Source organism: Pseudobacteriovorax antillogorgiicola, assembly GCF_900177345.1.
GTDB lineage: Bacteria > Bdellovibrionota_B > Oligoflexia > Oligoflexales > Oligoflexaceae > Pseudobacteriovorax > Pseudobacteriovorax antillogorgiicola.
Window position 1 is genome coordinate 115,344 of the sequence record NZ_FWZT01000018.1, and the last position, 51,708, is coordinate 167,051.

Consider the following 51,708-nt stretch of genomic DNA (forward strand, 5'->3'; position numbering starts at 1 on the left):
TAGATTTTTATTTGATAGGGCTGCAACTACAGCATAAGATGCCATGAAGGCCATTTCAAGGATGGAAATTCCGCTCCTAGGATCAATCTTTGAGCTTATATAAACGGGGTTGTCTAGAACATGACCTAGCAAACTAATACCCCCAGGGAGCAAGGCTAGGTGAAGGAGAATATCATCTATTATAAAACCCTGCCGGGGAGTATCACGTAAGATAACGAGAAGCTCGTAGCAGCAAAAGAGAATCAATCCAACCGACGTCATGATGGATGTGGGAACCAAGCTTGGAAATGAATCGAGAAGAAGGCTTGGTACTATTAGTTGCGCCATGATCGAAGAAAGGTTGCCACCAAGAGTCAGGCCAAGAGCAGCCATTGCTAGAGGTGTGGGAAATGCTTGAAGGTGTTTGAGAGCCAGGCGACTGCCAGACATCAAAGCCAGAGATAGAGATGTGAAAGGTGATAGGACTGGCGACGTTTCTGAATATAACAAGCCTTGTCCCAAAAAAATCCAAGCAGCAAGTGTTGCGATCGATCCTATTAGGATGATTCCATCGAGAAAGTTGATAATACCTTTCAGGTAGGTTCGGTAATTCAAAGCAGGCTCCCATACCAGTTCGTATGCTCTATGCTGCCAAGAATAGTTGCACTTTTGACAAAAGTCCCGCGGAAATGTTGTTTCTAGGACTTAAGCTTCTTTTGAACGAATGATGTGATAGATTGGCTTGGGTATTTATTCATCAAGGCGCTGAGAAAGGTGTCGCAGGGAAAGTTGCTAGAATAATCAATGAGCCCTCGATCACCTGTCTTACAGAATTTGGGCTCTGATAAAACATAATAGCGACGACATACCAAAGGCCTCTGATCATAAATCTGACAGTTATGAGCCTCATCGAGAAAAACACAGGCACGATCGGTATATTCAAGCTGCGACCAATCCCCTTTGCTGGCTGTTTGTCGATCCAAACGGCTCTGATTGATGACGAGTTGACGATCCTCCACAGCCTGCCATATACGCTCTTCTTCCATGCTAAGGATGTCGACTCTTTGATGACAGCACGCAGAACATTGAGGGCCACAGCTAATTTTTTTAGGTTCCATCGTGAAAGCTTGTTCAATCAGTGAGATGGCCTCCTTATAGTCCTCATCTGGGTCGCTACTCTTTAGGCGCACACTGGTTTGATTGAGAAGAGTACGAAAGGCTTTCTTGTGCTCTGTGGCAACATCATCTCGGGTGAGAACTTCATAAGCAAAGCCATTCAGGCTCGCGGTCTTACTATGTTCGAGGCGTTTTTTGCGTCGCTTGATTTGGCGCAAGGCTGACTTCTTGGCTTTGGCCTTTGACATGGGGACTCTTTGACTAAAAAATGTATAGTTCAAGTTTATCATTGGTCACTTGAAAGATCTTGCCTAGTGTTATTCCCACCTCGTCCAAGCACAGTATGCAGCAGGAAAAATTGTTTTTTTTCATTATAATGCATTCATGATACTTTGTCGGGATACACTCAAATGTATTTAGAACTAAAGAATTGCTTCGGAGGACAAGCATGAGAAAGCTCAGCTTATGGGCAGCTGCTATTGGGATCGCAGCCTTTGGTATGACACACGCTTCCTTATCAGCAAAGCCGGCTATGAAGTCTGGTGGAGGAAAGGTGGTTGAGGGTGCACCTAAGGACAATAGTTTCTGGTGGCCGGATCAACTGAATCTATCGAGCCTCAGGGATCACGACCCTCGCTCGAATCCTCTCGGCGAGGATTTTAATTATGCCGAAGCCTTTAAAAAGCTTGATCTAAAGGCCGTTAAGCAAGACATTGACAAGCTACTAACCACGTCTCAAGCCTGGTGGCCGGCAGATTTCGGTAACTATGGCCCATTCTTTATCCGTATGTCCTGGCACAGTGCAGGAACTTATCGAACACTCGATGGTCGCGGTGGTGGTGGTCAGATGCGGTTTGACCCTCTCAATTGCTGGCCTGACAATGGCAATCTTGACAAGGCACGGCGTCAGCTATGGCCAATTAAGCAAAAGTACGGACCGTCTTTGTCATGAGTGGAAGCAGACTAAGAGCCCAGCCTGTGCCATCCAATGGGTTCCAAAGGATAAGTCTCTCCCTAAATCGGTGCCTGATGCTCATGTCAATGGCAAGATGAACCCTCCAGTGATGACCACTGCGGATCTTGCAATCAAGTTTGATGCAAAATACAAAAAGATCGCTGAGCGATTCTTAGCCAATCCCGAAGAGTATCAAATGGCTTTTGCTAAGGCCTGGTACAAGCTTACTCATCGAGACATGGGACCGAAAGCTCGGTATCTGGGCTCAGAAGTTCCCAAGGATGAATTGATCTGGCAAGATCCGATTCCCCCTGTGGACTACAAGATGATTGACGAGGATAATATCTCCTTTTCAAGGAAGAAATCTTAGACTCAGGACTAAGTGTTTCTGAGTTGGTTCGCACAGTGTGGGCAGCTGGATCAAGCTTCAGAGCTTCCAATATGCGTGGTGGAGCGAATGGTGCACGCTTGGCGTTGGCGCCACAAAAGGATTGGGCTGTCAACAATCCTAAAGAGCTAGCCAAGGTTCTCAGTAAGCTGAAAGATATTCAAAAGGATTTCAATGAGTCTTGGTTTAGTAAATAATGATTTTTTTGTCAATCTGCTCGATATGTCTTACCAATGGCGTAAGGCCAAGGGGCAAGGGCTCTATGAAGGCCTCGATCGAAAGTCAGGGAAGGTAGTCTATATTGCTACACCTGTAGACTTAATCTTTGGATCTAATACAGAGCTTCGTGATGTGGCTGAGGTATACGCTTTTTCAGATTCAAAGCAACGCTTCGTCAAGGATTTTGCAAGGGCCTGGACCAAAGTTATGGAGCTAGATCGCTTTGATTTGCGTCACAGCCTCTAGTGGATGATTGAAAGGGAGACTTGATCTCCCTTTCAATCTCTAAAATACGCTATTTAACTGTTATTTCAAGCCAGACAAGACCATGATCGGAAACACTGGCATCCCACTCCACAGCGCCCTGATTCACTAGGAAGTTGTCAGAAGGAAGCACATAGTCAACTCGTAAGGCCCATGAAGCCGTATCATCGTCGTCATCAGCATATCCGAAACGAGTACGATCATGATACCTGGCTAGCTTTGGCTTATAGTCTAAAATACGAGGGTGGCTTAGCAACCAACGTTTCATCGGGTTGCCGATGCTATCTCCATCGTTTGGGTCAGCATTTAAGTCGCCTAGAATAACAAAGGCAGCATTCTCAGGTAAACCGCCTCGACGTCCAGCATCGTCTGTGATAAATCTCTGTCCATTAATATATTCAGCCCAAAATCTAATCTCATCGTGATTGCGAGCTCCGTTTCGATCTTCTTCACCATCAAAGACAGGTGGTGTGGGGTGACTTGCTAGGACATGTAGGATAGTGTCGTCTCCTAATTGAACGGGTACATCTAAATGAGTCTTAGAACTCAATCGGAATTGAAGCCACTCCTCAGCGTTATACCAAGACTTACCTGTTTTGGGATCAACTGGCTTCATCGCTCCTGGCAGATCTTTCCAAAGAAATTTTTGAAAGCTTCTAACCTGAGACTCCAAGATCTTAAGGTCTTTCCGAACTAACACCGCAAGGGCATAATGCCCCGGAAATTCGCCAAATCCCCAGGCGTCGTTACCATACTCCCTGGGATTGATGTAAGGGTCGCTGACGATCTTACCGTTGTTGTCGAAATCAAAGCCTGAATGAACTCCGGTGTTGCTTGGAGTAGCAAGAGATCGGTAGCTGATGGGCTTAAGATTAATCCCTTGAGACTTGGCAAGGAAGCCATCAGCGAATCGCTGGCCATTATTATTCTGATCGTATGCGATTTCATTCAAAAGAATGATATCTGGCTGCACAGATTGAATCATGGCAGCCGCTTTCTTGAGGCGAGGATCTGATCCTGACTGAAGATCTTTAGCCTGGACATCCCAAAGGTTAAACGTAGCAATACGAATTGTATTATCATTGGCAAGTGATCTTGTAGGCCACAATAGGCTTGTTGACAAGGAAAACGATATTAAATAGTAGATTGTTCTGGCGATCAGCATAGATAGTCTCCGAAAATTTTTGCTTTGTATGGGAGTACATCTTTCTTGTAAAGGGCCAGTATAGAGAGGATGAAATGAAGACGTCAGAGTACTATGAAAACTTGAAAATAATAGAAACGTTTAGATGCATGCTAAGCTGTTCATGAAATGAAGAGCCTATCTCCCTAACAGGTATTCATCTGAGCCTCATCGCTCTCGCATTGATCTGCATCACATGAAGCGTTGAAGTCACGGCGATCGGAGCAGGTGCGATGAATGTGAAAGCACTGATTGTCCCCGATTCTTATTGTGAGCCAGAAGGAATCCTGTCCTCCATTAAGACGGCATTGCCAAGCATGAGCAATGCGTACAGACGAGCTAGAGTCAACGTAATAAGATACCTCGCGATATGCCGGTGTCACAGATATTGCCTTTCCTTCAGAATCGTCGTTACTGATAGCTAAGTAGATGACCGCTCCTTCTTTGCAATCACGACATCCTGATATTGACACTAGAATCAGTAGAAACAGGGTGAATCTCAAAGTAAGACCCCCATCTGAAAGTAAGCGCCAACGTCTCCATAGCCGGCGTTGGAATTGAAGCCGAAGGTATCAGAGTCTTCAATTCTGATTCCTTGACCGTCATCGAGATTGGATTGAACTCCAGAGTGATTCGGGACTATGCGCGCATGAGCGACAGTAGAAATACCACCTTCATAGTACACTTGGAAGTAGGAATAGCGGTTCAAGACACCTACTCCTAGTCGGGTATAAATGAAGCTCCACTTGGCATCCAATTCGATGGGTAGATTATCGCCAAAGATCACGTGACGCTTACCCTGACCACCATAGTAGGTCGCCCCAAGTTTGAAGTAGCTGTTAGCGTCTTGGTGATGGATTGCTGGAAATATGAGCGCACTAAGTGAAATAGGATTGCCAATGAGGTTGCGTTTAGACTGGAAGCCATAGCCGATCTGTAGGGCATAGTTGTGCCAGCCGTAGCCGCCGCTAACACCTATTCCATGGCTAGAATGTGAGGTCCCACCGTCGACTCCAATGAACATCCCATTGAGCTTGGCAGCGACAACAGCCTTGTCTGTAATATGGGGTTCAATTTCCAGCTCAGTAGGTGGCTGAGTTGCACTCTTAGGAAAGGCAAAAGGCTCCCCTTGTTCTAAATGATCACCCCAACTCGAAATTTGATAGGTTTCTATAGCTCGTTTCAAGTGAGTATCGAGCAAGCGAGTTGAATTGATGGAATACGTGTTTGCTGAAGGATTACCTAATTTTTTCTTGAGCCTTCGATCCGATTCCTCAATGGCATAATCAGAATAGACTGATTTCAGAAACAGATAGCTCCAGCACCAGCCACCATAGGCAAAGGCAGTTATAAAACACGCTGTAGGATGAAAAATAGAGAGTTCATAATTTATCGTTTGTTCCACAGTGACATGCTTGCTTGTTACTCTAGGATCATTGATACGAAAGCTATCTGCGAAAGTCACTTCCGTTTCGATATCATAGGCTATGGTTGTACAAGCCAGGTTTAATGTCATCAAGATTGATAGGGGCAATGGGGATTTCATAGCTGGATCCCTGGTTCAATAAATCGAATATCAGCGTGCTCTATATCAAAACCATCACCACCGTAGATCTGGCTCAATTTTTTCCTGATTTCGAATTCTGCATCTTCAATATCGAAATCGAAAGGAACAGCTTGATAGAGCCAGCAGGCTCCCCCGTAAGCAACAAACGTCAGACCGCAGGCCCATGCGATCCATGCTGTTGAAGTTCTGTGGGTGTAGGAAAAGATGATCTTCTTATCTCGAACTTTCTGGCTATTAGGCTTGGATACCCAAGCTTCCACGTGGTAGTGAATGCGATAGGAGATACAGCTAGTTTGCGTACTGGCTAGGATCAGGCAGAGTATCAGACGCAGCTGGAGGTACATAAGAGTTCCTCAGAGGGTTTGATGTTCGATTAGCATGGCCAAGGATACCATAAAACTGCGGGTATGTGGGGAAGTTATCTGGCTGAATTGACGTCTTTAGGACCTTAAAATTCTTTTTTAACAGTAGGTTAGGGGACTGCTTTTCCTTCAAAGTGGACCGTTGGTGGGTATGTCAAAATAATGATAGAGTAATGCAATAAACGGCGGGGGTGACTGTCCTAAAGACCTAGGCCATACCTGTGCAATAACATCAATCAGTTGTCATGGAAACTGGCTCGATAAGAAGTCAACAAATTTGTCAAATCCATCATATGGAGCCATCCCATTGAAATTTTTTGCTGGTATTAGTTTCATCTTTCTTTGTTCTTGCGTCCATCTTAGCTACCCTCAGTATGCTGATTTAATGGAGGGAGAATCCGTTAACGTCCTTGAGAATATCGCTGATCAATGTGTCTACCAAGGGTTGGTGCATGGTACCATCCGGAATAGCGACCTAGAGTTTGCAGTGGAAAATGCCTTCCGTATGGCGCGTAACGAAGCAACTTCTATAGGCGCTGACACAATACTATATAGCGATACCCTATACCAGCCTGCGATGGGAGATCACGCGGTTGCCATCGAGTTTGAAAGCTATCGTTGTGGGCAAACAGAAGCTAATCCATTGCATGTTTCTCAGACGCAAGCCCTAGCAAGTGGTGAAGCCCAAAGGCAAAAACTTCAAGCTGAAGCGACAGCCAGAGCAGTTCATGCAGCCCATCAAGCAGCTATGCTTTCTGCACAGCAGGCGGCTCAACAAGCTGCTATGCAAGCGGCTCAACAGGCTGCTATGCAAGCGGCTCAACAGGCTGCCCAGGCATCTACGATGCATATGCATCACCCCTAACCGGGTGCACCTGGACATCTATGAAACTTTAATTTCTCTAAAAGAAAAAAGGATCACTCGATCTGGTTACCGAGCTTTGAATGTACTAATCATGGCTACTAGAGAATAGCATTCAGGGCACGAGCTAAGCAGTGGTTCGCGTGGTTCGCGTGGTACCAAGGTACAATCAGATTCTTAGATAGCTAGGGGTCTCTGCTGTATTAGATGTCTCCTACTTCGAGCTTACAACTTCTAGTATGAAGATCACTTGAAGCGTCATGGTCACTATCACATTTTAGGACAAAGTGAGCCATGTCACTCAAACTTTCCCTCTCAACAAGTAGACTGCTGTAATCTAACTCTTCCAACTTCTTTCTTAGACAAGAGTGAAAGAAGCTTCCAGGGATTGTGTGCCGAAATTTCTTTATAACTGGCGGCTTGCCCCGACTCACAAGAAGCTCGAAAATTTCATTTCCCTCAAGGATAACTGTACCGCCTCGATAAACTCCTGTTTCGTTAGCCATACAGCCTTGAAATCTATCGATGCGATTTCGCAGAAAAATAGCCAGTGTAGTTCTATTTCTTATTTTAACTTCTCCAGCTTTCGGCAAGAGACTAGACAACGAGATTTTCTGTTTAGCTCTAGTCTTAGTTTTAGGATTTGGGACACCGTCCTTCCCATTGCAATCAAACCTAGATTCGGCAGAATGCTCGAAAATCACTTTTCTATTGATAATTTTTGCCCCGTTGTAAGATATAAGGCAGGCGTTGGAACTTTTGCCAATAAAGACCAAAAGTTTCTTAAGATGTCGATCCTCAATCTTCATTTCGTTTTCGAAGTAGAAACCTTCATACTTCACACCTCCAACAATTTTTGTTCCGGCTAATTCGTTCGCACTTATGACACCGACTTGAGATATCATTCTTGAATCTTTGAAGTAGCTAAAAGTGATTGGTTTTTCTAATGTTGCCCAACTAACTCTGACTTCGTTACCTTGGTCTTTAATCCTCAACTTAGTTTCGTAGCTTTGGGTCTTGCTGTCGAAGGTTAGAGCAACTCCTGTCCCCTTCACTACCTCAAACGGATGAGCAGCTAACCAAGTGCTCAGCGAAATCAGACAAAATACAACAACTACATGAAATCCTGGCCTCATAGACAACCTTTCTTGGAAAAGACAAGTTTCTATCGGAATACAATCAGTAGCCCGACAGTGAAAAGAGTCCTTTGGGCGAAAAAAATTGCTTTGAGGTAAAAAAGTGTAGGTCAAAAAGATATTCGATGCGATCGCCTAGTGCGGGGGACCAATATAGGAAAAAAACTGATTGGAGAGCTAGTGGGATTTGTAGTCGCTTGCTGGGCTTAGTCAAATTTAATTTAAAGTATTCAGTAAATTATTAGACGATATACTAAAATGCGTGGGTATATTCTTTATATCCCAATAATACAAGTAGTTTATACTGTAGTGTGTGACGTCTAACGATTGTTACTATTTATCAGATTCCGCTAAAGCTTAACAGAAAAATTCCGATAATGAAAATGATTATCAATATTATTAGAGGGACCAATCATGTTTCGTATTCTATTCGTCCTCGCATTAGTAACCTCATGCGGACGCAGTTCAGATAAAAATAGCCACCATATGAGTGGTGAGGATTCAATTATTAGTGGGGATCAGGCTTCAGACGAGAGTGTACCTCAGGAAGCAAAAGAGCTAGGATTGCCTGTTGCAATCACACAGAACGGCGCGATTTATGAAGTCGAGGTTGATGCTTCGTCACGGGAAGATGCTGTTTTCTTAATCTTCAAAGACGGGAGCCTTGCATTAGGAAGTGCTGAAAGTCAGTGGGCTATCTCGGTGAAACGAACGCAGTTTCAAACCAATTCAGGAACCAGTGGTAGCCTGGGGTTTGGTACTTTCGATACCGAACAATCAGACTTTTCCGCTATCGAAAACTGCAATCCTAGTAGTATGTCCTATGATGAAGACTTACCGATTCCAGGACCTCCAGGGGCCGGGACATTTTCAGGAAATCCAGTTCTAAATGCATGGTATAATTACGATTCAAATACTCACCAAGTTAGCTCTAAAAACCATATCTACCTGATTGCCCGTGAGGGTGAGTGCTTTAAGTTTCAGATCAATGCCTATAACGATGGAGTCTATCGTTTTACTTTAGAGGATCTCAGCCATAGCATGGAATTGCCTGGGGAAGATGAGGGTACTATCCCAGATGATGAAGGACCAGTTGTAATAGATGCATCGTCTACAGACTCAACAGTTTACCTAAAGTTTTTGGATGGCAATCTACTGATAACAGATGCAATGGATAACTGGCACCTTTCTATAAAAAGAACCCTGTTTCAAACCAACTCAGGAACTTCCGGGTCCCTTGATTTTCGTGCCGGTGCGGCAGAGATGCCGTTCGAGGCGATGTCCGAATGTAGTGTGACAGGCCTTATCGCCGACGAGATGCTCCCGGTCCCAGGTCCTCCTGGATCAGGCGAATTCTCAGGCAACGCTATCCTCAATGATTGGTATGACTACGACGTTCAAACCCATACCGTATCTCCAAAGGATCTGGCCTTTCTATTAAGCGATAGCAAGTCGTGTTTTATGTTTCAAATTCTTAGTTATCAGGATGGAGTCTACGAATTGAAGACTACTGAGTTACCAGTTGGGAATATATCAGAGCCTGAAGATCTTAGTCAGCATCTTGGAATAGATGCCAGTTCATCTATAGAGGCAGTTTTCATCGGCTTTCACGAAGGTCAACTGACAGCTACTAGCTCTGATGGACAGTGGGTTTTGTCGGTGAAGAGAACAATGTTTCAATCAAACTCTGGTTCCAGTGGGGATGGTAGTTTCGGAGTCTATGAGTCTGCTCTTACATTCGAAGATATCATCACTTGTGATTTTGAAACTTTAAGCTTTGACGAAGCCCTACCGGTCCCAGGACCACCCGGATCTGGAACATTTTCAGGAAATCCTGTATTAAATGATTGGTATAACTACGACTCCGTAACTCACCAAGTCAGCTCGAAAGAAGCGGTATATGTAGTTTCCGATGGAGATATGATCTGTTTTAAGATTCAAGTTTTGTCGTATATAGATGGCCTTTATCAAGTTCGATCTGAGGAATTAAGTCTTCAGGAAGAACCGATCTAGATGATATAAGCTTTCTCTCTGAGAAGGACACTAAAGAATACTAGGAGCTTTTCAAGCTAAGTTGCTGCGATTCAAGAGGGAAGACAGGTATTTTAATAATAAACTCAAAATCGTAGTAGCCTGGCTTTTTTTCGAGACCTAAGACAAGTTGGATGGAGCCATCGATTTCATCTAGAAATCGCCTGACGGCCTCCATTCCAACTCCCCTCCCTGAAATCTCCGATACAGACTGAGCTGTCGAGACACCAGTATGAAAGACGCTTTCAGCAATCTCCTGCTGAGTGCTATCTTGGTTAAGAATTCCTTTCTTGATGCCAGTCTCTTTTAGTTGATCCAGTGCCATACCTCTACCATCGTCGCTCATATGAATTTCAAGCAGACCATCAGAAACTTTTGCATGCATCTTGATAGTGCCATGGACTGACTTATTTGCTCTTTTTCGTTCATCTATCGATTCGATTCCATGATCAAGTGAGTTCCTTAACAGGTGGATCATGCATTGGTCCAACGTGATCTTGGCTTGGCTGGGTATGCCAAGATCTGGTGCGCTGACATCGAAATTTGGCTCTTCTTTATCCAGATCTCTTGCTATCTTGATAGCTCGATTCTTATACTCCTCGAAAACACCTGGGAGTTGTTCAAAGATCATATCGGTTAGTGTTTGGGTGTGTTTATGAATAATTTCGATTATGCTGTCAGATAGAATCGATTCCTGGCTTATGAAAGACTTTAGAAAATAGTAGTGTTGCTCAATAAACTCTCGATCTACCTTTACCTTACCGATATCGCTTAAACGATTGAGCTTTTCTTCATTGATCTTTTTGTAGCTAACCCAAGTTTGTTTACATTCCTCGATGTCGCACTGAAGCCGCTTCATATTCGGGGGCTCGCCCCGTAGAATTTCGGAATAGTGTTCCTCGGCATGGTGGATCACTTTCGCCAAATCAGTGAGGTGTAAAGTTCGAGCGGCTCCTTTTATGGTATGTGCGTTGACAAATAGCATTTTAATTTGTTCCTCTCGAATATTGGCTCCAAGAATCAATCTTTCGTTCTCTTGAAGTAGTTGTTCAGAGGTTGAAAAAAACTGTTCCGCTTTTCCAGTAGGCACATTGGCAAGCTCCTGGAGTCGATTCATCTCGATTCTTTGGAAGGTTGTTTCTAGCTCCAATATTCTCTCCGAGGTGACATCAAGTAGTGTCACTAAAATAGACTGTATAACTCCTTCGCTTGATGCTTGATAGTTCCAAGTAGCCTTTAGAAATTTGAGTTTACCATTAATGTTGTAGCCAAATTCACTGGGGAATTTATCTGCATTCACTTCAAAGTTGAGATCCCGTTCTCCAATACATAGCAGTATCGTTTGCCAGATCTGGTCGATACGATCGCCGCTGAGGTCAGTCGAACAAAGAATTTCATCTTTAAAGCTTTTCTGTTCTATGTCATCATGCTCTATGATCGACTTCAAGTGGGCAGAATAATCGGATCCAATCAGGCCTTGCTGGCGAATTGATAAGACGCCTTGTGGAATATGATCAAATAGAGATCGAACCTCTCGTGTTTTCTCGTCTACAAGGGACTCAAGGTTATGGTTGAACTCTTTAAGCTGACGTTGCTGGCGCAAACTCCGGCGATAGGTAACAGAAAATTCCTTGGCATTGGCTAACGCGAGGGATAGAACCATACAAAAATTTGCTGTGAGGATATAGTAACCTTGTTCGGTTTCAGACCCTGAAGTATATATTTGAAGAAGTGGTGCCTGAAATAGGATCATGCCTGTGATGCCCATGAGTAGATAGGACAGTCCTGTGATCTTGTTTCTGAAACCAATCACAAGAGCAGCAATTAAGAATATAATACTGAGGGCAAATTTAGAGACAAATAGTACTCTTGAGACTGTTAAGATTTCTAGCCATATAGAAATGACAGTGATGATACTTAGCGCTAGACAAAAGGCAGAGAGTCTCTTAACTAGCTTCTGAGGAAGGTAACTTCGATTGATATAGAGCAACAGTTGTTGGAGAACACCTATACAGATTGCGTTGGCAGCGGTAAACGTATTTAAGTATTCGGATGGTGTTTGATTTGTCTCCAAGGAGTAAAGTAAGGAGAGAGTAAAACCACTAAAGGCGTAGAGGCTAAGCAAAAACGATGAATAGTTTGATCGTCGAAATAGCCATATAAATCCATAAAATACAGCGAGGATAAGGAAACAACCGATAAAGCTTTGTCGAATTAGACTCCTATTTTGTATCATAGACCTTAAGTAATAGTAGTCTCCTATGAATAGCATGGAGTGATGGATTAAGCTTATATTGCTGCCATTTCGTTTGGAACTAACATGGGAGATTAGATAGAAATCATCCTGCGTTTCAAATTGAATCAGAGGAGTGTTGGTTATGCGGTACTCAGGGTTCTTGGTTGATTCTCTACTTAAATTCCCAAATTCAAGAGCTTTAATAATGTTGTTGCCAGTAACAATGTAGCTAACTTGAGGGTGATAAATGCGAGTTATCTCCATTCCCAAAGGACTAGAATAGTCATTCTTGATCTTAAGAAGATAGGTTCCCCAATGAGCTGAAACAGTTTCGTTGGGGTGGTTATATGTTTTTTGATTCATCCTTGTGATGACTGACTTCGCTTTCAGTTCTTCAAATCGCTCCGAATTGAAACTATGAGGGTCGACCCATGTCTCGGGAACAAAGAGGATCTCCCCATAAATCTTAGTGATCTCTTGGGAGTTCAAACCTCGGATGTCAGCAACACCTTTATCTATATCGAAATGATTTTCCTCAGCGAAGCGATACACGCTGATTTTATGGAATAGGCTGGTATCAGCAAGTGTAATGCATGGCGTAAGGAGTGCTAGTAGAAATATCCATGCTGTCATTCAGCTATCCTCTGTAGAGATCCGTATCATTTATCGGTACTTATGAAAATGATTGAAGAAATCTCTTATGAATCGTTGCAGAAGAGTCGCGATGACTAAATCTATATCAATAAATATAGTGGGTTGTGTTTTTAGGGGGCTGCAGGCCGAGACCTGTTAAAGGCAGTCTCGACCTGCTAGGTCGTGTTAGATAAGCTCTTTTCGGAAGACTTTCAGTCTATTAAGACCGCCGTCGGGAAAGATTTTTAAACCGACTGCCGAGAATACTTGGTCACTATCGATCGAAAGTCTCAACTTATTACCGGCATAGGCTTTTGTTTTTGAAGTCTTGATAAGCTCAGTTTCTTTGTTGTTATCGAAACCGACGATGCTGATCTCATTAGGGTTGTTGTTCTTAAAAAACGTGAAGTCGATTTCGATATGAGAAATTGCAATTGGCTCTGCTAGCTGCACTTTTATATATTCAAAGTTTTCTCTATCGCGACTGCGGGCACTCTCAAATCCATCGAACATATGAAGTGGTGGCAGCGGAGAAAGTATCGCTTCCGCGGGGCCATAATGCTCGTTGGAAACATCTAGAATCCTGGCTCCCCGATAGCTTGAAGCAAAGTTTTTTTCATCATACTTCTTAGTTGGCAAATGACTTAGAATGCTCGTCGGGAGGGATGGTAACTTTGAAACTTTGGGAATTTCGTAGTCAAACCGTTTCCCTCTACTATCCTTCTGGAGTTTGAATTGGCCTTTGAGGTCTTCTGGAAGGTCTTCATAGAGACCGAGGCGGCTGATCCCACCATCTGGATACATCTTGAGCCGCCATTGACAGTACTTAGGGCTCTCGTTGTCAAGCCGAATTCGGTGTAGACTATGACCCGAAAGTGGGAAGTCTTCTAAGATAGGTTGCCAATTTTGCTTGTCCGAAGCACGTCCATATAGTGACGCTTGAGCACCATGATTGCCGTCGTGGTATTCGGTGGAAATCTGAATATACCGGACTTTACTGAGTTTCTGAATATTCATCTGGACTTCGTCAACACCTTTCGAATTGTGGCGTCGTGTTTCCCAGCTATCCATGACTTTCCCCTGCTTACCAAACAAGCTTGGGTCGAACGATGGGAGCCTGTCAGAAATCAAGTTCTCGGCTCGTGCAAAACTCTGATCGCTCACATATGTAATAGTTGCGTCATTTAAGATATTAAATTCAGCTATAGGGTCCAACTGTCCCTTATCAACTATGTTTTCCGGTAAGAGAGGCTCAAAACATCTGAATACTAAGTCCTTGAATCCGCGGTTAACTATCTGTTCTTGAGCTATGGACGTTAAGTCTGAGCATTGTTTGAACTGATGAGTATCAATACCTCGATAGGACTTCTCTGTAAGTATCAATTGAGCTAATCGGGAAAGATAAGGCACTCCATTATTGTCACCATTGCATAGGATCGTGAAGCCTTTTCCTCTATCGGGACCATCAAAACAGTGCAAAAACATCGCTCGAAATCCCTCATTAGCACCCTGATGGATTGCAAACCGATTTTGACCAGCCTTTCCAACGAATATGCCAAGTCCCATTTCTAATCCCATAAACTCCACAGAGCCCTTGTCATCACCGTGGAGCATCTTTATTGCAGTGTCATGAGAGATAGCTCCGGAGCCATCTAGATTGTGGTAGGCTTGCTCTAGATGACTCAAGAAGCGACAAACAGATTCTGCGTTGGCTTTAAAGCCTGCTGCAAAGCCTGGAAACCAAAATGGCCCTTTCGAGAAGGGTTCACCATTCTCTTGGATCGGTTCGGCTAATGAATGACTGAGATCAGAGCGGTCCAGACTCATATGATGGATGTCTAGCTCACTGAAGAAGCGTTTGGCGTGTTCGAAAGTTTGCCCTTTAGTTAGAAGATCGACGATATGTTCTAGCACCATGAAACCGGCTCCCGAGTAACTGAATCTAGAGCCTGGCTGATAAATGACCTCGATACTCTCATAGCCAAACTCTTCAGGGTCGTGTAGCAGGCTATAGATATTTTTCGGGGCCTGGTCTAAAGGGATTGCCTTTACGTAGTGCATATTGAGCCCTGTGTGGCTCATAAGATCCTTTATGGCAAGCTCTTCCAACCACTCAGGGTTCTCTCGGCAAGTCAGTCGAAATGGAGAATCGAGAAGCTCTAGGATCCTGTTAACATTGTCATCGATCGAAATGAGGTGTTCGCTCATTAATTCCATAGCAAAAGCACTGGCGATGGACTTACTAAGAGAAGCAATATCGAATCGGGTTTCAGGTTTAACTGGCTCGGAGCCCCGTTTTGTATCACCCCATGAAAGACTCTGAATGGAACCATTTTCGCTTACTGCTAAGCTGGTCCCTACTATTCCATACTGCTTGGCTAAAGATTCGCCTTTGGCGGCGATGGAGTCAGGCGGCTGATTTTGAAGTCGATTGAGAGTAATCGCTCCGAGGGCTTGCTGAGCATGAGTTAGTTCTTGGCTGGGTGAATTTCTAAGGCGTGTTTGTAGCGATTCAAGCATACGGGAGCCACTCAAGCCTTGAGCCGAGATCAAAAACTTAAAGCCGAACAATCTTTTGTACTGATCCCCGAGGCTCAATAGTTTTTCTCTTATATCTTGATCATCGCTTACCCCTGCCTGTTCACTCGCGGCTTTTTTATCTAAGCTGGCTCGCTCGGCGCCGATATCACCGTGATGCCTTGCAGCCTCTTGAACTTCTTCGATAGTGAGTGTTTGAAAAAAGTTCGAAACAGCATCACTATCCATGATTGGTAAGTCAGCCATGGTTTTTGCAAACCGATGGCAGGCACAGGCGTCATAGTAGGAGAGATACCGATCAAGCCAAGGACTAAGTCTATATTTCCCTGGGCACAAGTTCTGAGCTTCACGTAGAGGGTCCTCCGCCTCCCGAATTGTTTCAATCGTAAAAGGTAGCAGTAGTTCAGTTGCAAACTCAACTGGTTCAGGATCAGTCATTAACTGCAGCATGATCTGGAATGCAATGGGGTACCATTTTTTACTGTGCTCATCCCATTTAACTTGAACGGACTTTTCGTTGCTGGTGAGATCCTGTTGGATAAATATCTGCTCTTCATAGGCGATTCTAATGTAGTCGCCTAAGGAGAAGCGACCATGGTAAATTTCATGCCAAACCTCCCACCGTGAGCGCTCGGCTGTGGCCAAGTCATCCATAACACGGACGGCTTTTCCGTCTATACTAGTCGGGAGGGCGACACAACCATTGCCAGAGAGCCAGTCCGCGAGATACTGAAGACTTTGAAAAATGTTGTATCGAACTTCTTCAGGAGAGTTGTTTTTAACATAGTCTGACTCTGGAAGGTCTGCGACTATTAAGCGCCGATTAAAGAGGGGGTCATCTTTATCGATACTCGATGGCTCATTTTTGTCGAGCAACTCGGCAATCTGACTAGCATATGGATCATCAAGCAAATCATCGGCGAGATCTTTAATAATTTTGGATCGTGACGTTTCGTCCTCTTCCCAAGCGATGGCTATTGCTAGGCCGATTCTAACGAAATCGGGGTGAGCGAGCCAGAAGCCGTTCAAGCCTCTCCTAAGTTGTGTGATGGTGTCTTCAAAGAAGCCTTTTAATGCGACCTGAAATGATGGACTTTGTATATCACTTTCTAGGGGGAGGATACCATACATACCTCCTACAGTAATGCCGCCTCGTTCTCCTACAACCCTAGCCACAAGCTCATGAGAGGATTTAATATGTTTGATGACGATGTGAGGATCTGCTTTCACCGGGATTCTATAATTTGAGTCTTCTTTAAATAGTCTAGCTGTGGAGCCCAAGTAGTCGTGCCAGCCAAGAGAAACTCCGATAAAATAGGGATCTAGTGCATCCATGATCTCATTGACTCGAAAGATAGCTCTTGGGTTCTCTAAAACGATCATCAACCTTATCGCTCCAGGTTTGTAATCTGGGAACTCTTCGTGAAGAAGAAGCTCAGCGCTAGCAACCATATTCTTGATATATGCAGCCTCTTCCTCGTTTTCAATTTTTGGCACATAGAATATCAGTCCATCCTCATTTTGCCAGTTGTGGTAGAGGTGGAGCGCGAAGTCGTAAATATGGAGGGGGATGGGTTCTCCTCTATAGAACATAAAGTGGCAGGGAAGTGCTAAACCTGGAAAACGCTTGATAGGTAAGGAACGATGATCGTCGCTTAGTCGATACTCCTTGCCATTTTTGGGGTCCTTATATGAAAGACTCCCATCCAAGCAGTCCTTTAGATTCTCAGCAGCCTGCATCAGATCCCGTCTTAGGGGTGTTTTTGAGTCTTCTAGATCTGCGCCCCAACGAGGGCGAATATATTGCTTAGCTAACAACGATTCCACGATCGGTGGCTCATTCTCAAGGCGGCGATGGTAGGAGTTCATAGCGTTTATCGCCATTTTAGGGCTCTGTGGAGGCCCAAAAAGTGTAACCTGAGGACCTTTCCACTCTTCCTTATAGGGAGCCACTGATTGTCCGTGGGCTTTATGGAAGTTGTCAGTAAGAGGTCCGAAAACAATTCGATTGCTTTCATCCGCAAGTCCAATCGAGGTGCAATAATATTGTGACTGATAGTCCACGTGAGAGTCTCGGTTTACCTTGGTTAGAGCCCTGGTCCTATCATCTATGAACTTTCGATCCATCTGCCTTTGCTTAAGCACTCTAGCTAAGTTATTTTGGACTTTTAGGTGAATGTTAGTCATGAATTTCAGGGCTTTTGGAGTCTCAAGGCTACCTCCTTGGCCGAATTGGATCAGGTCTTTGTCATGATCGCAGGGGCTTCCTTCTGAAATTAGATAATCTTTTAGACGTGGGTGAATGTAGTCGTTGTAGTAAGGTATTTCATGGTTTTTATCACCCATCTGGAGCCCCCAATCAGTGCCGAAATAAAGATTTAAATGAATCGCAGAGTAAAACCTTTATGTTTTAGGTTCTTTCCTCTGCGATTGTCAATTGCGAAGGTTTTGACTAGCTGACAGGCACACTGATAGGTAGCAGAGCTAGAACGCTCGCGTTAGCTTCGCGTAGAACGTACGGCCACGAACGTTGTAGATATCCTTAGTTACACGGATGATCGAATCTGGGTCAGTAGGAGGTCGGTCAGCAAAGGCGTTGATAGCGCCCAGAGCCACGGTTCCGATGAAATCGTTTTGATAGCGGTATTGAAGGTCAAATCTTGTATATCTACTGAGGTAGCCATTGTCAGGATCAATTTTGCGATGCTTATCAATGCTAGTGCCAAGCAGGGTAAGGTTCTGGTTCTCCCAAGATAGAGTAGCAGCATTGACTGCTGTCCAACGTGGATTGAGATAGTTACCAAGCACCGATGTAAATCCTAGGCCAGGAAAGTCCTCACGCTTTTTCTCCAAAAATTGATTATAGTCATGAGTCATGGCGAGGGTGAGCGTTGGTAGTACACGGTAGTTATGCTGGATCTTTAAGTCGATTCCCGTGGAGCGATTGCCTGCGATGTTAAGAATAGGAGCTTTTAATATCGGGCTTTCGCCATCTGGCCTTTCGATCGATGCCCCGTACTTAGTGATATCGATACCTTTAGCAGCCGCATCAAATATAGCCTGTTCAGATTCGCCTTGGTCGAGTCCATTTTCAACTTCAAGCACCCAGTAGTCAGCACTGAAGTAGAATCGACGGCTGGGTTCAAATACCATTCCAACATTGAGAAAGTTAGCATTTTCTTCCTTGAGGTTTGGGTTGCCCCCGCTTTCTAGAATGACGGTTATAAAGTCACAAGCTTCTTCGATTTCCTCGGGCGAACGATTTTGGGATTGTGCAATACGGCAGCCCTGGTCATCTTTCACCGAAGCAGAGCTTTCAAATGGTTCAAGTCCCAGTTCTTGGAGAGGTGGGGCTTTAAAGGCTCGGCTTGCAGAGCCGCGAAAGGAAAGCTGTTTTAGGGGCTCCCACTTAAATGCTGCCTTTGGATTCGTAGTGTTACCGTAGTCGGAGTATGAGTCATAGCGCCCAGCGAAACTTAATTCAATTGAATCACTTACGGGAAGTACCATCTCAGCAAAAAGTGAATTAACCGTACGATCATTGTTTACAGTAAAGCCGGGGCCAGTGATCGTTTGTTCATCTTTTATAAGTTGATCCTGACCTTGATTGATCTCACTGTATTGTTGGGTACCACCAAAGGAAACTCCAACATAGCCGCCCGGCAATTCAAAAAGATCTCCACTGACAACAATACTGGACTCTGTTGTTAATGACTCTGTGAATCGATCCGTGGTCACCGCATAAGGGTCAAAGAGTGAGGCATTCTTACTGAGGTTGAATAGATCATCAGACGATACTGATTTTATGGCTGCAATGGACTCCTGCTCTAGATATTCGCCCTGAGTTCTCGTTCTCTCTGTGAAAGACCGTGAGAACCCCCCAAATACCTCGTATTCCCAACTACCTACAATATCGCCTTTAATCCCTCCGGAGTACTGATAGTTAAGGGTATTTTCATCGTCAACTCTTTGATCAGGCATTGCGATCTGAACCTCTACACCGTCCCCAGTTGTCAGGCCTAAGCCATTGAATAGCCCAAGCTGCTCGTCGCCAGGGAGGATTTCGAAATCAAGGCGATGTGGCTCGATAGTTTGACGATTATTGCGATTGGTGACACGACCACCTAGAAACACGCGATGGCTGGCATTGAGTTCATAGCTGGAGTCGATAAAAACCGAAGCGGATTCTTCCGCTGGTATGAGAGATCTTTCTTTCATATATTTGAAGCCACAACCGTCGCTACGTTGCAGGTTATCCGGACAGTTTGGGCCGAAGTAAAATTTACTCTTATCGGCTAACGAGCGGTATCGCCCATAAGGACTGCCTAAGCTTGATACCATTCGATTTCGGTCGACTACCCAGGGACGATCAACTCTGGCCAATTCGTCTCTCTTTTTAAATGATGCAACAACGATAAGATTTGCTCGCTCTGTGGAGAAACCTCCTGTAGCTGAAATTCTAGTTTCGTTGCCACCACCTTCTTCGGTAACTCTTTGCTCGATACTGGCTTCCACGCCCTGGAAAGTTTTCTTGGTGATAACGTTGATGACCCCGGCCAGGGCATCGGAACCATAGATCGCTGAAGCACCCTCTTTCATGATATCAATACGCTCTACCGCAGCCACGGGGATCATGTTGAGATCGACCGCATCAAAATTTGTATCTCGCTCTAATCTGCGACCATTAATTAGGACTAAGGTCCGCGATTCCCCTAGCCCACGAATATTTGCGTGGGCAACATTTGATGCAGAAGATAAGCCACCAGAATCCCAAGATCCAAAATTGTTAGCAGCTATCCCCCGCAGGACATCACTTAGATTTGCTGCTCCTAGTTGCTCGATGCGCTCTCGATCGATGATCTGTAGATTAGCTGAACCTTCAATATCCATACGCTTAATACGGGTTCCGGTGACTTCAACCCGCTCCACGTCTGCCTGAATAGGTGGCGATACGAGAATACCCAGTAATAGCCATGTGAATTTAGACCTGTGAGTGTGCATGTAAGACTCCTGTCAAAGCTGGTAGTATGTATTTTGCTGAGACATACTAGATCAACAGAAAAATTACCATGCATTTCACTGCAATTGATTCTTCTTGCTCTTGCAATTATGTAGTTATGATTGTGATAAGCCTTGATAGTCAAGGCTTTCCGTAACTATCGCTTGAGATCGACATCGGCATGGATCAGTAGGCTTGCCATTAGGGTGTCACGACGATATAGGTCCTTAACTTGGTACAGGCGTCCTGAATCATCGATCCAAACTGTGAAATAGACGATATGAATGGGAATGGGGTATTTTAGCTGCTGAGTCATGTGACGTTTCTCTTCTGGTAACTCAAGCCACTCACGTCCTCCTAAGAGAGTGAGATGTTGAGCAAGCTCAGTTGCTTTTTGAACACGAATACATCCAGAACTCAAGGCCGTTTGCTTACTACTAAAAAGATCACGGTTCGGGCTATCGTGGAGGTAGACTTGATAGCCGTTTTCAAAATTTATTTTAACATCACCGAGGGGATTGCTAGGTCCATAGGTTTGAATCGCGACGAGAGATTCCTGCTGATCCTTAGTCATTTGCAAAAATTGATCATTCTTTAAAGGGCGTAGTTGCCTTGACTCCTTTTCAAATAGGCGAAAGTCGAAGCGATCCAGATATGTAGGATCAGATTGTACCTTGGGCAGAATGTCTTGTGTCCATATCGTTTTGGGAACAGTCCAATTGGGGTGCCTGACGATACTGTCGATTTTTGAACTGAATACTGGGGTTTGCCTTGCCAGTCTTCCGATAATAATCCGGCTACTTATCAGTGTTCTATTGTCAGATACCAATGCTAGCGTGGCATTTGCTATATTTGCAATCACATAGTTTCGTCCTAGCTGACTATCAAGCCATCTCCATCGTTCCATATTCGCGAGAACCCGCCATTCCAGGCTTTGAAGGTTACGGTTTTGGGGAAGGTCACTGTGATGTTCTTGTAGCCACTTTGCGAGTCTTTGATAGCCGGGGTTCTGCGGGGCAAATAGCTCTAGTTTGGCTTCAAAATAGGGGCTTGGTACCAAGTCTGAAAGAATCGATAAAGGTAGCTTGCGCCTTGTCAAGGACCGCCAGTTTGAGTCTACTTTACGGGGATCTATTCCACCAAAACGTAAATGATGAGCCAAAGATATGGCGAGGTCCGCAACAAGAATGGACTCTTGCATGCTAACCCGATCACTTTTCTTAGCTTTGCTTTCAAGACGTTTTAGATAAACGAAAGAGCGATACTTAGCAATATCGATACCGTGTCTGTTTCCGATTCGGCGCATGATGGGAATCTGAGACAGATTGTATTTAGCAAGGGTTTGGTAGTTATTAGGGAATCTAGAAATGAACATCTTTATGTGAGGGCTATAGTTAAGAAGGAGCTCAGTTTTGGATAGACTATCAAGCCATAGATTTTGCTGGATTTTGTCATTCGAGCTGGTGGCACATGACAGTAATTGTAGGGCAAGCATGAAAGAGAGTGCAGATCGAAACACCCAAGACTCCTTTGGGGGATAAACTTAAATTTGACACTTGATACCATTGATAGTCGTTCGCGCAAACCCTGCTATTGGTAGCTCTATCGGCCCTGGCTCGAAGCGGGGCGCCATCCAAGGCCTTCACGGAGAAACACCGTGTAATTTCTATTCCTTAGGATCTCATAGAATGCGAACCGTACCCCCCTGATATAGATCACTAGGACAAAATGGTCTAGCCAAAAATGGATGACCTGTCGCTCAGGAGAGTTTTGCCACAACATCTCTAGCAATCGGGTCTTACATTCGTAATATCCGTACTTTACACGATACTGGGGTGTGCATGTTACTTTAAGATTGCTTTCGCATCTCTTCGTATTGATTTGCTTTGTCAATGACTTCACCTCATAGATCATACCGTTTCGGGCTGATCTTTGGGTGACACTCCACGATCATGGCGTAATCTCAACTTGAGACATTCAATCCAATTGTGATTTTTTGGGCAGATTTGCTACGAGCCGGTTGTTTTGATAGCCCAACAGGCCGATGCTTAACGGTAAACTTGATTGAATATGAGTAGCATTATGAAGAATATATTAATCGTTGATGACTCCCCTGAAGTGATTGAGCTGCTGGAAGATGATCTATCCTCTGTATCTGATGTACTCATAGAGAAAGCCAGCCATGGTAAAGAAGCGATGGATTTGATTGAAAGCAAAACATTTGACTTGGTCATTACTGATTACAAGATGCCTGAAATGGATGGATTTGAATTTTTGCAATGTCTACGGAAGAATCATGCAGGAGTTTCGGTTATCATGCTTTCAGGGTTTACCTCTGCGATTCCTAACATGGTCAAGTGTGATCAGAATGCTGTTGTTCTGAGCAAGCCATACGAACCAGAAGACCTTCTTTTTGCAGTCGAAAACTTACTCAACATGGCAGTTGACTCCTTTAACGTACTCGTTGTCGATCCCAGCCCTACGGTGCAGTTTGTCCTGAAACAGTCCTTAGGCACCAAAGACTATCATGTTACCCAGTGCTCGACAGGTGAAGGTGCCATAAAAGAGCTTTCGAAAGATCTGAAATTTGATGTCATTTTCGTGGACAACGATCTAAAGGATATACCAATATCAGACTTCGTAAAACAAGTGAAAAATATGAATGCATCGATCAAAATGGTCTTGATGGCAAAGCGTCAACGACCACCAGCCGTGCAAACTGTCGAGGGCATTCATGCTTCTCTACCCAAACCATTTCAACAAGAAGATGTGACCAAGATCTTAATGAACGTGCTTCCAAGTGTGAAACTCAAGGCATCCTAGCTTAGGACGTCGAAGGTAGATCTCCAATCTTAACCCATCGGATAGAGGCCACAGAACATTTATTTTGTTGCATCAATTCTTTCCTCTTCCATGTTTCTTACTATCCTAGATAGGGCCTATCAAGTGATATAGAGACGGCTTACTGGAGAACTAAGAGATTTGAGACCTGGGTTTGTACCCTTCCAGTGAACGATAGTAGAACACTTTCAACACTTAGGCCTTCATCAGTCTTGTCACAGGATCTACCATGTATGAGCATATCAATTGACTTGGAAGATTCTATGAACCCTTGCGCAAAAAGCATTCGTATCAATAGTAATAGCCTTCTCGCGATTGTTGTTAAGAAAAATATCAAGTTGACCTGGCTAGCCCACGTAACACTTGTCGACCGCAAAACAATTTCACGTTGGCTTAGTGGTGATATCAAGCGAGTCCGAAGAGAAAACTTTTTTAAGTTGGTCGATGCGTTAGAATGTGAACCTGAAGAACTCGTTCATGAAACCATGACGAACTATGCTAGCAAAGATGAGCAAATCAATGCAGCAAGGGAAGTACTGAATTTGGTGAAGGATATCAAAGATAGCAAATCGGTAGAGAAGATCCTTAAAGGAATGATTCTACCAACTCTACCAAACGAGATATTAGTAGCATTATACAAAGCTCTTTCACAGATCTACGAACTAGAAGGTCGTGATCGTGAGGCTCGTCGCTATAAAAGATATGCGAGTAGCTTAGATATAATAAATGATGATAAGACTAAGGCCTTTTCAATAGCAAACTAATAGTATCGTTTAAACTCCTATATAATGACAAGCGAATGAAGTGGTAGCACACAACAAGATTCATAGCACTCCAAGCCTATAGTTCGCTTTTACTGTAGCTAGTACTCGTGTGACCATAGTCTAAAAACTCGCCCCACAATGCCCCATGAATTAGATTGATTCGCTTATCAGCAAGTTCTAAACCATGTCTATCGCCAGAAAAAGCGATAACAATATGGAATGACCTTAATCGAATTGGAACGAAAGGAACAATAATGAAGATTGAAACATGTCTTTTAGTGCTTGCTTCCTCGGCTCTTATCAGTGCTACAGCATCTTTTGCAACGCCATCACCTGAACTAGAGAGCTACACGATCCTCGGCAATGCATGCAACAGGGAGAGTGTTGAAATTGTCTCATTTGGTAACCAGTTGGTTGTGAAACCAGATGAGTTTGAAGTCAAGCTCAATAGCAACAACTTTCAAACTGCAAACTGTAACATCGCAGCAACGTTTAGTGTAGATCCGAGCTACAGCTATGCACTTGACGAGGTGAGTTATTTCGGATTGGCGCAGGGAAAAAACGCTTTTGTTAACTTTAATCGGGAGTATTTTTGGGCTGGCTCTCGAAGTGATCAGAGAAACGACCTATATTTCTTTGATAGCAAGAGCAATCGGCAGCTTCAGAGTAGCGATGCAGATCATAACTTCGATTTTGGCAGAGCTTTTCAAATCACAGACTATGTAGCTAGTGATCTGGGAGATTCCAGAGGTTGGAGTCCATGTGGTGCTCAGAAGGTAATATTTCGCGTGAGTACTCTTCTAACAGCTGGACCAATGCCTTCTTCAGGCAGTGGAACAGCTAGTGCGAGTATTTTGGGCGCCACTAGTGAAGGTCCCATTTCAGCAACTTTTAAAGCCAGACCTTGCCAATAAGTTTACATATTATTTAGCTTAGGAGACATATCGTGCTTAAACTATCATCAGCAATGCTCATGGGAGCGTCCCTTATCTGTTCATCAGTCTTTGCTCAATCATCAGATCCAGTAGTCGAGGTGGTTGGAGCTAGTATCGAAGGCGGCGATTGTAAAGTTAAAGACGCTGAATTCAAGCCAGTTGTTGAAATCAACGGCAACGGAGCATCCGTTTCTTTTATTTTTTCAAACTACAAGTCTATTAGTACGGACATTGAAAATCCCTTCAGTACTTGTGATTTCAGAACGACCTTTAAGTTCCCAGATGGCATTACTGGATCTCTAACCCGAGTCGAGTATCGGGGTGTAGCGAGTGGGCAAGGGACCGAAGATCAAGTCAGTGTAGCCGGAATTACGCGCGAGTATTCATGGATTGGAAGCCGTGTTCGTGATGTTCGGTCGGATGTATTTGGTTTCGATGAGCGTCGCAATGCTCAAATCATACAATCTGAAGCGGAGGAAGTTGAGGCCCCCCAGTTCTTCAACCCTAGGTTTTTCGTTCTTGATGAAATCAAAAAGGCGGTTATTGCACCTTGCTTTTTTAACGAAAGAACATTGGTTTGGAATAGTACTCTATTTACTCAAGAGCCGTTCGATGCTCCAGACAACCTTATTCCAACCCAAATTGAGCTAACCTCAGTAGATGTTTCATCGGAGATCAAGTTCTTCGTCGAGTTTAAGGCCTGTAGCTAGGTTTAAATTAGCAATAGTGACAAGTATTTATGAACTCCAAGGGAGTTTCAACTCCCTTGGTGAAAAAATGAGGATATCCTTGTGTGGTCCATTTCATTCTCACTAGTAATTGCCTTTTCTTGTATCCTGAGCTTTGGTCAGTTTGATTTCGCTAAAGCTTCAGAAAGATCATTTGAGTTAAAGGTTCAAGATGTAAAGATCAAGGGGAAAGACTGTACTAACGAGTACAATAGTACTCTGATAAGTGAAGATGGACAGGTGTTTTCAGTCCTCTTTACTGGGTTCAAAGTTGCGAATCGTGATGCTGGCACCCGCGTGATGAAAAAGTGTCGCTTACGATACGAGATCCTAGCACCGGCCCAATGGTCTTTTGGGATCGTGTCGGCAGAATTTCGTGGTTTCAGCATTGTGCGCGGGGACGCCTATGCTCGTCATCGAGCGACCTACGAAATCTTTGATAAAGGGAGCCGTGAGGATTCAGAGCGAGAAGAGCTATTCAACGTTCGTATAGATGAAGGTGTCGGTAACTATGCTCGATTTCACGATATTCCTCTAGATGAAGTTACATGGTCATCCTGTAATAGCGTGTCAAAAATCTTAATGATTCAAAGCTCCATTAGTGCAAGAGTTCAAGACTTTGGAGAGGCCTCAATAAGCGTGAATTCAATCGATGGATTCATCGCAAACTCATTTGGTTTAGTTTGGAAGCCATGTTTGTAACTACATTGCACTTAGCTAGAGAGGTCATACCGCTCCTAAATACGTGTGAAAATCTATTCACATTGCTCGACGAACAGTTTCGTTCTAAATGATGCTCGAATTAGCCTCCAATCATTTCCTTGGCCAGTTCGCATGCCGTTACGATTGGTCTTGACTTTGTTCTGGGTTTTTTTGGCCGTCGAAAAAGAGCCTACCTTTTACTTCCTCAAATCTAAAGCTATCGAGTCTGATGAAAGTCGATTCTTTGTGGAATCTGGTATCGAGTGGTGATCATTTTAAAGAATTCTTTCAAATCTTGAACGACGCATCTTTGACGCGGATTCTACTTTTGGTCAATTCCTGCACCTTAGCTTGTCAGTCATCCACTCGTAGGTGAGGAAAAACTAAACACCCTAAGGTGCAGAAATAGAAAAATGGATCTTTGACGATTTTTCAAATATTGAGTAAATGCATCAAATCTTCGATCTAACGTACTATGGGTCCAACGGCACGGCCTTGCTTGATCTCAAATTCCTGCGAATTTGTTGGTGATAGTTTGATTTCACGAAGTCTTTTTTCACAGTATTCTTTCGGGAAATTATTGTACTGATTTGAATCATGCGTGTTGACTCCTAGGTCTGACGCTAAGACCATTCTGGTGTTGATCTTATGAGGCCGATCTTCCGAAATTTCAAAGATACGAACACCCCTTAGCCGATGCCTGTCGGCAGCAGAAAATCCATAGGTGCCAAATCCAGCACTTGCACCATAACCTAAAAGAATTCCAAAGTAGTTGCCATGATAGCTATTGATATGGTCATGCCCAACGAATACACCTTTCACATCACCTCGATCTACCATGGCACTAAAAAGTCCGCTATTGAAGGGGCCAGTACAAACACATTCGTTTCGTTCGCCAACTAAACTGTGCTTGTCTCGTTGCTTCCCTGGGTGAGTGGGGTAGCCATCAGGATAGACCCAGCCTGCATCGATATCCCACATGTACTCGTGCTCCGGTAAGGGGATATGAAAGTACATAAGGCCAGGAATTTTTCGACCAGCGGATTTTTCAATTTTCTTAGATTCTGAAACATACCATTGAACTTGATCGGAGCGAATCCAATCCCACTTGTTGTCATACTTCACAGACTCTTGATTGATACTTTGACCTGCGAAGGATGAAGGAGCGTATCGACCCGAATCCAAAGTCCAGACTGCAAACGCTGGTTTGTCGCTATCAGACGACTTGATCAAGCTCACAGTTTCACCAGTGCCTGTCACAGAGTTGCCATCATCTGTCTGATTTCGATTGCAAGAGTAGCTGCGATAGATCTGTAATTGTTGAGGCTCATAGATACCCGTTAGACCGGAGCTATCCTCATCGTGGTTGCCGAAAGCGACTAGGAACGGAACTCGGGCCTGTTCCACAGGGTGAATGACATTGTTAATTGCAACTCGCACATCCTCTGGAGTTATATCACCAGAGGCTATGATATCACCGGTAAAAACTACTAAGTTGGGCTTCTCAGTAGTAATGGCCTTACTTATTAATTCCACGGTCCGGCTGTCAATACAGTGGTCATCCTGGGTGTCTGTGATTTGCATTATCTTGAAGGTACGATCCTTGCTAAATCTCAAGTCTCGCTCCAGGCATTGGTCGGCAAGCAAAGCTGATGAAAGGGTTAACGTGCCGATGAGGAATCCCATGGTTTGATAGATTCGCATAGTATGCTCCTACATAAGAATCAATTGTAAAGAGTTCCCGTAGACACAAGCACAACGGGATCAATAAACGAGCAAGGACACATCAATTGCAGATTAAAAATTGGTGAGAAGTTTCGTTTTAACAGAAATCTTCACCTGATATGATTTTCCTGTTATTGTCTTGTTTGTAGGGAAATACTAGTAGGAGAATTATGGAATGGCTGATAGCTCTGGGAGTCTCAAGCAACTAGTGAAATTGGCAATACAGCTGAAGGCCAGCGATATTCATCTGGATTCTGGTCGACCATCGGCATTTCGAATTAATAATAAAATTGAATTTCATGGTTCTGTCATTAAAGCTGCAGTACTAAAGAATTCACTCCTTGACTTGTTGGGTAACGAAAGATGGGCTTACTTGGTTCAGAATAAGTCGATTGATTGTTCGGAGAATATTTCAGGAGTTCGATGTCGTATTAATATTTTTTTCACGTATCGAGGGGTGGGAGCTTCCATAAGGATTCTGTCTAGTCATGTACCTAGTTTAGCTTCATTAAACCTTCATCCAGTTTTTAAGACGATCTCTGATTTTGATCGAGGTTTAGTTTTAGTTTGTGGGCCGACTGGGTCGGGAAAATCTACCACTATCGCGGCACTAATTAATCAAATCAACCATAGCAAGCAGATGAATGTTATCACCATTGAGAATCCTATCGAGTATATCTTTCAACCTAATCTCTCGCTGATTCGTCAGCGAGAGATCGGAATCAGTGTGAAAGACTTTCCAAGTGGCGTTCGTGATGCGCTACGGGAAGACCCTGATATGATGCTTGTTGGCGAGATTCGTGATGAAGAAACAGCAAGGGCGACGCTCAATGCTGCCGAAACGGGACATCTTGTCTTTACTACGATTCACTCAGCATCTGTCGTAGAGGCAATTTCGCGGCTTTCGGCAACATTTACTGAGGATTTTCAAAGTTTTGCCTTCGCTCAACTGGCCGATTGCTTGAAAGCAGTTGTTTGCCAGAGGCTTGTTGTGCACCCCAAATTTAAAATTCGAGTTCCTGTTTGCGAGGTCTTGATTCCAAACTCGGCGACTAGGTCATTGTTGCTAGCAGGAAACCTGAAGTCGCTCCCCGACCACCTGATGACGAATCGTGATGGCGGGTGCTTAACCTTCGATTGGTATCAACAATGGCTAGACGGCTTAGCAAGTCTAGAACCTCTGCCTAAAACTGTAAGGAATGAACCAGTAAACGAGGTAGAAAGTCCAGATCGGGAGACTTGGAGTTTAGCAACCAAGGATCTAAAGCGTGAACATGTGGAACCTAAATCAAACGAGGGATATGAAATTGATGGTGACGCTGACGACCTTAACTCGATTATCGCTGATTTAGAAGGTAACTAACCCACGGCTAGCCTAACTACCTATCAATTGGTCGGGCAAGGCAAGTGTTTCGCTGATCAACAATTACCGAAGCACAGCGATAGTGATGTATGACTTGCTGATTGGTAGTTTAGATGCCCCAGCTCCAATCTGGAGTAGCAAAAAGTTTCATCGGAAAGTATGACTATAGGCTTGCTACGAAACCAGCTCTAGCAATATCAGCTTGTTTCGCTAGTCTACCCTGTTCGTAGGTTTATCACAGAGGTGTCAAAATATGAAGAAAAAGAACGGCATTATAGCACTGTCACTATTAGGTACAGCAGTTCTGTCTTGTAGTCAGGACCCGGTTTATGTAGTGGAAGACCCGTCCATTAAGAAAGAGCGTGATCAGCTAGCTTCCGAAAAAGCCAGCCTTACTGAGTCTAACGAGACTCTTAAGAAGGAAGTCGATCAATTGAAGGCTGATGTTACCGAAGAGGATACTGCTGTTGCTGACTCGGTGAAGCGTCTGCTTGGCCTTTGGCAACTTCGCGATGGTGGAACCGAAGATCCGAAGCTTTGCTTCTATTATGATAAAACAACCAAAAGCTATCGCTATACCAGTAGTTTGAAAGTGAATTTGGAAGAGACCCCTGAGGGTAATGCTGGTGATCAAGCTACAGACCAATTCGCTGAGGGTAAAATTGAAGTGCTATGGCTTAAAGAAAAAACAATACCCTACTCTTACGATCGTGATGGAATTCGCGAAAGTGAGGATCTAGATCGATTGATGACAGTCTTTCGGGTAGAGAATGGAGAAAAAAAATCGGAAACGAGGTACCTGGCGGAGCTAGATCTTAGCCCCGGCAATAAACTCTTCGAGTTGAATCTTCCACTGGAGTCAGATTCAAGCTTCTTAAAAAAGCCGAAAGCCGACTTTGTTAATAACCTATTTGTTGGAAACAGTAGTGTTAATGCAGGTGAAGAACTATTTTTCGAGCCACTTCAGCTTGAAGGCCAGGCGCCGCAGGCTGAAAATGCAGCCGATTCTTCTAAGACTGAATTGGATCTTAAGCTAGAGAAAGGAAAGGCGTTATGCGAACCAAGCTCTTGGCGTTAGTACTAAGCCTCTTTGCGTGTCAGGCCCACGCCAAGGTAAAGTACTTCAAAAGCCATTTTCTCAATGCCACCAGTCAGTCTGATATCGAGCTTCATAGATTCTATACCGTAGATGTTGAAGGTCGGCTCAAGACATGGCTAGCTCCTTCGATTGGCCTGAGCACTTACCTTACTGGCAATCAAACATTTTCCATTAAAGTAGGAATCCAAGGCTTGCTAGCATCTTACGATCAAACAGAAAGCGAGCGCATGAATTATAAGCAGGTCAGCCCGCAGCTGGCTGTTGAATATCGTGGTATTAGCTTCTGGTATCCAAATCTAGTGGCAATGGGAACTTTTGGTTCAGGCAAGATGGATGATTTCAAGCTTGAAGATCGAGGAATGAAAGCAGAGCTGAAAAATATCATACCGCTAAATGAACGATTTGCACTAAGTCTTAGCGTGGGAATGCATCGATTTAAAAGGTATTTCTTTGAGAAGCATGAAGATATTGATGCCTATGCTAGGCCGAAAGAATATAAAAAACGCTATGGATATATGACTTTTGGAGTCACCGCCTGGATTATTTAATCTCGACTCCCTCGACTCCCTCGGCTCGCCGGGGGCTATGAGTTGGTGGCTAGTATTCGATTTGTGAGAGGGATAAAGTAGTACATCAAGTACTCATCTATATGCCACATGTTCTCTTTAGGATCGTCCTCAAAAAATACTCCTGCACTAAGTATCATCAGATCAATGAGCCCCTTGGCAATATTGGGGTCTAATTTATCCTCTTGCTGCCGGGCATTCTTGTAGGTTGTAAGGATTGCACTGTGAACTGCAAAATAGTTTAGGACAATTCTGGAGAATACATTTATCTGGAGTCTGTCTCCTTGGTTTTTATACACTAGGTTGCGATCGAAGAGTATGCTGCTCACATGGCTCGCAATCTCTAGCATCTCTGCTAGAGGAACACTTTCCACCCCATGTCGGTGCAAGTAGTTCTTCGTTTCTGTTTGCCTACTACCAGAGCTACACCAGAGTCGAACAGGTTTTGCTGTCTGATGAAAGTAGAAACTTAGATCATTGACTAGTAGATCCATCTTTACGGGCATGTTTTTAAAAGCGCTGGAACTTTCCATGTGCTTAGCTAGATCGGGGTGCTGTTCGATAAACTTGTACTCGGTAATATCAGCAAGCATTTCGGCGAAAACTGGTGTCATGGCGATAGGGAGCTTATCTAGTGTCAGATCAATCAGAAAATCCCTAAACTTATCTCTATTCCATCCTTGTGTGAAGCAATCTAGCAGGTTTTTTTTCGATGAGGTTTTGATTTCATCGAAAGGCTGTGCAAAGGTAGCAATCTTCTGGTACATCTTCTCAAAGTCAAGGAGCGATGCTTGCCAGCCATGTCCCCAGACGTCGTGAAGCAGATACTTATCAACGACTTTTAAAGGAAGAACTGTAACCAGAGAATTGAGTTCTTCAGTGATGAGTGTTTCATTTATTCCTGTGAGAGAGGCGATGTTGGAAATCATCTCTGGGTTCATCATCTCGCCCTTAATGAAGCCGAAAACTGGGAAATGGGAAAATTGGTCTTGCTTGAATGAGTTGAGTTTCTTGAAAAAATCTAATGTATCTCTCTGATCCTTCGGAGATAGTTTGTCAAAATTATCAAAGTCAGCGTTAAACGTCTTTTCATCAAAAGGGAGACAGAAAAACACTAGATTGCTAGTGACAACTAGTTTGATTTGCTCTTCGGGCAGTGGATGGTCACCGTATATATCTTTGAAAAGTTTTCCAGTTTGGGCTTGTTGGGGGTTCAATTGATCCAGAGAATATAATTTACTCATTGCTTCAATAATTGATTTCTTTAACTTAGCATCCTGGGCATAGTACTTGTTCTCAAGAGAGATTTGCTTCAAGTCGTGCTCACTGAGCGAAGTTGCACTTAGAATTTTAGCGATGACTAATGATTTACTTTGCTCGCTGCTATCAAAATCAACTTGAAACTCATGGAGGCATTTCGATCCAAAATCATCATAGGTTAACTTGGAATCAAGAACGTAGTTGTTGTGATGTATCAGAATATCAATGCTTTTGGCAAGAACTCGCTCGAATGAAGATAGCTCCTTATCATTGAGAGCGATCGGCTCAGGAAGAAAGCAGGCCCCCTCTACAATCCGATCGTGGAGTGATCTTACGGACGTCTCTGTGAGGTCATAGTTCTCTTTGACAGTAAGAAAGAATTTTTCGATGTCTCTGAGGAGGGGTTCATAGCTAGATGGGATACAGTCATCGAATATCCTTTTCCAGTTAAATTCAACCTCAGTCAATGGATGTCCTCGCTCTCGATGGTGTTGAGAGTTTCGTGATTCAACTTAGAAATATCCCCAAGGGTACTTAGTCGCGATGCATGGTTGCGATAGGACTTTTCCAGTAAATTACGAACGTCTCGAGCATTCCCAAATTCTTCCTTACCTCTATTTAAGTCTACTATATCCAATAGCTTATTAGTAGCGTCTGGGGCTAGAACAAAGCCTTCATTTTTAGCTAAGAGTTCAGCAATCTGGGAAAGCTCCCTACGACTATAGTTAGGGAAGTTTATGTGTAAGGGAAATCGACTGGGAAGGCCCGGATTGGAGCTTAGAAATGTAGCCATCTCTGTCGGGTAACCAGCAAGAATGACAACTAGGTCGCCGCGATGGTCTTCCATGTTCTTTAATATGGTGTCAATGGCTTCTTGGCCATAGCTATCCTTACCGTCTCCGCGATACAAGGTGTAGGCTTCGTCAACGAAAAGAATGCCCCCCAATGCTTCTTCCACTTTTTTCTTGGTCTTGACCGCTGTTTGACCAATATACTCACCAACAAGTTGGGCCCGTTCAACTTCAACGAGATGGCCAGTGCGGAGATAGCCAATGTCGCTTAAGATAGCTCCTACCAGTCGAGCAACAGTCGTTTTACCAGTGCCTGGAAAACCAGTAAAGACCATATGGAGCGATGGCTTCTTGCCACCTTTCTTTCGTAGTAGAGATATCTTCATGTATTGGGAAAGCTTCAGCAGTTCATTTTTAACACTTTCCAAGCCGATCAAGCGGTAGAGCGCATCAAAAGGGCCTTCTCTTTGCTCTTCAGATTTTTGGACTAAATCCTCATAGCGACCCTCATCGTTTGGGTCCATGGTTACGTCACTGTATATAATTTCATGTATCTCTTCGTCTTCCAGGAGGTTCAGGTCTTTTTTGCTTAAGCGCTGACTCTGTTGAAAAAGAACTCTATCTAGCGTTCGATGAATGTCATGAAAGTTGGCAAAACCCTTATGTTTTGATCTTGCAATCACTTCATCGACGAGGGTTGTTTTGGCCTCAGGTTCAGAAAGTAGCTTATGATCGCTGAGCAGCCTATCTAAAATCTCAGCAATAGTCTTTGCCGAAAAATTTTCAAGCAGGATCTCGTGCCAGTGGCTCTTAGTAAGGGATAATTTCTGTTTTAAAACATCTAAACTGGGGCTGTTAGAAGTCATCAGTATTGAAATGGGCTGGCCAGAGCTTGCATTTAGAATGTATCTCAACTTGTCTCTGTCAAGCTCATGGTCTAAAAGCTCATGAATATCCTCTATAATGACAATATGCTGATTCCATGTGGCGAGGGATTGCTTGATACTTTTAGTGTCCAGTTGCCTGATATCAAAGTGAGTCAAGACTGTAAACTTAGAATAAGATAGCATTGGCATCAGATGCTGGGAGAGCCATTTAGCAAGTGTTGATTTACCTGTCCCGTCCTGCCCGAGAAGTGCCACACGAACGTCCTCTCCTTGTTCACCAGATCGCTTGGACTGAATCTTGAGGTGGTTTAGAAGGGATCTTGCCGAGGCTAGGGCTTGATCCTGGCCTAAAACCTCAGGGGCTTCAATCGTTTTGAGAATTTCCGCTTTATCGAGTGGAACGCTCGCTGATTGATCCCTAACTGACGATGAAGTCGAATGGAGATCAAGTTTTGAAAGCGCTTTGGGACCAAAAAGCGTCAGGAGTGCATCGTCCCAATCGTTTGACATTTTTTTTATACCTCAGGATCGATGGTTAACGTGGGTTTAGCCCGGTTAGCCTTTTCCATTTTTTGGATCTTGTCTTCCGCATCTTTCGTTAGCTTATCCATCTCAATGATATTTTCTGCCATCTGAGGGAGGGCCTTTAGTCTGAAGTTGGAGATATCATCCAAGGCAGCGTTGATATCAGCAAAGGCAGACTTTAGGGTGTCCATGTTGAGCGCTGTTGACGAAGCTGCCTTGTGGATTTCAGCTCCCTGTGTTTTTAAGCGTTTGGCTGTATTGGCGATAAGGTTATCAGTGGTTTGTGTAAGTGCTCCAACCTTATCGAGCACGATCTTTTGATTGTTGAGAGCCAATGCGACAGTTACAGCTGTTTGAAGTGCTGAAACCGTAACATTGAGCGCTCTGTTAACACCTCTGATCAGCTCTTTGTTGTTGCGTATCACAATCTCCATGGCAAGCACACCTTGTTGGTTGACGGCGAGCTGTTGCTGAAGGTCTTGGATTCTTTGTCTCAAGGCGAAGAGAATCTCTTCTTCGATAAACTTCCGCTTCGGATCATCTGTAGAGATCTCTCGTTCGAGTTTGTAGACGATCTTGTTATCGATCAATTGCCCGAGAATCACAGCTCGCTCAAGCTTCTTGGTCATCTCACGCATACGTTTTTGATCTTCCTTGAGGGTGATATTGTCTCTCTCCAGCAGAGATCGCCCTAATTCAATCGATTTGATTGTGGCTGCAATCACTGTTTGTGCGCTTTCATACTTGCTAAAGTAACGCTTGATGGGCCCTCCGATTCCTGGGATATAGCCCAGGAATCGAGTGACAAAACCCGCATCAAAATCAAATCGAGCTGGGTCTAGATCTTCCACTTGAACCTTCAAGTCGATTAGGGCTTTTGCAACATCACCACCATCTTCACTTCTGTGCTTGATCGTATTGAGAGGTTGCTTCAGCATCGCGCTTTGTTTGGCAGCTTGTTTTTGGAGTTCTAAGGCCATCGACTCCACAGCAACTTTGATGTCCTCCTGACGGGTTAAGTCGCTGTTATCAAAGTTTGTGAGTTTGTCAGCGTGGTCACTAGCTATTCCTTCCAGTTGGTTTTCAACCTCAGACTTCTCTTGAGGTTGCGAAAGTCCAAAATCTAGCTCTTGTTTTAGTGCATCACCTTGTGCTGGGTTGAGTTGATTCGTTTGGGTACTCAAGTTTCACCTCTTTGTGTCATGATTCTGAAATTAGTATCTGGTCGTTCGCTTAGCTAAATCTTCTAGATCTTTCATGGCATCGTCGAGACCCTGTTCCGTCTGACTTACCCCGGCCCTCATAAGTGCTATGGAAGCTGCTGTTCTATCTAGCATTGTCATGGCTTCCTCATTATTGGTTAATATCTGGTTGATTAACTCTATTTGCTGATCTCTAAGGTTTTTACGATCTTCGAGAGTGTTCACCTCTTTAAGATCAGCATCTGTTTTAGGCTCGATTTCGTTGAGAATTTTGAGTCTCTCATTCATATAAACCGAGTCAATGGGCTTAATGCTCTGAAGAGAGTGGACGACTTGCAGTAAGTTGTCTAGCACAGCCATGTAAACTTGTTCCGCAGTTCCCAGATATCGCGAGTAAGTTAGCTCTGAGGTGCTAAGTTTGCTACGGAGAATTTGAGCGAGATTCTCGTATCGCTGTTTCGAGCGATGAAATTGCTCGGCACCTTGCTGGCAGTAGGTGGTTAGGCCTGGCTCCCCTTCAAGCTCCTTTAACTGAGTTTCTATTTTCCGTACTGTTTCCCGACGATGTTCATCAAGCATGGTTTGCAGCTTCTGAATATGCCGGGCGGCAAAGATTTCCTTGCGAAACATGTAGTTCACAATCCAGGACAGAGCTGCGAGGGAAGCGCCACCAACTCCAACGAGCGCCGGCAAAGTTCCTAAGCTGAACAGTGCCGAAGCTGCGCCACCGAATATTCCTATAGTGGCAAATCCCAAAGTAAGGGGGTGTTGCAGAGTTTCGGCAAGAACAGCCTTGTCGGTTGATTGTTTCGAGAAGTCAGGGCTTTCCATATTGGTTAATAGACCTCGCTGACTAGATTGATCTCAACGCGCGGAAGGCGATAATTATAGGCCCTCATGGATTCCCCCTGCTTGCGAGGTAAGGGTTGGCTAGCACCTAACCCTAAGGCACGAATGCGATTTTTATCAATGCCTGCCTTCTGAACCAGGAACTCTCTGACAGCTTGGGCCCGGTTTAGAGATAACTTTTTGTTGGCTTTCGAATCGCCTCTTGTTCCCGTATGGCCTCGCACGACAATTCTAAAATTAGGGTAATGCTGTAGATTCCTTACCAGTTTCTTGATTTCATCAACCCCTTCGCCACTGATATCATCGGTTCCACTCTGAAATGTAATCGGACGAACCTTTAAAGACCCCACATCAGTTAGCTGTTCCCACTGAAGGTCAGATAGAGCATCAAATTCTGCGATGGCTTCATCTTGTTCATTCCCCATACTAATTCCACCGGCAAGGAGAGATTCGACAAAAGAGCGGTTCATAACGATGTAGGGGTTCTCATCGGGCAAGGGGTGTTTTGTGATCTTTCCAGTCTGCTGCATAATATCGACCGCTGATTCAATAGTATCGACAAGATACTCGTGGGACATCTTGCTGCCAACTGACAGGCCAAACCACTTGGAGCCATTACTATGCAGGGTTTGCCAACTGACTCCCTTCAACATAGACTCTGCTGCATCTTTGGACAGCTTCGTATCTTGACTAACTTCTGCAAGTAGCTGCGAGAAATTTTCTCGGTAGTATTTTAGGGTACGGTAGTAGTTTCGGAGAAAGACATTGACAACTTCAGGCTCTTTGTCTGCGAACTTTCGACCTACAATTAAAATATCTACTATCAGTTTCTGTGTGTCTTTGGAGCTTAGGATCGAATGATAATTGCCTTTCGCCAGCGCGCGGCTCACGAATGGTTCCCAGAGAACCGCAATTTCTACCTTATCATCCATCAGCGCTTGAAAGGCTTCCTCAGATCCGTCAGTTTCTACCTTGCCGTACTGCCCTTTAAGTACCGTCTTAACATCGAAGTGAACTGCAATCGAACTCAAAAGATGTTCGCTAGGTGAATTTGCGGTGAATGCAATTTTCAACGATTGATCCTTTTTGACGTCATTAAGGTTGCGAAAGCTCGATTTCTTGGCAACAATGGCGTCTCCTCCTTTTGATTCGTCGATCACAGTCACTATCGTGCCAGGAAAAGAGAGAGGTTTTCCATTAATGAGGTATGAGTCCACTGTGCCAACGGCGAATTGGATCTCGCCCTTCTTGAGCCTGCTATACCGCGTTGCATAGTCAGCCTTATCATCAATACATTTAATGAGGTAGCCATTGGATCGCATCCTCTGCCGAAAATCCTTACTGCACAGCGGGAAATATCCGACCCAACTATCGACTCCGATTTTGATAGTTTGCTTGATATTACCGGCATCGGAGGTTTCTTCTTTTTGATATTGTTCGATCATTGGCTCTAGATACTTGAAAGCGATCATTCCTAGGAGTCCCGTAAGCACGATCGGAATAAATATCTTTAGATTCTTGTTCAAAAGCTGCCTCTTACTGTTCAAACTGTGTGTCTACAAAGGTCTCAGACTCTGCTAAGACCTCTTCTAGGCTACTAAGAAGTTCTTTGGAGTTGTTTGCGGATTTGTACACGGTTTCTTGGGGGCGATTTAGGGTATGGTCGGAACCGATGCAAAAACCAATGGTTTGCACTACTACAGGGGTTTCGCTGACCAGATAGTCCACTGCCTTATGGGGAAGGTCGTTACTGTCCGCTTCGCCATCGGTAACGACAATAAGATTATATTCCCCATAACCGAGTTGTCGTCTTGCTTGCTGCTCTAGCTTGACTTTCCCCAGCTCAATTGCAGAACCTAAGGGGGTGCCACCACCTACTTTCACGCTATAAAGCTCGTCGAAAAAAGTCTCTCGATTATTGATATTCAACGGGACCCTTTCCTCCAATCCGCGATTATCGAATACTAATAATCCGAGGTTATCGCGGGGAGGTACATTGCTAGCGAATTGTTTGAGCGCTTTTACCGCCACTTGAGCTTTCTTTTGACCATCGGCACACTTGGTATCACCCATGCTTCCCGATCCATCGAAAACAATATAATAGTTTTTGGCTAGTCTCCGATCTTCTGGAAGGACTTCAAACTCTATATCCGCCGCCGGAGGCCAACGGTATACCTTGGCCAAGTTTGGCCTGTTTTCCGATGATAGAGTATCATCCTTCGGATCACTTTTTGGTGACTTCTTGGTACAGGATACGCCCACTAACATCAGTAAAATGAGTAATTGCTTCATAGTCTGCTCTCTTATGCTTATCAGATTGGGCTAAAAACGTCTTCTTCGGCTTCAACTTGAATGATCTTAAACTCCACTCTCATATTCTCAAGCCATTGTTCCTTTGTTTTAGGAGCGCATGGATCACTGCCGCAAACTCCGTTTGCCGGCTTGGCGATACCGTGACCCACGACCGCAAACTGCGTTGGGTCGAGGGAAATTTTCTTCTTGGATGCATATTGAATCAGAGAGTTGCGAACTGCATTGGCACGCGTTAAACTTAAGTTTTTCGCAGATTGTCTGATTCTTTGTAGCACTACTTTAGAGCTGCCGTTTTTCTTCTTCTTTAAATAGCCAAGAGGGTCTGAATGGCCTTCGATTGTGATAATCGCTCCACCGTAAGTACTGGCTAAGTCGATGACTCGTTTAAAGTCTTCTTCATACTGGCTCGCGACGAAGGTATTCTGGTTTGGCTTGAAATAGACTTCGAACGAAAAAAGGCTATCGTCATCGTTGCCCTGGCGATTTTTCTTCTGAACGATTTTTGCTACTGCTTCCTGATTGAATTTTCCCGATTCGGCTTTGGACGTTTGAACTATTCCTTTTGAAAGTTTATCGTAATCCCAATCCGCAGCTTCTAAGTTGGCCTTAGTGCTTGTAAGGTTGATACTTCCGAGAGTTTCTGCAATCTCGCTATTAAGCTTAGAAAATCGTCTCGGGTAGTGCGGGTCTTGAAAGAACTGCTTATTGCCTGGAAATCCAACAAACTTGGCATCTGCATAGAGTCCTTCAGTATCAGCGATCGCCTTAGAACTATCCAAGAGGATCTCCGCCGATGATCCTATTGTAGCGCTGTAGAGAGATTTCTTTGAATTTCTGTCTTGGACCAATTGTTGTAACTCTTCTTGAGCTAGCATGAGACCATGTACCAGGTCTCCCAGCATGCCTTTGTTAGCCTTATAAAAGTCTTCACGAACGGCATAAACATCGGCCACGATTCTATTGGCGGACTTGGTGGATAGGAGAATCTTAGCGCCTTTCACAGAGTCTTCACTGCCTGTTCCTACTGTTCCATTCGATGTTAAAGCCAAGGCATCTGGAATGATCACCATTGCAGCATCAATATCCTTGTTGTAAAAGGCCGCCATAGGGCTTTCATCGGTTCCTGTCAGATCCTGAACCCATTTCAACTTGACATCATTAAGGCCAAGACCAGCATTTGCTAGGACCTTACCAAGATAGTCAATATGAGGTCCGTAAGCCTGAAGCACAATCGTCTTTCCCTTGAGCTGACGAGGTGATTTGATACCCGGCTTAACGACTAGAGCGTCTCCCCCTTGTGACCAAGTGTGCTGATAGATGACCCGTAGTTTGGTGCGTGGGTCTTGGTTTAAGAGCTTCGATGCCATGTTTACCATGCCTAACGTTCCGCGAAGGAAAGGAGACTGGCATGACATGTAGGATTCAATCTGCTTCTTAAATTTATCTTCACGCTTCAGGCTAAATTTAAGGCCCTTTTTTCCAAGTATGCTGGAGGAGCTTGTCTCTTTTTGATTACCATTGGCGTATATCGTTGCAATATCTCCACCCCAAGTGATGATAGGCAACTGAATTGTGGACTTGGTAGGGCAGTTTAGAACTTTCAGACTCATGGCTTGGTCTAGAGCTGGTGAGGAGATGTAATTTACACCTAGCGCTACATTGTTAAAAACCGCCATGGTGGCGAAAACTATGAATGCTTTTATCCTGAACAATGTTTCACCTCTCGATCGGTAAGATTATTTAATAACCTTCTACACAATTTTATCAGATGTCTGCTAGTAATTTTAAGCAGCATAGATATAATATTGGTATCTTCCTAAGGAAGAAACAATAAATATTCTACACATGTACAATTAGATGTGGTTAAAATATTTTTATTGCACGGATCAATGTTTGAACTCCGGAGGTCGTTGATGAAGTTAGGTATTTTATCTTTAATGGCATTATGGCTGAGCACAACGTCTTTAGCAAAGACATACTCTGTTTGCTGGTCCCACTATACTGGCTGGGAGCCTTGGGGTTACGCAGAGTCTTCAGGTATTCTTAAGAAATGGGCTGACAAGTATAAAATCAAGATCAAGCTTGATCTAGTCAATGACTACATCGAGTCAATTAATCTTTACACAGCAGGCAAATATGATGCTTGTACCATGACGAACATGGATGCTTTAACGATCCCTGCAGTGGGGGGTATTGATTCGACAGCTCTCATCATTGGCGATTTTTCCAACGGTAACGATGGGATCATCAGTCGTTCAAAGACGTCAGTGAAGGAACTAAAGGGAAGTGAGGTCATGCTTGTGGAGCTCTCTGTGTCTCACTATCTCCTGGCAAGAGCACTTGATATGAATGGTATGAAGGAAAAAGATCTCAAATTGGTGAATACCAGCGATGCTGATATTGGCTCTGTATATTCTGCTAAGAAAGGGTCAGCAGTAACCTGGAACCCGATTCTCATGAGTTTGAAGAACCAAAAAGGGTCTACCATGCTATTCGACTCATCCATGATCCCGGGTGAGATTATCGATGTGATGGTGGTCAAGAGCACTGCCGATGAGGCTCTTAAGAAGGCTTTGACGGGAGCGTGGTATGAAGTCATGTCTGTGATGACCTCTAAGTCTAATAGCAATGCTATCGCAGCCATGGCGAAGCAGGCAGGTTCTTCAGTTGAGGATTTTAAAAACCAGCTTAAGACAACGTCCATGTTTTATAATCCTAGCAAGGCGGTTGGTTTTGCAAAGGATGAAAAGCTGAAAAAAACCATGGATTATGTTCGAACCTTCTCCTTTGACAAAGGACTCTTCGGTAGCAATGCTTCTTCCAAAGATTTTCTTGGTATCGAGTTTTCCGATGGCAGCGTCTTGGGTAACAAGAAGAATGTAAAGCTTCGATTCACAGCCAAGTACATGGAAATGGCAGCAAGCAACAAACTATAGAATAGACTATAGGTGACCCCTTGAAACGACCTCAGCTTCTCGGTTTTTATGCCTCACCTGGGAGGCTGCTAGGGATATTTCTATCAGCCTTGCCTTTTGTTCTGTTTCTCATTATGTATTTCAATGCTTCGTCGGCTCGATTGGAAGAAAATCCTCAGGATAAGATACTTCCGTCGCTGACACAAATGTTGGATGCTGTTGATCGCGTGGCGTTTCAAGAAGATCGTCGAAGCGGAGAGTATATCCTATGGTCAGATACCTTTGCGAGCTTAAAGCGCATTGGCATTGGTATTAGCCTTGCTGCTTTCTGCGGCCTTTTCTTGGGGCTGAATATGGGAATTTACCCAGGGTTTCGATCTCTGTTTTTAAGCTTCATGACGTTCTTTTCGATCATCCCGCCATTAGCAATTCTACCAATTCTTTTTATCAGCTTTGGTGTTGATGAATTTGGTAAAATAGCGTTGATCTTCCTAGGGACATTCCCGCTTATTACGAGGGATATCTACCTATCGAGTTCTAAAATTCCTTTTGAGCAGATTATCAAGTCCTTAACTCTGGGAGCAAGATCTTGGCAGGTAACGTATCGAATCATTTTACCTCAGATACTTCCTAGACTCATTGAAACTGTTCGCTTAGCACTTGGTGCGGCATGGCTATTCTTAATCGCTTCTGAGGCTATCTCTTCACAAGAAGGTCTGGGCTATCGCATCTTTTTGGTGAGGCGGTATCTGGCAATGGACGTTATCATTCCCTATGCTCTTTGGATAACCTTTCTTGGCTTCTTGTTCGATTATTCTCTCAGAAAATCAATAGATATCTTTTTCCCTTGGTATAAAGGAGTGCAATGATGGTAGATCAAGATCACTTTCTTGTAATCGAGGATGTTTACAAGTCATATGGATCGAAAGTGATCCTCGACAACATTGATCTGAAAGTTTCTAGAAGCACATTCTGCACGGTTGTTGGCCCTAGTGGTTGTGGTAAATCAACTCTACTACGACTCATCCTGGGTCAAGAGGCTTCAGACAGTGGCAAGATCCTTTTAGATGGTATACCTATTGGTTTTGCTGATGAACGCCGAGGGATCGTGTTTCAAAAATACTCCCTATTTCCCCACCTCACAGTTTTAGATAATGTCGCTCTCGGCTTAAGGTTGAATCGATCTGCTGGGCTAACTAATAAAGAAATCAAAACTACAGTCATGGAGTATCTAGCAAGAGTAAGGCTCGATCAGCATAGCTCAAAGTATCCCCATGAGCTTTCCGGTGGAATGCGACAACGAGTAGCTATTGTGCAAGCCTTGATTAAAAAGCCCAAGATCCTGCTTATGGATGAACCTTTTGGAGCTTTAGACCCTGGGACCAGAGAAGACTTGCAGCTATTCCTGCTTGAACATTGGGAAGAATCTAAGATGACTGTTTTCTTTGTGACTCATGACCTAGAGGAAGCTCTGTTTCTAGGAAATCGTTTGTTGGTTCTGTCTCAGTATTATCAAGATGATCGTGGTAGTCATAAGGGTCATGGAGCAAAGTTGGTTGCAGATTATCACTTAAAAGAAAGAGCTCAACCAACAGAGATTAAGAATTCTCCTAGGTTCATCGAGTTTATAAAGAGAATCCGAGAGCAGGGCTTTGATCCTGATTTACTTCAGCATGCCCGAGACTTCAACCTTGCGCACCCAGATTCATTTCAGACCCTTACCGTTGATGAAAGTCGGCAGTAAGATGAGTCCATTTACAAGAGCGCATGAGGTGCTTGGATCTCGTGACTTGGAAGCGGCCAAAACCCGATCTAAAGATGGTTAGAGTAAGTCCAAAACCCTCTCTGGGGGACGACCAATCACAGCTTTGCCACTTTTTCCAATGAACACCGGTCGCTCCATCAGAGATGGATGCGCTGCAATCGCAGCAAAAACAGCATCACTGTCGCTAAGATCTAGCTCTAATGTCTGTACCAGGCTCTCTTTTTGACGTAGGAGTCTTAAGACGGGGGTGCCAAGCATCTTGACTAGCTCCCGAAGCTCTCCTTCTTCCATTGGCTCTTTTAAGTACTCACGGACTTCAAGGTTGATACCTCTCTCTTCTAACAAGGAGAGGGCCTCTCGACTTTTGCTACAGCGTGGATTATGAAGTAATTTCATTGGATTCTACTCCTGTTGAATGTCAATACTAGGACTTAGTTCTGAAGTCTTCTCACTTCGAACCTGATAAAGGCTCTCCAACAGGAATACCTCAGTAGAGACAGAATAGCCAGAGATAGGCAAAGGTATTCACTCGCCTTCAGCTTTGGGTAAAGGCCACCTGTGTCCTGGCATCAGAAGATAAGAGAGATGTGAAGCCTGAGAATCATCTCTCACTTTTACAGAATTGAGTTTGACCTTAACTAGCTTTCTTCGAATTTTCAGAGGCAGTTGTTCCAAAAACGCCTCTTGGAAGATGATGATATTTCCTCTTTCGACTTTCAAAGTGTCAAAAATATACCGTCTCATAGACTCATATCGTTTAGCATGTACAATAGCATCCCCGTAGAGATCGTACTGCTTGAGCCCAATTTTGGGAAAGTAGCCGTAAACATCTCCGTAAGATATTCCTATTCCACAGTAGACATTGTGATTAGGAAAGTGGACGGCAGCAGTCTCATTCAGAATTTTTACAAAGCTGATTGCAAGCGAATAAGCTTGCAAGGCGACATCTCCTTGGCATTTAAAAGGAAACCCCACACTGCAAAGGAAGCCATCTCCCATTTCCTTGATCATATAGGCATTTGCTGAAATGTTATGCTCTTCGTAGCTTTCGTTCATTCGTTGGTAGCACTTTTTAAGAATTTTTTCAAAAAAGTCGTGGTGCTTCCCATGGCCTAGTTTAGATGAGTTTTGAATATCAAATGATATTACAGCAGCGCGACTTTTTTCACATGGCATGGAATCTTCGATTTTTCTTCCCTTTTTAATCAGAGCAAGCTGATGAGGGTAGATGATCTTGTTGAATTCGCTGTAAGCATGATCTTTCGCCATCTGTTCGCTATTGGCACGTGTCTGCTCTTTCAGAATTCTGATCGTTTGGGCGCGATGTTTCATGCGGAAAAGAAGGTAGGCGATCATAAGAACAAGTAACGAAAGCCCAATAATACTAAGCCTCAGATATCTTTGAGACTTGAGTTCTTCCTGCTTTTTGGCTAGTTCTAGACGGTTGATTTTCAATTCGTGATCTTTTTGATTTAGAGCTATCGTGCGGGCAGATGACTCAGCGTTGTCCCTAATCAATGGTAGTAAATTTTCATGAATAAGATTTTTGTAATTGTCGAAAAATAGCACTTTTTGCTGCGTAGAGAGATCAAGCTTATTAATCCTCTCGATGATGTCTAGGAGCGCATCAATTTGAACACCACCGGAGAGAGTAAGGCAGCTTTTTAAATCGTTGAAACCTCGAATGCGAAAGATTATATACTCTTCGTAGCATTTCAGAAACTTTGCTCGATAAGGTTCAGGGGCTTCGGAAGGCTTTTCTAATTCTTCAATGGCTAATTTTGTATCTCCTAGCTCTACGTAGGCTAATGCCAAGAAAATGCTTGTGTCCTTGTCCACACGACCGTCGTCCGCCTCTCTCGCCTTTAATAACCATTCCAAAGCACTAGATGGTCGGTTCAGGTTCAAGAGATATGCGATACCAATATTAAAAAATGCTATAGATGAATCGGGATCTATTTCAAGAGTTTCTTTTAGCATTTCAATACCAGACTCAATAGTTTCTAAGTCATTTGTGGGATTAATGAAGTGATTGGCTAGACTGCGTTTAATAAGAAGATGACTAAATATAGCATCGTCAGGGATATCTTTAATGTACTTTTGTAGACCTCGGGCTGCAACGATGTCGCCTTTCATAGCTGCATCTCTGAGGCGGGAACGAATCACATGCGCCTGTTCACTTACCGAACTTTGTTTGGCCATTTCGTACAGGGTATCCCAGCTAACTTCATCTACCTCGTTGTAGACCTTGCAGCGGGCTCGCATAGCTAGATCATCAGGCCTGATCATAGTTGTGCAGAATTTATTTGAGTATTCTGACAGCTGTCTATATAGAAGGTATTGACTGTCGCTACCGTCATCGAATTGGGGAAGCTTACTCTTGATTTCATCGATTTTTGATGAATCTGTAATAGCTAGCTGTTCGAACAGTTTTTCAGTTCTCTTTTGATAATTAGACCAGTACTTAACAGGATCCTTTGGAACTGCTAGAAGGTAAGTATTGCATAAAATGAGGCTAAGAAGGATCCTAAGTAACGAAGTCATTATAACCTTTATTCCTATCTTCTCATGCCTCCGCTATCGGATTCTGAGCATCTAAACTAAGTAAGAAACCAGTAATATTTTAGGTGACGATTGAAATAGGCCGTAGGTGCGGCCTATGGAGAGAAAATACAAATATTTCAACCGTTTAGTTTTCTTGTTAGGAAGAGCGTGAGCTATGATTCAGAACTCAAGTCAATGTCTGGATTTACAGGTCGGTTGGATGTCTGAACGGTAGTTGGGTTTTTATCTAATTGTTCCTTCATTGTAAAAAGTATCTTAATCATGGCGCGCCGAAAGCTTGCTTCCACAGCGGTGACGGCGCTATCAAAGTTTGGCGGCAGATCCCATTCGCCGTCGATCAACGCCTCTGATCTGCGGGTTTCTCGCCACACAACTTTATTTGTTTTGATACTGATAACATCTATCCGTATTTTTGCGTAGCCACTGGGTGCGGCGATAGGGGCTTGGCCGTAGTAGGGTCTTTGAAGGCCAACTTGCATGATTTCCAAGACGAGTAGGTAGTCAATGCCCTTCTTTTTGAGTTTTCGGTAGTCAGTTTTAGCAAAATCTAGTCGTAATTCGTCGCTGTTATCATTAGAGAAGGGTTTCAGCTTTTCAATGAATTCAGGCATTAGGTAGGTTGCATGACCGAAGCGATTGTAGATCACATCAATAAATTGCTTTTCAAACTCATTTTGAAAAAGAGGTTTAAGTTTAGTTTTTTCAATCCGCTCCACGAGGCTCTGGTTCATCGAAGCGCTGACAACATCCTTTTCAATTTCTCGACCATCATTAAAGTATAGGTTAGCCCTAGGGTAATTCTTTACTACTAGCCCGACTTTAGGATTTTTACTTGAGCGAAACGATTCCTCAATAGGAATGTGATGCAGTGCACATCCACCTAAAAAGAAAGTTATGCTTAAAAGTGATAGCAGTTTGGCGACTAGCTTGCTTACTGATTTGCCCATAATGGTCTACCTCATGAAAATAAGTCCATTGATATATTGCAAGCTTCGCAAGGATGTGGCCAATTGTATGGCGAAGTATGGAGCCATACATTGTTAGGAGTTATGGTCTATCACAGTGACAATCTATCGATCGCTTCCAAGACAGTCTTAATTCTAAACAGATTATGACATCTCCAAGAACTGTGATTTGCAGCAGATATTCTAGTTCACAGGGTTAACGGTAATAAGAAGGCTATCTGTGCATTCAAGAAGATTCTAAGTTGCCTGTTTCAAGTGGATTATTAGCTGATAGATCTTGGTGCGTCCGTGAGTTTGGGACATCTTTGCAAACTGTGTGTGCTCCCACCAATGTAAGTTATGCAGGAATTGATTCATGTGGCTAGTGCTTAGTCACTTTGAATCCTCGGCGTTGTTGTCTTCGTCTCTCAATCGTCGCTGTACGGGAGTACTATCTCCTCAATCATTCCTCGACGCCTAGCCGAGAATTCAATGTGACTAAGCACTAGTCGGAGGATTCATCCTTGCAAAGGACTGCTTGAGTAGCATCAAACATTGAAGAATCTCATTTTCAAAACATCACCAAGGAAATTAAACTAATCAATACCTATAGATATGGGGATTTGTGCAGTACTGCCGATGCTGTGATTATAGTTAGCGATGGGACTATGCTTTATGCTAGGAATCTAAGTGTCTTGTAATCCTTGGAACAAATATCTAAATCTTCCTGCCTTGTCATTACTCAAAATTTAGCATGCTATCAACTTGGGTTTCAGCAACTTAGCGTTGGCGCTTCGATTGCTTAACAAATCTTAGATTTTTTAATGATTCTTTTTGAATCGTGCTGATGGAGCACACTAAAAGTGCCATGGAGGGCGAAAACTATCGAAAATGAGGAAAAGATTTATGCAGATTGCCAATGCCATCGTTGCTGTATTGGGCCTAACTGGATTAGGGGTTTTTGCACTAAATGTGTTTGACATCGTGGCTGGGACAAGTCCGGGAGTCACGCCAGTGAGAACTACAAGTCAGTTGCCAGCTTTAAGTAGTAGGACTTCCCCTCCTGTAAACATGGGTGGTGCTAGTCTAAGTCAAATGCCCATTTCTGCCCCCGAAGCTCCTACAGTTCTCACATCTTTAAACTCGAAGGCGGGCGATCTTTTGGGATATAGCGTGGATATATCCGGAGACTGGCTTGTGGCAGGTGCCTGGGGTGATGATGATGCAGGAATGAATGCAGGGGCTGCCTACTTCTATCATCGAGAGCTCATAAATGGTAAATATACATGGAACCTAAAGCAAAAAGTTAGTTCAATGGACTGTGGCATTGGGCGAGGGAGCTACTTACACTTCGGAAAAGCTGTTGCCATATCTGGAAGCTATGCTGTCGTTGGGGCTCCTCATGATCTTGATCGAACTGCTTCTCGGAGTTCTGACTTCAGAAGTAGCTTGAGCCACTCATTGAAAAAGACAAAGACAGATCATATAGGAAACGCGGGCCGCGTGTTTGTATTTAAGCAAGCAACAAGTACAAATCGATGGAATTGTTTCGAGCAAGGAATTATTGAAAATCCCTCCACAGATAACAATCGCCATAACCATATTTTTGGGTTAAGCGTTGATATCTACTCAGATACCCAGCTATCTCCTAGAGGTACACCTATGGGTGGAGTTGATATAATCGTTGGTGCTAAGGGTGATAGTAATGGCACTGGTAAGGCATATGTATTTCACTCCGATGGTCGGCGATCGTTTAGGCTTCAACAGATTCTGACGCCCCCCCTTCGAGACCGACAACAGGATAGTTTCTACGGTGAAAGTGTGGCCATAAATGGTAACTTTGCTGCTATTGGAGCTCCACTTTACAATCGCTCGGTAATGGGGCGGCAGGTTTCTCAAATTGGATGTGCCTATGTCTATCGAAAAAATTTTAGAAACGATTGGATGATGATCAAGAAACTCCAACCAAGTAATATCAGAGCCGAGATGCACTTTGGGAAGAGTGTTGACATCAATTCGGAAGGTAGTGTAGCAGTCGGAGCCTATAAAGGGGACAGCTATGGAAAGGACGTTGGGTCTGCCTACGTCTTTCGTCAAGAGCAAGGCCGCTGGATAACCCAGGTGATGAGCCCTCCTGGAAAATCATATCAAGATCACTTTGGTTTCGATGTAGCGTTGTCCGGTGATGTCTTGATGGTTGGTTCACCCGGTTACGATGATAAGACATCTTCCAGGAACATGGATGTTGGAAGAGTCTATTTCTTTCAATTTAGCAACGGTCGTTGGAGCCTCAGACAGCAACTTTCCAATCCTGCTGGTATTCAAAGAGGCGACAGCTATGGATACAGCATGGCAATAGATGGCTTGAATGCTGTGATCGGCTCACCATTAGGAGATCGTAATGATAGATACAATGCTGGAGCCGCTACGTATCTTGAAGTTTCTAGTCCAAGGCTTCCACTTTAGTTCCCCCCACCGTGGCTGGTGATCCTTGGATTGCCAGCCACATCTATCTCATTTGATACCCAATAAGACCGATCAAAACTAAGATGAGTTGTTTGCCTTGGAAGATGCAAGTAACCCCTATCTGATCATGTCTCGGAAAAGTCGATTGATGTCGATCGCCTAGAATTCATTTGCAAGTTTGCCAACGAGAAAGATCCCGTTATCTTTTCTATCGATGGAGTATATCTGTTGTTTCAATAACAAACGCTCGCCTTCCTCTCTATCGATCTTCTCTAGGACAGTTTCGGTGAAATCCATACTGCGATTATGGCCTAAGTCGTTAATATCTAAGCAGAGATGTACTCAACCTTTGGTTTGAAAATTGCTTTTATAGGTCAGAGCTAGATCTCTAAGGTCTCTACCATATTTTAAACAGGGGGCAAAGATGATAACCATGCGGATCGGGCATATATTTCCATTGTTCGTAACACTTCTGTTAACAGCTTGTTCAGATTTAAGTGGCTTTCTCAATAAAACTTCGACGGGAAAACCAGCTTCATATCAGATTCATAAGCGTAAATCAGCCCATGCTATTGGTCATCATGAGCAAGGGCAGGCCAGCAATCACAGGACGCGAAAAAATGGCCACAAGCATTCTCAGACGAATGGCAATCAAAAGCATGATTCCGACGGAAGCCACACCTCTCATAAAGCACACGAGTCTAGCGTAAATCATGCATCGCACGGTAAACATTCGCATGGTAAACATACGCCGCATGGTAAGAACTCTTCTCACAGTATGGCGAAGAACCATGCCACTGGTCGACATGCGAAACATGGTTCACACGGAACCCAGCTATCGGCTCACAGTGCTCATGGGGTTACCCCTGGTCCAAAACATCGGCCTCCAAATAAGGCGCACCACTCAAAGACGAAGCGACATCATAAGGCTAGTCATGGCAAAAAGATTAGAAAGTCCCATAAGCAGAGGAGTCATGGAAAGCACATCAATCGGGGTAAGCATAGGACTAAGCAGCGTACTTCGAAAGGTCACCATGGCTCCGCTCGATCCCCTTCGAAAAAAGGAAGCACTCGGCACGGGAATGAGAGCCACTCAAATAGCCATCACTGATAGAGGCTAAGGCTAGATTAGACCCTTGGTCTCGGAGGATAAAAATCCTATGGGCGAGGCTAGCTTCTTGATCTTGAGACAAGCAAAATATGATTAAAAATTAATCAAGATCAATTGTTTTCGATAGATAGAAGTTCTCACTCTAAGATTTTATCCTATCAATTCTCTTGCAATGTTCATTAGTTGTGGTACATTCCTACTTCCCTACAGTAGGGAGCTTACCACAGCACACACCCATGCCCGGGTGGTGGAATTGGTAGACACAGGAGACTTAAAATCTCCCGACCGCAAGGTCGTGCCGGTTCAAGTCCGGCCCCGGGCACCATGACGTACCTAGATTTTTCAGTTATTTCCCGGGCCTTGATTTCTTGCCAGGTTCAAGCAATGATTTCAATGACTTAGCCTTATCGTTTCGAATCTTAAGATTTTTACCGATAGGCGAATATTATGATTTATCCAAAGCTCTACATCAATAAACGTAGCCTTAAAGATGGATCTTCCTATTATTCATTTTCATATTTTCATCCATCAACAGGCAAACGTGTCAGGCTGCCAAGTGCCCACCGGAATATGTCAGGGTGTTTGAGACAATTAGGGTGAAAGTTTAGTATAACAATCACCCCAAAACGGGTATAGACTTCCTTACCACCGGTACATTTATACCAACAGAATCAGCGGGTACTGGCAGTCTAGGTCCGGACTTTGGAAACCTTTCTGGATAGGCTTCAAAAGCTTGCTTGAGAACCTCAGCTCTCTTCTTAGCTACAGACTTATCCTTACCTTGATGAACAGTTTCAGGCGTCATCAAGCCAAGATTTATGTGTCGATGCTCAGTGTTGTACCAACCAAAAAACTTTTGCAAGCATTCACTAGCATCTTCTGGGCTCTCATACCAAGCTTTGAAGTAGCGATGGTATTTGAGTG

General features: G+C 43.9%; 39 protein-coding genes, 1 tRNA gene and 1 pseudogene (1 of these 41 cut by a window edge). 18 read left to right on the forward strand and 23 right to left on the reverse strand.

The window, feature by feature from the left end:
• Window positions 1-594, reverse strand: partial view of a hypothetical protein gene (locus B9N89_RS21305; RefSeq protein ID WP_200820755.1) — the 5' portion only. Its footprint begins 219 nt before the window's first position; only the first 594 of its 813 coding nucleotides appear in the window; its start codon is at window positions 592-594; its stop codon lies off the left edge, out of view.
• Window positions 595-677: 83 nt separating this feature from the next.
• Window positions 678-1,343: a YkgJ family cysteine cluster protein gene (locus B9N89_RS21310; protein ID WP_159455534.1), complete on the reverse strand. Its 666-nt coding sequence runs from the start codon at window positions 1,341-1,343 to the stop codon at window positions 678-680.
• Window positions 1,344-1,627: 284 nt separating this feature from the next.
• On the opposite strand from B9N89_RS21310, the pseudogene B9N89_RS32465 reads away from it, so the two are divergent.
• Together B9N89_RS32465 and B9N89_RS32575 are read left to right on the forward strand one after the other, a co-directional pair.
• Window positions 1,628-2,620 (forward strand): annotated as a pseudogene (locus B9N89_RS32465) (peroxidase family protein); the annotation flags it as partial.
• Window positions 2,613-2,903 (forward strand): hypothetical protein, encoded by a 291-nt coding sequence (locus B9N89_RS32575; RefSeq protein ID WP_200820759.1) that lies wholly within the window; start codon window positions 2,613-2,615, stop codon window positions 2,901-2,903. The pseudogene B9N89_RS32465 and the gene B9N89_RS32575, both read left to right, overlap by 8 nt.
• A 49-nt stretch (window positions 2,904-2,952) precedes the next feature.
• Here B9N89_RS32575 and B9N89_RS21320 read toward each other — a convergent pair whose 3' ends face one another.
• From B9N89_RS21320 to B9N89_RS21335, 4 genes are all read right to left on the reverse strand, one after another.
• Window positions 2,953-4,086 carry an endonuclease/exonuclease/phosphatase family protein gene (locus B9N89_RS21320; RefSeq protein WP_132322288.1) on the reverse strand — a complete coding sequence of 378 codons (1,134 nt, stop codon included), beginning with the start codon at window positions 4,084-4,086 and terminating at the stop codon, window positions 2,953-2,955.
• A gap of 164 nt (window positions 4,087-4,250) precedes the next feature.
• Entirely contained in the window at window positions 4,251-4,607 is a 357-nt protein-coding gene (locus B9N89_RS21325; RefSeq protein ID WP_132322286.1) for a hypothetical protein, read from the reverse strand.
• Entirely contained in the window at window positions 4,604-5,650 is a 1,047-nt protein-coding gene (locus B9N89_RS21330; protein ID WP_132322284.1) for a hypothetical protein, read from the reverse strand. Before B9N89_RS21330 ends, B9N89_RS21325 begins: the two co-directional genes overlap by 4 nt.
• Window positions 5,647-6,015, reverse strand: coding sequence for a hypothetical protein (locus B9N89_RS21335; RefSeq protein WP_132322282.1), 369 nt, complete (start codon window positions 6,013-6,015; stop codon window positions 5,647-5,649). Before B9N89_RS21335 ends, B9N89_RS21330 begins: the two co-directional genes overlap by 4 nt.
• Before the next feature lie 325 nt (window positions 6,016-6,340).
• Between B9N89_RS21335 and B9N89_RS21340 the strand changes: the two genes are divergently transcribed.
• A complete protein-coding gene (locus tag B9N89_RS21340) occupies window positions 6,341-6,898 on the forward strand; it encodes a DUF4156 domain-containing protein (RefSeq protein WP_132322280.1) in 558 nt (185 codons plus the stop codon).
• 200 nt (window positions 6,899-7,098) lie between these two features.
• On the opposite strand, the gene B9N89_RS21345 is transcribed toward B9N89_RS21340, so the two are convergent.
• The gene (locus tag B9N89_RS21345; protein WP_132322278.1) at window positions 7,099-8,031 is read right to left on the reverse strand and encodes a hypothetical protein; all 933 of its coding nucleotides are present in this window, start codon (window positions 8,029-8,031) and stop codon (window positions 7,099-7,101) included.
• 414 nt (window positions 8,032-8,445) lie between these two features.
• Here B9N89_RS21345 and B9N89_RS21350 point away from each other — a divergent pair, with 414 nt between their 5' ends.
• Window positions 8,446-10,044, forward strand: a complete 1,599-nt coding sequence (locus B9N89_RS21350) for an HmuY family protein (protein ID WP_132322276.1) — start codon at window positions 8,446-8,448, stop codon at window positions 10,042-10,044.
• Between the two features lie 40 nt (window positions 10,045-10,084).
• Here B9N89_RS21350 and B9N89_RS21355 read toward each other — a convergent pair whose 3' ends face one another.
• The 4 genes from B9N89_RS21355 to B9N89_RS21370 all read right to left on the reverse strand — a co-directional run bounded on the left by B9N89_RS21355 (window position 10,085) and on the right by B9N89_RS21370 (window position 21,987).
• Complete coding sequence (locus B9N89_RS21355; protein WP_132322274.1) at window positions 10,085-12,931, reverse strand: ATP-binding protein; 2,847 nt, start codon at window positions 12,929-12,931, stop codon at window positions 10,085-10,087.
• A 186-nt stretch (window positions 12,932-13,117) separates the two neighbouring features.
• The gene (locus B9N89_RS21360; RefSeq protein ID WP_132322272.1) at window positions 13,118-17,815 is read right to left on the reverse strand and encodes a serine hydrolase; all 4,698 of its coding nucleotides are present in this window, start codon (window positions 17,813-17,815) and stop codon (window positions 13,118-13,120) included.
• A 138-nt stretch (window positions 17,816-17,953) separates the two neighbouring features.
• Complete coding sequence (locus B9N89_RS21365) at window positions 17,954-20,470, reverse strand: TonB-dependent receptor plug domain-containing protein (RefSeq protein WP_132322270.1); 2,517 nt, start codon at window positions 20,468-20,470, stop codon at window positions 17,954-17,956.
• A 155-nt stretch (window positions 20,471-20,625) separates the two neighbouring features.
• Window positions 20,626-21,987: a L,D-transpeptidase family protein gene (locus tag B9N89_RS21370; protein ID WP_132322268.1), complete on the reverse strand. Its 1,362-nt coding sequence runs from the start codon at window positions 21,985-21,987 to the stop codon at window positions 20,626-20,628.
• 563 nt (window positions 21,988-22,550) lie between these two features.
• On the opposite strand from B9N89_RS21370, the gene B9N89_RS21375 reads away from it, so the two are divergent.
• From B9N89_RS21375 to B9N89_RS21395, 5 genes are all read left to right on the forward strand, one after another.
• On the forward strand, window positions 22,551-23,291 hold the full coding sequence (locus B9N89_RS21375; RefSeq protein ID WP_159455535.1) for a response regulator: 741 nt from the start codon (window positions 22,551-22,553) through the stop codon (window positions 23,289-23,291).
• A gap of 251 nt (window positions 23,292-23,542) precedes the next feature.
• Complete coding sequence (locus B9N89_RS21380; RefSeq protein ID WP_132322264.1) at window positions 23,543-24,073, forward strand: helix-turn-helix domain-containing protein; 531 nt, start codon at window positions 23,543-23,545, stop codon at window positions 24,071-24,073.
• A 254-nt stretch (window positions 24,074-24,327) separates the two neighbouring features.
• Window positions 24,328-24,987 carry a DUF4360 domain-containing protein gene (locus B9N89_RS21385; RefSeq protein ID WP_132322262.1) on the forward strand — a complete coding sequence of 220 codons (660 nt, stop codon included), beginning with the start codon at window positions 24,328-24,330 and terminating at the stop codon, window positions 24,985-24,987.
• 32 nt (window positions 24,988-25,019) lie between these two features.
• On the forward strand, window positions 25,020-25,718 hold the full coding sequence (locus B9N89_RS21390; protein ID WP_132322260.1) for a hypothetical protein: 699 nt from the start codon (window positions 25,020-25,022) through the stop codon (window positions 25,716-25,718).
• An 81-nt stretch (window positions 25,719-25,799) separates the two neighbouring features.
• Window positions 25,800-26,438 (forward strand): DUF4360 domain-containing protein, encoded by a 639-nt coding sequence (locus tag B9N89_RS21395; RefSeq protein WP_159455536.1) that lies wholly within the window; start codon window positions 25,800-25,802, stop codon window positions 26,436-26,438.
• A gap of 465 nt (window positions 26,439-26,903) precedes the next feature.
• Here B9N89_RS21395 and B9N89_RS21400 read toward each other — a convergent pair whose 3' ends face one another.
• A complete protein-coding gene (locus B9N89_RS21400; RefSeq protein WP_132322256.1) occupies window positions 26,904-28,142 on the reverse strand; it encodes a metallophosphoesterase family protein in 1,239 nt (412 codons plus the stop codon).
• 196 nt (window positions 28,143-28,338) lie between these two features.
• Here B9N89_RS21400 and B9N89_RS21405 point away from each other — a divergent pair, with 196 nt between their 5' ends.
• The 3 genes from B9N89_RS21405 to B9N89_RS21415 all read left to right on the forward strand — a co-directional run bounded on the left by B9N89_RS21405 (window position 28,339) and on the right by B9N89_RS21415 (window position 31,173).
• A complete protein-coding gene (locus B9N89_RS21405) occupies window positions 28,339-29,526 on the forward strand; it encodes a type IV pilus twitching motility protein PilT (RefSeq protein ID WP_132322254.1) in 1,188 nt (395 codons plus the stop codon).
• A 253-nt stretch (window positions 29,527-29,779) separates the two neighbouring features.
• Window positions 29,780-30,604, forward strand: a complete 825-nt coding sequence (locus B9N89_RS21410; protein WP_132322252.1) for a hypothetical protein — start codon at window positions 29,780-29,782, stop codon at window positions 30,602-30,604.
• A complete protein-coding gene (locus B9N89_RS21415) occupies window positions 30,580-31,173 on the forward strand; it encodes a hypothetical protein (RefSeq protein WP_132322250.1) in 594 nt (197 codons plus the stop codon). The genes B9N89_RS21410 and B9N89_RS21415 overlap by 25 nt, the downstream gene beginning before the upstream one ends.
• Window positions 31,174-31,208: 35 nt before the next feature.
• On the opposite strand, the gene B9N89_RS21420 is transcribed toward B9N89_RS21415, so the two are convergent.
• The 7 genes from B9N89_RS21420 to B9N89_RS21450 are packed head-to-tail and all read right to left on the reverse strand — an operon-like array spanning window position 31,209 to window position 40,694.
• Window positions 31,209-32,918 carry a hypothetical protein gene (locus B9N89_RS21420; RefSeq protein WP_132322248.1) on the reverse strand — a complete coding sequence of 570 codons (1,710 nt, stop codon included), beginning with the start codon at window positions 32,916-32,918 and terminating at the stop codon, window positions 31,209-31,211.
• Window positions 32,915-34,639, reverse strand: coding sequence for an AAA family ATPase (locus B9N89_RS21425; RefSeq protein WP_132322246.1), 1,725 nt, complete (start codon window positions 34,637-34,639; stop codon window positions 32,915-32,917). Before B9N89_RS21425 ends, B9N89_RS21420 begins: the two co-directional genes overlap by 4 nt.
• A gap of 5 nt (window positions 34,640-34,644) precedes the next feature.
• Window positions 34,645-35,838 carry a toxic anion resistance protein gene (locus B9N89_RS21430; protein ID WP_132322244.1) on the reverse strand — a complete coding sequence of 398 codons (1,194 nt, stop codon included), beginning with the start codon at window positions 35,836-35,838 and terminating at the stop codon, window positions 34,645-34,647.
• 30 nt (window positions 35,839-35,868) lie between these two features.
• Entirely contained in the window at window positions 35,869-36,687 is an 819-nt protein-coding gene (locus B9N89_RS21435) for a sulfite exporter TauE/SafE family protein (RefSeq protein WP_132322242.1), read from the reverse strand.
• A 5-nt stretch (window positions 36,688-36,692) separates the two neighbouring features.
• The gene (locus B9N89_RS21440) at window positions 36,693-38,231 is read right to left on the reverse strand and encodes a phosphate ABC transporter substrate-binding/OmpA family protein (protein WP_132322240.1); all 1,539 of its coding nucleotides are present in this window, start codon (window positions 38,229-38,231) and stop codon (window positions 36,693-36,695) included.
• Between the two features lie 10 nt (window positions 38,232-38,241).
• Window positions 38,242-38,997 carry a vWA domain-containing protein gene (locus B9N89_RS21445; RefSeq protein ID WP_132322238.1) on the reverse strand — a complete coding sequence of 252 codons (756 nt, stop codon included), beginning with the start codon at window positions 38,995-38,997 and terminating at the stop codon, window positions 38,242-38,244.
• Between the two features lie 20 nt (window positions 38,998-39,017).
• Entirely contained in the window at window positions 39,018-40,694 is a 1,677-nt protein-coding gene (locus B9N89_RS21450; RefSeq protein ID WP_132322236.1) for an OmpA family protein, read from the reverse strand.
• Between the two features lie 213 nt (window positions 40,695-40,907).
• Between B9N89_RS21450 and B9N89_RS21455 the strand changes: the two genes are divergently transcribed.
• The 3 genes from B9N89_RS21455 to B9N89_RS21465 are packed head-to-tail and all read left to right on the forward strand — an operon-like array spanning window position 40,908 to window position 43,677.
• Complete coding sequence (locus B9N89_RS21455; RefSeq protein WP_132322234.1) at window positions 40,908-41,954, forward strand: putative urea ABC transporter substrate-binding protein; 1,047 nt, start codon at window positions 40,908-40,910, stop codon at window positions 41,952-41,954.
• Between the two features lie 20 nt (window positions 41,955-41,974).
• The gene (locus B9N89_RS21460) at window positions 41,975-42,802 is read left to right on the forward strand and encodes an ABC transporter permease (RefSeq protein ID WP_234996141.1); all 828 of its coding nucleotides are present in this window, start codon (window positions 41,975-41,977) and stop codon (window positions 42,800-42,802) included.
• Entirely contained in the window at window positions 42,799-43,677 is an 879-nt protein-coding gene (locus B9N89_RS21465; protein WP_234996142.1) for an ABC transporter ATP-binding protein, read from the forward strand. The genes B9N89_RS21460 and B9N89_RS21465 overlap by 4 nt, the downstream gene beginning before the upstream one ends.
• A gap of 78 nt (window positions 43,678-43,755) precedes the next feature.
• Here the strand turns inward: B9N89_RS21465 and arsC are convergent, their stop codons facing one another.
• From arsC to B9N89_RS21480, 3 genes are all read right to left on the reverse strand, one after another.
• Entirely contained in the window at window positions 43,756-44,094 is a 339-nt protein-coding gene (arsC, locus tag B9N89_RS21470; RefSeq protein ID WP_132322232.1) for an arsenate reductase (glutaredoxin), read from the reverse strand.
• A 129-nt stretch (window positions 44,095-44,223) separates the two neighbouring features.
• On the reverse strand, window positions 44,224-46,242 hold the full coding sequence (locus tag B9N89_RS21475) for an adenylate/guanylate cyclase domain-containing protein (RefSeq protein WP_132322230.1): 2,019 nt from the start codon (window positions 46,240-46,242) through the stop codon (window positions 44,224-44,226).
• 173 nt (window positions 46,243-46,415) lie between these two features.
• Window positions 46,416-47,210 carry a hypothetical protein gene (locus B9N89_RS21480; RefSeq protein ID WP_132322228.1) on the reverse strand — a complete coding sequence of 265 codons (795 nt, stop codon included), beginning with the start codon at window positions 47,208-47,210 and terminating at the stop codon, window positions 46,416-46,418.
• Between the two features lie 888 nt (window positions 47,211-48,098).
• On the opposite strand from B9N89_RS21480, the gene B9N89_RS21485 reads away from it, so the two are divergent.
• The 3 genes from B9N89_RS21485 to B9N89_RS21495 all read left to right on the forward strand — a co-directional run bounded on the left by B9N89_RS21485 (window position 48,099) and on the right by B9N89_RS21495 (window position 51,109).
• Window positions 48,099-49,673: a hypothetical protein gene (locus tag B9N89_RS21485; protein ID WP_132322226.1), complete on the forward strand. Its 1,575-nt coding sequence runs from the start codon at window positions 48,099-48,101 to the stop codon at window positions 49,671-49,673.
• A gap of 713 nt (window positions 49,674-50,386) precedes the next feature.
• Window positions 50,387-50,794 (forward strand): hypothetical protein, encoded by a 408-nt coding sequence (locus B9N89_RS21490; RefSeq protein ID WP_143478234.1) that lies wholly within the window; start codon window positions 50,387-50,389, stop codon window positions 50,792-50,794.
• 228 nt (window positions 50,795-51,022) lie between these two features.
• Window positions 51,023-51,109 (forward strand) — tRNA-Leu (locus tag B9N89_RS21495).
• Between the two features lie 291 nt (window positions 51,110-51,400).
• Here B9N89_RS21495 and B9N89_RS32470 read toward each other — a convergent pair.
• On the reverse strand, window positions 51,401-51,708 hold a 308-nt coding region (locus B9N89_RS32470; RefSeq protein ID WP_143478151.1), incomplete at its 5' end, for an integrase core domain-containing protein.

Excerpts from the sequence above, each read along its gene's own strand:
- B9N89_RS21310 (WP_159455534.1), bottom strand. The coding sequence starts at position 1,343 with ATGTCAAAGGCCAAAGCCAAGAAGTCAGCCTTGCGCCAAATCAAGCGA.
- B9N89_RS32575 (WP_200820759.1), top strand. The coding sequence starts at position 2,613 with ATGAGTCTTGGTTTAGTAAATAATGATTTTTTTGTCAATCTGCTCGAT.
- B9N89_RS21320 (WP_132322288.1), bottom strand. The coding sequence starts at position 4,086 with ATGCTGATCGCCAGAACAATCTACTATTTAATATCGTTTTCCTTGTCA.
- B9N89_RS21330 (WP_132322284.1), bottom strand. The coding sequence starts at position 5,650 with ATGAAATCCCCATTGCCCCTATCAATCTTGATGACATTAAACCTGGCT.
- B9N89_RS21335 (WP_132322282.1), bottom strand. The coding sequence starts at position 6,015 with ATGTACCTCCAGCTGCGTCTGATACTCTGCCTGATCCTAGCCAGTACG.
- B9N89_RS21345 (WP_132322278.1), bottom strand. The coding sequence starts at position 8,031 with ATGAGGCCAGGATTTCATGTAGTTGTTGTATTTTGTCTGATTTCGCTG.
- B9N89_RS21350 (WP_132322276.1), top strand. The coding sequence starts at position 8,446 with ATGTTTCGTATTCTATTCGTCCTCGCATTAGTAACCTCATGCGGACGC.
- B9N89_RS21355 (WP_132322274.1), bottom strand. The coding sequence starts at position 12,931 with ATGACAGCATGGATATTTCTACTAGCACTCCTTACGCCATGCATTACA.
- B9N89_RS21360 (WP_132322272.1), bottom strand. The coding sequence starts at position 17,815 with ATGGGTGATAAAAACCATGAAATACCTTACTACAACGACTACATTCAC.
- B9N89_RS21365 (WP_132322270.1), bottom strand. The coding sequence starts at position 20,470 with ATGCACACTCACAGGTCTAAATTCACATGGCTATTACTGGGTATTCTC.
- B9N89_RS21375 (WP_159455535.1), top strand. The coding sequence starts at position 22,551 with ATGAAGAATATATTAATCGTTGATGACTCCCCTGAAGTGATTGAGCTG.
- B9N89_RS21380 (WP_132322264.1), top strand. The coding sequence starts at position 23,543 with ATGAGCATATCAATTGACTTGGAAGATTCTATGAACCCTTGCGCAAAA.
- B9N89_RS21385 (WP_132322262.1), top strand. The coding sequence starts at position 24,328 with ATGAAGATTGAAACATGTCTTTTAGTGCTTGCTTCCTCGGCTCTTATC.
- B9N89_RS21400 (WP_132322256.1), bottom strand. The coding sequence starts at position 28,142 with ATGCGAATCTATCAAACCATGGGATTCCTCATCGGCACGTTAACCCTT.
- B9N89_RS21405 (WP_132322254.1), top strand. The coding sequence starts at position 28,339 with ATGGCTGATAGCTCTGGGAGTCTCAAGCAACTAGTGAAATTGGCAATA.
- B9N89_RS21410 (WP_132322252.1), top strand. The coding sequence starts at position 29,780 with ATGAAGAAAAAGAACGGCATTATAGCACTGTCACTATTAGGTACAGCA.
- B9N89_RS21415 (WP_132322250.1), top strand. The coding sequence starts at position 30,580 with ATGCGAACCAAGCTCTTGGCGTTAGTACTAAGCCTCTTTGCGTGTCAG.
- B9N89_RS21425 (WP_132322246.1), bottom strand. The coding sequence starts at position 34,639 with ATGTCAAACGATTGGGACGATGCACTCCTGACGCTTTTTGGTCCCAAA.
- B9N89_RS21435 (WP_132322242.1), bottom strand. The coding sequence starts at position 36,687 with ATGGAAAGCCCTGACTTCTCGAAACAATCAACCGACAAGGCTGTTCTT.
- B9N89_RS21445 (WP_132322238.1), bottom strand. The coding sequence starts at position 38,997 with ATGAAGCAATTACTCATTTTACTGATGTTAGTGGGCGTATCCTGTACC.
- B9N89_RS21450 (WP_132322236.1), bottom strand. The coding sequence starts at position 40,694 with ATGGCGGTTTTTAACAATGTAGCGCTAGGTGTAAATTACATCTCCTCA.
- B9N89_RS21455 (WP_132322234.1), top strand. The coding sequence starts at position 40,908 with ATGTTTGAACTCCGGAGGTCGTTGATGAAGTTAGGTATTTTATCTTTA.
- B9N89_RS21465 (WP_234996142.1), top strand. The coding sequence starts at position 42,799 with ATGATGGTAGATCAAGATCACTTTCTTGTAATCGAGGATGTTTACAAG.
- arsC (WP_132322232.1), bottom strand. The coding sequence starts at position 44,094 with ATGAAATTACTTCATAATCCACGCTGTAGCAAAAGTCGAGAGGCCCTC.
- B9N89_RS21475 (WP_132322230.1), bottom strand. The coding sequence starts at position 46,242 with ATGACTTCGTTACTTAGGATCCTTCTTAGCCTCATTTTATGCAATACT.
- B9N89_RS21480 (WP_132322228.1), bottom strand. The coding sequence starts at position 47,210 with ATGGGCAAATCAGTAAGCAAGCTAGTCGCCAAACTGCTATCACTTTTA.
- B9N89_RS21485 (WP_132322226.1), top strand. The coding sequence starts at position 48,099 with ATGAGGAAAAGATTTATGCAGATTGCCAATGCCATCGTTGCTGTATTG.
- B9N89_RS21490 (WP_143478234.1), top strand. The coding sequence starts at position 50,387 with ATGCATCGCACGGTAAACATTCGCATGGTAAACATACGCCGCATGGTA.